Source organism: Streptomyces sp. NPDC004266 (genome assembly GCF_042874095.1).
In the GTDB taxonomy this organism is placed as follows: domain Bacteria; phylum Actinomycetota; class Actinomycetes; order Streptomycetales; family Streptomycetaceae; genus Streptomyces.
Window position 1 is genome coordinate 675929 of sequence record NZ_JBIAMM010000001.1, and the last position, 57671, is coordinate 733599.

50 protein-coding genes and 1 riboswitch (1 of these 51 cut by a window edge) are annotated in these 57671 nt (G+C 72.9%); of the genes, 30 read left to right on the top strand and 20 right to left on the bottom strand.

The window, feature by feature from the left end:
• The 5 genes from ACFYUZ_RS03025 to thiO all read right to left on the bottom strand — a co-directional run.
• On the bottom strand, positions 1-817 hold the 5' portion of the coding sequence (locus ACFYUZ_RS03025) for a deoxyribonuclease IV (RefSeq protein WP_389305748.1). Its footprint begins 44 nt before the window's first position; 817 of the gene's 861 nt are visible here — the first part of the coding sequence; the start codon lies at positions 815-817; the stop codon falls past the left edge of the window.
• Positions 818-823: 6 nt separating this feature from the next.
• On the bottom strand, positions 824-2716 hold the full coding sequence (pknB, locus tag ACFYUZ_RS03030; RefSeq protein ID WP_389305750.1) for a Stk1 family PASTA domain-containing Ser/Thr kinase: 1893 nt from the start codon (positions 2714-2716) through the stop codon (positions 824-826).
• A 192-nt stretch (positions 2717-2908) separates the two neighbouring features.
• Positions 2909-3703: a thiazole synthase gene (locus tag ACFYUZ_RS03035; protein WP_389305752.1), complete on the bottom strand. Its 795-nt coding sequence runs from the start codon at positions 3701-3703 to the stop codon at positions 2909-2911.
• Positions 3704-3708: 5 nt separating this feature from the next.
• Entirely contained in the window at positions 3709-3909 is a 201-nt protein-coding gene (gene thiS / locus ACFYUZ_RS03040) for a sulfur carrier protein ThiS (RefSeq protein WP_030693430.1), read from the bottom strand.
• Positions 3906-5075, bottom strand: a complete 1170-nt coding sequence (gene thiO / locus ACFYUZ_RS03045; RefSeq protein ID WP_389305754.1) for a glycine oxidase ThiO — start codon at positions 5073-5075, stop codon at positions 3906-3908. Before thiO ends, thiS begins: the two co-directional genes overlap by 4 nt.
• A riboswitch (TPP riboswitch) is annotated at positions 5073-5186 on the bottom strand. (Overlaps the previous gene by 3 nt.)
• 145 nt (positions 5187-5331) lie before the next feature.
• Here thiO and ACFYUZ_RS03050 point away from each other — a divergent pair.
• From ACFYUZ_RS03050 to ACFYUZ_RS03070, 5 genes are all read left to right on the top strand, one after another.
• A complete protein-coding gene (locus ACFYUZ_RS03050) occupies positions 5332-6504 on the top strand; it encodes an NAD(P)/FAD-dependent oxidoreductase (protein ID WP_389306259.1) in 1173 nt (390 codons plus the stop codon).
• Between the two features lie 43 nt (positions 6505-6547).
• On the top strand, positions 6548-6913 hold the full coding sequence (locus ACFYUZ_RS03055) for an Rv2175c family DNA-binding protein (RefSeq protein WP_389305756.1): 366 nt from the start codon (positions 6548-6550) through the stop codon (positions 6911-6913).
• Between the two features lie 114 nt (positions 6914-7027).
• On the top strand, positions 7028-7681 hold the full coding sequence (gene thiE, locus ACFYUZ_RS03060; protein ID WP_389305758.1) for a thiamine phosphate synthase: 654 nt from the start codon (positions 7028-7030) through the stop codon (positions 7679-7681).
• A 137-nt stretch (positions 7682-7818) separates the two neighbouring features.
• A complete protein-coding gene (metF, locus tag ACFYUZ_RS03065) occupies positions 7819-8736 on the top strand; it encodes a methylenetetrahydrofolate reductase [NAD(P)H] (RefSeq protein ID WP_389305759.1) in 918 nt (305 codons plus the stop codon).
• A gap of 54 nt (positions 8737-8790) precedes the next feature.
• The gene (locus tag ACFYUZ_RS03070) at positions 8791-9627 is read left to right on the top strand and encodes a hypothetical protein (RefSeq protein WP_389305761.1); all 837 of its coding nucleotides are present in this window, start codon (positions 8791-8793) and stop codon (positions 9625-9627) included.
• 39 nt (positions 9628-9666) lie between these two features.
• Here the strand turns inward: ACFYUZ_RS03070 and ACFYUZ_RS03075 are convergent, their stop codons facing one another.
• From ACFYUZ_RS03075 to ACFYUZ_RS03095, 5 genes are all read right to left on the bottom strand, one after another.
• Positions 9667-11076, bottom strand: a complete 1410-nt coding sequence (locus ACFYUZ_RS03075) for a phytoene desaturase family protein (protein ID WP_389305763.1) — start codon at positions 11074-11076, stop codon at positions 9667-9669.
• Between the two features lie 54 nt (positions 11077-11130).
• Positions 11131-11778, bottom strand: a complete 648-nt coding sequence (locus tag ACFYUZ_RS03080) for a DUF4126 domain-containing protein (protein ID WP_389305765.1) — start codon at positions 11776-11778, stop codon at positions 11131-11133.
• 249 nt (positions 11779-12027) lie between these two features.
• A complete protein-coding gene (locus tag ACFYUZ_RS03085; protein WP_389305767.1) occupies positions 12028-12636 on the bottom strand; it encodes a TetR/AcrR family transcriptional regulator in 609 nt (202 codons plus the stop codon).
• 19 nt (positions 12637-12655) lie between these two features.
• Positions 12656-14755 (bottom strand): YhgE/Pip family protein, encoded by a 2100-nt coding sequence (locus ACFYUZ_RS03090; RefSeq protein WP_389305769.1) that lies wholly within the window; start codon positions 14753-14755, stop codon positions 12656-12658.
• Positions 14727-15662, bottom strand: a complete 936-nt coding sequence (locus tag ACFYUZ_RS03095) for an ATP-binding cassette domain-containing protein (RefSeq protein ID WP_389305771.1) — start codon at positions 15660-15662, stop codon at positions 14727-14729. Before ACFYUZ_RS03095 ends, ACFYUZ_RS03090 begins: the two co-directional genes overlap by 29 nt.
• 162 nt (positions 15663-15824) lie before the next feature.
• On the opposite strand from ACFYUZ_RS03095, the gene ACFYUZ_RS03100 reads away from it, so the two are divergent.
• The 3 genes from ACFYUZ_RS03100 (at position 15825) to ACFYUZ_RS03110 (ending at position 17875) form a co-directional block, all read left to right on the top strand.
• Positions 15825-16343, top strand: a complete 519-nt coding sequence (locus tag ACFYUZ_RS03100; RefSeq protein ID WP_389305773.1) for an SAV_6107 family HEPN domain-containing protein — start codon at positions 15825-15827, stop codon at positions 16341-16343.
• 67 nt (positions 16344-16410) lie between these two features.
• A complete protein-coding gene (locus ACFYUZ_RS03105; RefSeq protein WP_389305775.1) occupies positions 16411-17199 on the top strand; it encodes a class I SAM-dependent methyltransferase in 789 nt (262 codons plus the stop codon).
• Positions 17200-17470: 271 nt separating this feature from the next.
• Positions 17471-17875, top strand: a complete 405-nt coding sequence (locus ACFYUZ_RS03110) for a DUF3040 domain-containing protein (protein ID WP_030693444.1) — start codon at positions 17471-17473, stop codon at positions 17873-17875.
• A 489-nt stretch (positions 17876-18364) separates the two neighbouring features.
• On the opposite strand, the gene ACFYUZ_RS03115 is transcribed toward ACFYUZ_RS03110, so the two are convergent.
• The 4 genes from ACFYUZ_RS03115 to ACFYUZ_RS03130 all read right to left on the bottom strand — a co-directional run bounded on the left by ACFYUZ_RS03115 (position 18365) and on the right by ACFYUZ_RS03130 (position 23768).
• Positions 18365-20746, bottom strand: coding sequence for a DUF3488 and DUF4129 domain-containing transglutaminase family protein (locus ACFYUZ_RS03115; RefSeq protein ID WP_389305777.1), 2382 nt, complete (start codon positions 20744-20746; stop codon positions 18365-18367).
• Positions 20743-22098 (bottom strand): DUF58 domain-containing protein, encoded by a 1356-nt coding sequence (locus ACFYUZ_RS03120; protein ID WP_389305779.1) that lies wholly within the window; start codon positions 22096-22098, stop codon positions 20743-20745. Before ACFYUZ_RS03120 ends, ACFYUZ_RS03115 begins: the two co-directional genes overlap by 4 nt.
• A complete protein-coding gene (locus ACFYUZ_RS03125) occupies positions 22098-23117 on the bottom strand; it encodes an AAA family ATPase (protein WP_389305781.1) in 1020 nt (339 codons plus the stop codon). Before ACFYUZ_RS03125 ends, ACFYUZ_RS03120 begins: the two co-directional genes overlap by 1 nt.
• A gap of 111 nt (positions 23118-23228) precedes the next feature.
• Positions 23229-23768, bottom strand: a complete 540-nt coding sequence (locus tag ACFYUZ_RS03130; protein WP_389305783.1) for a beta-class carbonic anhydrase — start codon at positions 23766-23768, stop codon at positions 23229-23231.
• Positions 23769-24095: 327 nt separating this feature from the next.
• Here ACFYUZ_RS03130 and rsmH point away from each other — a divergent pair, with 327 nt between their 5' ends.
• From rsmH to ACFYUZ_RS03210, 16 genes are all read left to right on the top strand, one after another.
• Positions 24096-25052, top strand: coding sequence for a 16S rRNA (cytosine(1402)-N(4))-methyltransferase RsmH (gene rsmH, locus ACFYUZ_RS03135; protein ID WP_116161469.1), 957 nt, complete (start codon positions 24096-24098; stop codon positions 25050-25052).
• On the top strand, positions 25049-25717 hold the full coding sequence (locus ACFYUZ_RS03140; protein ID WP_389305785.1) for a septum formation initiator family protein: 669 nt from the start codon (positions 25049-25051) through the stop codon (positions 25715-25717). The genes rsmH and ACFYUZ_RS03140 overlap by 4 nt, the downstream gene beginning before the upstream one ends.
• Positions 25718-25724: 7 nt before the next feature.
• Positions 25725-27719: a peptidoglycan D,D-transpeptidase FtsI family protein gene (locus ACFYUZ_RS03145; RefSeq protein ID WP_389305787.1), complete on the top strand. Its 1995-nt coding sequence runs from the start codon at positions 25725-25727 to the stop codon at positions 27717-27719.
• 16 nt (positions 27720-27735) lie between these two features.
• The gene (locus ACFYUZ_RS03150; protein WP_389305789.1) at positions 27736-29409 is read left to right on the top strand and encodes a UDP-N-acetylmuramoyl-L-alanyl-D-glutamate--2,6-diaminopimelate ligase; all 1674 of its coding nucleotides are present in this window, start codon (positions 27736-27738) and stop codon (positions 29407-29409) included.
• Between the two features lie 4 nt (positions 29410-29413).
• Complete coding sequence (murF, locus tag ACFYUZ_RS03155; protein ID WP_389305791.1) at positions 29414-30838, top strand: UDP-N-acetylmuramoyl-tripeptide--D-alanyl-D-alanine ligase; 1425 nt, start codon at positions 29414-29416, stop codon at positions 30836-30838.
• Positions 30835-31905, top strand: coding sequence for a phospho-N-acetylmuramoyl-pentapeptide-transferase (mraY, locus tag ACFYUZ_RS03160; protein ID WP_389305792.1), 1071 nt, complete (start codon positions 30835-30837; stop codon positions 31903-31905). Before murF ends, mraY begins: the two co-directional genes overlap by 4 nt.
• Positions 31887-33335 carry a UDP-N-acetylmuramoyl-L-alanine--D-glutamate ligase gene (murD, locus tag ACFYUZ_RS03165; protein WP_389305794.1) on the top strand — a complete coding sequence of 483 codons (1449 nt, stop codon included), beginning with the start codon at positions 31887-31889 and terminating at the stop codon, positions 33333-33335. The genes mraY and murD overlap by 19 nt, the downstream gene beginning before the upstream one ends.
• A 55-nt stretch (positions 33336-33390) precedes the next feature.
• The gene (gene ftsW, locus ACFYUZ_RS03170; protein ID WP_356905124.1) at positions 33391-34731 is read left to right on the top strand and encodes a putative lipid II flippase FtsW; all 1341 of its coding nucleotides are present in this window, start codon (positions 33391-33393) and stop codon (positions 34729-34731) included.
• A gap of 6 nt (positions 34732-34737) precedes the next feature.
• On the top strand, positions 34738-35823 hold the full coding sequence (murG, locus tag ACFYUZ_RS03175; protein ID WP_389305796.1) for an undecaprenyldiphospho-muramoylpentapeptide beta-N-acetylglucosaminyltransferase: 1086 nt from the start codon (positions 34738-34740) through the stop codon (positions 35821-35823).
• Positions 35824-35854: 31 nt separating this feature from the next.
• Positions 35855-36658, top strand: coding sequence for a cell division protein FtsQ/DivIB (locus tag ACFYUZ_RS03180; protein ID WP_389305798.1), 804 nt, complete (start codon positions 35855-35857; stop codon positions 36656-36658).
• A 278-nt stretch (positions 36659-36936) separates the two neighbouring features.
• Positions 36937-38151 (top strand): cell division protein FtsZ, encoded by a 1215-nt coding sequence (gene ftsZ / locus ACFYUZ_RS03185; RefSeq protein WP_389305800.1) that lies wholly within the window; start codon positions 36937-36939, stop codon positions 38149-38151.
• Positions 38148-38888 carry a peptidoglycan editing factor PgeF gene (pgeF, locus tag ACFYUZ_RS03190; RefSeq protein ID WP_389305801.1) on the top strand — a complete coding sequence of 247 codons (741 nt, stop codon included), beginning with the start codon at positions 38148-38150 and terminating at the stop codon, positions 38886-38888. The genes ftsZ and pgeF overlap by 4 nt, the downstream gene beginning before the upstream one ends.
• Positions 38885-39604, top strand: coding sequence for a YggS family pyridoxal phosphate-dependent enzyme (locus ACFYUZ_RS03195; RefSeq protein WP_389305803.1), 720 nt, complete (start codon positions 38885-38887; stop codon positions 39602-39604). Before pgeF ends, ACFYUZ_RS03195 begins: the two co-directional genes overlap by 4 nt.
• 122 nt (positions 39605-39726) lie before the next feature.
• Positions 39727-40347 (top strand): cell division protein SepF, encoded by a 621-nt coding sequence (locus ACFYUZ_RS03200; protein WP_030693462.1) that lies wholly within the window; start codon positions 39727-39729, stop codon positions 40345-40347.
• Positions 40348-40427: 80 nt separating this feature from the next.
• Complete coding sequence (locus tag ACFYUZ_RS03205; protein WP_017238790.1) at positions 40428-40718, top strand: YggT family protein; 291 nt, start codon at positions 40428-40430, stop codon at positions 40716-40718.
• 67 nt (positions 40719-40785) lie between these two features.
• Complete coding sequence (locus ACFYUZ_RS03210; RefSeq protein WP_123451400.1) at positions 40786-41895, top strand: DivIVA domain-containing protein; 1110 nt, start codon at positions 40786-40788, stop codon at positions 41893-41895.
• Positions 41896-42460: 565 nt separating this feature from the next.
• On the opposite strand, the gene ileS is transcribed toward ACFYUZ_RS03210, so the two are convergent.
• Positions 42461-45592: an isoleucine--tRNA ligase gene (ileS, locus tag ACFYUZ_RS03215; RefSeq protein ID WP_389305805.1), complete on the bottom strand. Its 3132-nt coding sequence runs from the start codon at positions 45590-45592 to the stop codon at positions 42461-42463.
• A gap of 541 nt (positions 45593-46133) precedes the next feature.
• Here ileS and ACFYUZ_RS03220 point away from each other — a divergent pair.
• The 6 genes from ACFYUZ_RS03220 to ACFYUZ_RS03245 all read left to right on the top strand — a co-directional run bounded on the left by ACFYUZ_RS03220 (position 46134) and on the right by ACFYUZ_RS03245 (position 51514).
• Entirely contained in the window at positions 46134-46943 is an 810-nt protein-coding gene (locus tag ACFYUZ_RS03220) for a TraR/DksA family transcriptional regulator (RefSeq protein ID WP_389305807.1), read from the top strand.
• 80 nt (positions 46944-47023) lie between these two features.
• The gene (gene lspA, locus ACFYUZ_RS03225) at positions 47024-47680 is read left to right on the top strand and encodes a signal peptidase II (RefSeq protein ID WP_389305809.1); all 657 of its coding nucleotides are present in this window, start codon (positions 47024-47026) and stop codon (positions 47678-47680) included.
• 17 nt (positions 47681-47697) lie between these two features.
• Positions 47698-48639: an RluA family pseudouridine synthase gene (locus ACFYUZ_RS03230; protein WP_225798680.1), complete on the top strand. Its 942-nt coding sequence runs from the start codon at positions 47698-47700 to the stop codon at positions 48637-48639.
• Complete coding sequence (locus tag ACFYUZ_RS03235) at positions 48636-49103, top strand: GNAT family N-acetyltransferase (RefSeq protein WP_389305811.1); 468 nt, start codon at positions 48636-48638, stop codon at positions 49101-49103. Before ACFYUZ_RS03230 ends, ACFYUZ_RS03235 begins: the two co-directional genes overlap by 4 nt.
• 164 nt (positions 49104-49267) lie before the next feature.
• Positions 49268-50854, top strand: coding sequence for a Na+/H+ antiporter (locus ACFYUZ_RS03240; protein WP_389305813.1), 1587 nt, complete (start codon positions 49268-49270; stop codon positions 50852-50854).
• A gap of 90 nt (positions 50855-50944) precedes the next feature.
• Positions 50945-51514, top strand: coding sequence for a dienelactone hydrolase family protein (locus ACFYUZ_RS03245; protein WP_389305815.1), 570 nt, complete (start codon positions 50945-50947; stop codon positions 51512-51514).
• Positions 51515-51583: 69 nt separating this feature from the next.
• Here ACFYUZ_RS03245 and ACFYUZ_RS03250 read toward each other — a convergent pair whose 3' ends face one another.
• From ACFYUZ_RS03250 to ACFYUZ_RS03270, 5 genes are all read right to left on the bottom strand, one after another.
• Entirely contained in the window at positions 51584-52531 is a 948-nt protein-coding gene (locus ACFYUZ_RS03250) for a zinc metalloprotease (protein ID WP_389305817.1), read from the bottom strand.
• Between the two features lie 338 nt (positions 52532-52869).
• A complete protein-coding gene (locus ACFYUZ_RS03255; protein ID WP_389305819.1) occupies positions 52870-54519 on the bottom strand; it encodes an alkaline phosphatase D family protein in 1650 nt (549 codons plus the stop codon).
• 177 nt (positions 54520-54696) lie between these two features.
• Entirely contained in the window at positions 54697-55512 is an 816-nt protein-coding gene (locus ACFYUZ_RS03260; protein WP_389305820.1) for a DsbA family protein, read from the bottom strand.
• A 53-nt stretch (positions 55513-55565) separates the two neighbouring features.
• A complete protein-coding gene (locus tag ACFYUZ_RS03265) occupies positions 55566-56252 on the bottom strand; it encodes a hypothetical protein (protein WP_389305822.1) in 687 nt (228 codons plus the stop codon).
• Positions 56253-56322: 70 nt separating this feature from the next.
• The gene (locus tag ACFYUZ_RS03270; RefSeq protein ID WP_389305824.1) at positions 56323-57651 is read right to left on the bottom strand and encodes a DUF2252 domain-containing protein; all 1329 of its coding nucleotides are present in this window, start codon (positions 57649-57651) and stop codon (positions 56323-56325) included.
• Positions 57652-57671: the final 20 nt, after the last annotated feature.

The following is a 57671-nucleotide window of genomic DNA, read 5'->3' on the forward strand; positions in this document are numbered from 1 at the left end:
CGACGTGCCCCTCCTTGCCGCCCGGGGTCTCGATGATCAACGGCACGTTCTCGGTGGCCGGGTGCCGCAGGAGTCTCCCGAAGGCCTCCTCGCCGATGTGACCCGCGCCGATGTTCGCGTGCCGGTCCTTGTGCGCGCCCACGACGTCCTTCGAGTCGTTGGCGTGGATCAGCTTCAGCCGCCCCTCGCCGACCGTGTCCACCAGCAGGTCCAGCGTCTGCGCCGCCCCGTGCGGGCCCGCCAGGTCGTGGCCGGCCGCGAAGATGTGACAGGTGTCGAGGCAGACGCCCAGCTTCGGGTGGTGGTCGAGCGCGTCGAAGTACGGGCCGAAGTCCCAGGTCCGCGAGCAGAGCGAGAAGCCCTGGCCCGCCGTCGACTCCAGGAGCAGGTACGGATCGTCCTCGTGCGTCAGCTCGTCGAGGAGCGGCAGCATCCGCTCCCGCACCTGGGCGAGAGCCACCTCGCGCGGCCGGCCGCCGGTCGCCGAGCCGGTGTGCACCACCACGCCCTTGGCGCCGATCTCCCGGCCCCGGCGCAGCGAGTGCCGCAGCGACTCCACCGACTTCTCCACGGTGGCCTCGGTGTGGGAGCCGAAGTTGATCAGGTACGGGGCGTGCACCCACGCCGAGATCGACTCGGCCTCGCACTCGGCCCGGAAGCGTTCGTCCTGGGCCGGGTTTCCGACCGGGGTCGCCCAGCCGCGCGGATTGGCGACGAAGACCTGCACGGTCTCGGCGCCGAGCTCACGGGCGTAGCCGAGGCCGGTCGTGGCGAGGCCACCGGCCACGGGGACGTGGCCGCCGACGGGGTTGCGCATGGGTTTCTAGAGTCCCTTGATCGTGATGGTGATGGTGGAGCCCTCGGGCGCGGTCTCGCCGCCCTTCACGGACTGGCTCGCGACCGTGTCGCCGAGATAGGGGAAGGACTTCTTGACCTCCACCTCGAAGCCCGCGTCCTCCAGGGTCGCACGCGCGTCCGCGGTCGACCGGTCCGTCACGTCCGGGACCTCGACCGGCTTCGGCCCCTTGGAGACGGTGAGGGTGATGACGTCGCCCTCGGCGGCCCGGCTGCCCCCGGCGAGGGACTGGGCCGCGACGGTGCCGGCGGCCTCGGGGGAGTTGATCCGCTCCGGGGCGACCCGGACGGTGAGCCCCTCCTCCTGGAGGGCGGCCGTGGCGTCGGCGACGGTCTCGCCGCTGACGTCGGGGACGTCGATCGGGGAGCCCTTGCTGACCACCAGGGCGACGGCCGAGTCGGGGCTGCGCTCGGTGCCCGGCTCGGGGTCGGAGCCCGTCACGGAGCCCTGTGCGACGGAGTCGCTGAACTCCTCGGTGATCACCCCGGGCGCCAGGCCCTCCTGCTTCAGGAGGCGCTTGGCCTCCGCGAGCGGCTTGCCCTTGAGGTTGGGCACCTTCACGGTCTCCGGGCCGCGGGAGAGCGTGAGGGTGACCGTGCCGTTGCCCCGGACGCGCTCGCCGGGGGCCGGATCGACGGCCATGACCGTGCCGCGCTCGTACACGTCGCTGAAGGCGCGCTTCGTGGTGCCGACGTCGAGACCGGCGTCGGTGAGGCGCTTCGTCGCGGCGGCCTCGGACTGGCCGAGGACGGCGGGGACCCGGGTGAACTGGCCGGAACCGATGTACCAGACGCCGGTGCCCAGGCCGAGGGCGAGCAGGACGGCGACGACGACGAGGAGGGGGCCGCGCGGGGGCAGGCGGCGGGCGGCGGGGGGTGCCTCCGGGGCGGGCAGCCGGTTGGTGCGCAGGACGTCGGCTTCCGCGGGTACGGGACGGGCGATCACGCTCGTCCGGTCCTCTGCGGTGTCCCGGGCCCCGGACCGCGCGAGCGGAGGCACCGCGTCCAGCTGCTCGTCGCCGAGCCCCGCACGGGCCTCCCGGAGCAGGCCGAGCAGGGCGACGGCGTCGTGCGGACGGAGCTCGGGATCGCGGGCCGTGGCCGCCGCGACCAGCTCGTCCAGCTCCGGGGCGAGCCCGGGGACGGTCGCCGAGGGGGCGGGCACGTCGGTGTTCAGGTGCTGGTAGAGCACCTGGGCCGGGGTGTCGCCGGAGTGCGGCTTGCCGCCGGTCAGCATCTCGTAGAGGACGACACCGCAGGCGTACACGTCGGCGCGGGTGTCGGCGGTGCCGTGCTCGATCTGCTCCGGCGCGAGGTACGAGACCGTGCCGAGGACCGCGCCGGTCGTGGCCGTCGCCGAGCCCACGGCCCGCACGAGACCGAAGTCGGCGACCTTCACCCGGCCGTCGTCCCCTATCAGGACGTTCTCCGGCTTCATGTCCCGGTGCACGAAACCCGCCCGGTGCGCTGCGCCCAGCGCGGCGAGCACCGGCTCCAGGATGTCGAGCGCGGCACGGGGCGAGAGGGCGCCGCGCTCGCGCAGGACGTCGCGGAGGGTGCAGCCGGCGACGTACTCCATCGCCAGGTAGACGTACGCGCCCTCGGCGCCCTGGTCGAAGACCCCGACGACGTTCGGGTGCGCGAGCCGGGCCACGGACTTCGCCTCGCGGATGAACCGCTCGACGAAGGCGGCGTCGGCGGCGAGGGCCGGGTGCATCACCTTGAGCGCGAGGACGCGGTCGAGGCGGGTGTCGACGGCCCGGTAGACGGTGGCCATCCCGCCGACGGCGATGCGCGCGTCGACGCGGTAGCGGCCGTCGAGCAGCCGCCCGACGAGGGGGTCCTGAAGGGTCGTGTCCACGGCGACGAGTCTACGAGCCGGGGGCGGGGGGCTCGTGCGGTCGGGGCGGGACTGCAGCGCACCTGTGACGCGCCCGACCGGGCGGCGCCCCGGCTCCCGCCCGCGGGGCGGTGCCCCCGACCACCCGCCGTGTGGGCAGTCGTCCCGCCCCAGCGGAACGCCTGCCCACAACGGGGTGCGGGGCCGGGTGGGTCAGAAGGCTGGGCGTTCCGGGTCCAGGTGGGCCCGGCCCGTGGCCGGGGAGGACGCGGAGGCGAAGTGGCGCCGGGGAATGCGCCCCGCCCGAAAGGCCAGCCGCCCCGCCGAGACCGCGTGCCGCATCGCCGAGGCCATCAGCACCGGCTCCTGCGCCCGCGTCACCGCCGACGCCAGCATCACCGCCGCGCACCCCAGTTCCATCGCGAGCGCCACGTCCGAGGCGGTCCCCGCGCCCGCGTCGAGGATCACCGGGACCTCGGCCCGTTCGACGATCAGCTGGAAGTTGTGCGGGTTGCGGATGCCGAGTCCGGAGCCGATGGGGGAGCCGAGCGGCATGATCGCCGCGCAGCCCGCGTCCTCCAGCTTCCGGGCCAGGACGGGATCGTCGTTGGTGTAGGGGAGGACGACGAAGCCGTCGTCGACGAGGGTCTCGGCCGCGGCCAGGAGCTCCTCGCCGTCCGGCAGGAGGGTGCGCTCGTCGGCGACGACCTCCAGCTTGATCCAGTTCGTGCCGAGCGCCTCCCGGGCCAGGCGGGCGGTGAGGACGGCCTCGCCCGCCGTGTAGCAGCCCGCCGTGTTCGGCAGGACCCGGATGCCGAGGCGTTCCAGGACGGAGAGGACCGAGCCCTGGACGGTCGGGTCCAGGCGCCGCATGGCGACCGTGGTGAGTTCCGTACCGCTGGCGGAGAGGGAGCGTTCCAGGACGTCGAGGCTGGGGGCGCCGCCGGTGCCCATGATGAGGCGGGAGGAGAAATCCGTACCGCCGAGGGTGAACACGTCGTCGGACATTCCGGTCAGCCTCCCTGCACCGCGGTGAGGACCTCCACCCGGTCGCCCTCGCCGAGCAGCGTCGTGGCCCACTCGCCGCGCGGCACGACCGTCTCGTTGAGCGCCGCCGCGACGCCCGAGGGGGCCGTGGTCAGGGTCGCCACGAGGGCGTCCAGGGAGAGGGGACCGGAGAGCTCACGCGACTCTCCGTTCACGGACACGTTCATGCGGGCTGCTCCTGTCGTGCGGGGGAGAAACGTCGGGGGGTGAAGGGGCGTGCCTCGTCGGGGAGGGCGCCGGTGGTCAGCGCCTCGGCCATGGCGTCGCCGGTGACGGGGGTGAGCAGCACCCCGTTGCGGTAGTGGCCGGTGGCCAGGTGCAGACCGGGCAGGTCGGTGGGGCCGAGCAGCGGCGCGTTGTCGGGGGAGCCGGGGCGCAGTCCGGCCCGCGTCTCGGTGAGCGGCAGCTCGGTGATGCCCGGGACGAGCTCGTGGGCGTCGCGCAGCAGCTCGTACACCCCGCCCGCCGTCACCGTGGTGTCCCAGCCGAGCTCCTCGCTGGTGGCGCCGACGACGAGCTCGCCGTTCTCGCGGGGCACCAGGTAGACGTGGCTGCCGCGGACGACGGCGCGGACGGTGCGGGAGAGGAAGGGGGCGTACGCGGGCGGCACCCGCAGCCGGAGGACCTGGCCCTTGACGGGGCGGACCGGCGGCAGCACCTCGTCGGGCACGCCCGCGAACCGCCCGCTGAGGCTGCCCGCGGCGAGGACGACCTGGTCGGCCGTCAGCTCCTCGCCGTCGGCGAGCACGGCGCCGCGCGCCCGGTCCCGCACGACCGTGAGCCGCTCCGCGAGGGTCCGGTGGAAGACGACCCCGGCCCGCTCGCAGGCGCGCAGGAGCGCGGCGGCCAGGCGGCGCGGGTCGACCTGGTGGTCGCCGTCGACCCGCAGTCCGCCCCGGACGCCGGGTGCCAGCATGGATTCGAGCCGGCGGCACTCACGGCCGCTGAGCCATTCGGAGACGAGCCCGCAGCGGGTCTGCAGGGCGTGCAGTTCGCGCATGTGGGCCCGGTCGTCGGCGTCGAGGGCGACGGCGAGGGTGCCGCAGGCGCGGTAGCCGACGTCGTGGCCGGCGGCCTCCTCCAGTTCGGCGACGAAGCCGGGGTAGCGCGCGGCGGAGGCGAGGTTGAGCCCGAGCAGGGTCTCCTCGCCGTAGTGGAGTTCGGTGACGGCGGCGAGCATGCCGGCCGCGACGCGCGCGGCCCCGCCGCCCGGGTCCGGGTCGACGACGGCGGTGCGCAGTCCGCGCTGCGCGGCCCGCCAGGCCGTGACCAGGCCGATGACGCCGCCTCCGACCACGAGGACGTCGGAGACACGGACACGAGAAGAACGCATGGGCGTCCAGCCCCTCCCTTCGCCGGCATGACCCGGATCAGGTTCGTACGGTCGGAGGCCGTCCCAGCCTCCCTCTCAGCCCGGTGCGTCCGGGCTCCCGCGAGTGCTTTACGCCCGCCAGACTAGCCCGCGCCGCCGGGCGGGCCACAGACCCCTCCCTCACCCCTCCTTTCCTGACGATCCGTCAGATGCGTAAGGTGGTCGGGTGAGCGAGCAGAAGCAGGCCCAGCAGCACGTCGTGATCGTCGGCGCCGGAATGGCGGGCGTCCAGACCGCCGTCGCCCTGCGCGAGCAGGGCTTCACCGGCCCCGTGACCCTCATCGGGGCCGAACCCCACCAGCCCTACGACCGGCCGCCGCTCTCCAAGGCGATCCTCCTCGGCAAGGCCGAGGACTCCGCCTTCGAGATCGACTTCGAGGACCTCGGCATCGAGCTCCGGCTCGGCCTGGACGTCACCGGACTGCGCGCCGCCGACCACGAGATCGACACCGAGGCCGGACCCGTCGCGTACGACACCCTGGTCGTCGCCACCGGCGCCCACCCCGTCACCCTGCCCGGCACCGACGGCGTCCCCGGCGTCCACCTGCTGCGCACCCTCGACGACGCCGTGCGCCTCGGGCCCGTCCTGGAGCGCCGCCACTCCGTCGTGGTCGTCGGCGCCGGCTGGATCGGCGCCGAGTTCGCCACCGCCGCGCGCGAGGCGGGCTGCGCCGTCACCGTCGTCGAGGCCGCCGACCGCCCCCTCGCGGGAGCGCTGCCCGCCGAGGTCGCCGCCCCCATGGCCGAGTGGTACGGGGCGAGCGGCGCCGAACTCCTCACCCACGCGCGCGTGGACACCGTCGAGGCCGGTGAGCCCGGCCGCGTCGTCCTCGCCGACGGCCGCGAACTGCCCGCCGACGCCGTCGTCGTCGGCATCGGCGCCCGCCCCGCCACCGGCTGGCTCACCGGCTCCGGCATCGCCCTCGACCCGAGCGGCGCCGTCACCGCGGACGACCGGCTGCGCACCTCCCTGCCCGATGTGTACGCCGTCGGCGACTGCGCCTCCTTCCCCTCCGCCCGCTACGGGGAGCGGCTCCTCGTCCACCACTGGGACAACGCGCTCCAGGGGCCCCGCGCGGTCGCCGCGGCGATCACCGGCACCGCCGACGCGCCGTACGACCCGGTGCCGTACTTCTGGTCCGAGCAGTTCGGCCGCTTCGTCCAGTACGCGGGACACCACGCGGACGCCGACGAGCTGCTGTGGCGCGGCGACCCGGCCGACGAGGCCTGGTCCGTGCTCTGGCTGCGGGCCGGCGTGCCGGTGGCCCTCCTCGCGGTCGGCCGCCCGCGCGACCTGGCCCAGGGCCGCAGGCTGATCGAGGCCGCCGTGCCCGTCGACCCCGAGCGCGCGGCGGACCCGTCCGTCCCCCTGAAGGCGGCAGCCCGGTAGGGCCCGACTACCGGCTGTCAGTCCGGGATGGCAGGCTTGTCCTGTGACCGAGATTGACGTAAAGATCGATGCTCTCGTCCCCGCCTGGCTCAACCTGCCCGAGATCGCGGAGATGCTCGATGTCGAGGTGACGCGCGTGCGGCAGCTGGTCAAGGAGGGCCAGCTCATCGCCGTGCGCCGCGGACCGAACAACGCGCTGTACGTGCCCGCCGCCTTCATCCAGGGCGACAAGGTCGTCAAGGGTCTGGTCGGGACCCTGACGCTGCTGCGGGACGACGGCTTCACCGACGAAGAGATGCTGGAGTGGCTCTTCACTCCGGACGAGAGCCTGCCGGGCACGCCCGCGCAGGCGCTCGGCGAGAACCGCGGCACGGAGGTGAAGCGCCGCGCCCAGGCGCTCGCCGTCTGACGCGTCCGCGCCGACGTACGCACGCACCGAAGACACCACCAGCGGGTGTCGCGGCGCCCGCCCCTCAGGGGCCGGGCGCCGCGGCATCGGCACGAGAACGGGGGGAACCCGCCCATGTCCACGCCTCGCGAGCGACTCGCCGACGCCCGGCTCTACCTGTGCACCGACGCCCGGAAGCGCCAGGGCGACCTGCCGGACTTCCTCGACGCCGTGCTCTCCTCCGGCGTGGACGTCGTGCAGCTCCGCGACAAGGGCATGGAGGCCGGTGAGGAGCTGGAGCACCTCGCCGTCTTCGCCGACGCCGCCCGCCGGCACGGCCGGCTCCTCGCGGTGAACGACCGGGCCGACGTCGCCCACGCCATCGGCTCCGACGTCCTCCACCTCGGCCAGGGCGACCTGCCCGTCCCCGCGGCCCGCGCGATCCTCGGCGACGAGGTGCTGATCGGCCGCTCCTGCCACGCCGAGAGCGAGGTGGCCGCGGCCGCCGCCGAGCCGGGCGTGGACTACTTCTGCACCGGCCCCTGCTGGCCCACCCCCACCAAGCCCGGACGGTACGCGCCGGGGCTCGGCCTCGTGCGGTACGCGGCGGAGCTGGCCCAGGACCGGCCCTGGTTCGCCATCGGCGGCATCGACGAGACCAACCTCGACGAGGTCCTGGACGCGGGCGCCCGCCGGATCGTCGTCGTCCGCGCCATCACCGAGGCCGCCGACCCGGCCGCCGCGACGGCCGCCCTCGCCAAGCGCGTCCGCGAGCGCGCCGAAGCCTGAGCCGCACGCCCGCGGGGGCCCGGCGCGCCCGGCCCCGTCCGGCGGCCGTCCGACCTCCGTCCGACAGCTGTCCGAAAAGGTGTCCACCACTCGGACGGGGTGTACGCGGTTCCCTGGACCGCGTCTAACCTGCCGGTATGGCCCTTGGTACCGCTTCCGTCCGATCGGACCGTGCACGCACGGTCCGCGAGATCCTCGCTGCCGGTGACACGTCGTACTCCTTCGAGTTCTACGCGCCCCGCACCGAGAAGGGCGAGCAGGTCCTCTGGAACGCCATGCGCCGGGTCGAGGCGGTCGGCCCCAGCTTCGTCTCCGTGACCTACGGCGCCGGCGGCTCCACCCGCGGCGGCACCGTCAAGGCCACCCAGAAGATCGCCTCCGACACCACGCTCACCCCCGTCGCCCACCTGACGGCCGTCGACCACTCCGTCGCCGAGCTGCGGAACATCCTCGGCCAGTACGCCGACGCGGGCATCCGCAACATGCTCGCCGTCCGGGGCGACCCGCCGGGCGATCCGCTGGGCGAGTGGATCGAGCACCCGGAGGGCGTGAAGTACGCCGCCGAGCTCGTCCGGCTGATCAAGGAGTCGGGAGACTTCTGCGTCGGCGTCGCCGCCTTCCCGGAGATGCACCCCCGGTCCACGGACTGGGACACGGACATCCGGCACTTCGTGGACAAGTGCCGTGCGGGCGCCGACTACGCGATCACCCAGATGTTCTTCGACCCGGAGAACTACCTGCGGCTGCGCGACAGCGTGGCGAAGGCGGGCTGCGAGACCCCGATCATCCCCGAGGTCATGCCCGTCGTGAACGTGAAGACGCTCGACCGGCTGCCCCAGCTGAGCAACGCCGTCTTCCCCGCGGACGTGAAAGAGCGCATCCTCGCCGTCAAGGACGATCCCGCCGCTGTACGCTCCATCGGTATCGAGTTCGCGACGGAGTTCTGCGCGCGTCTGCTCTCCGAGGGTGTCCCCGGACTGCACTTCATCACGCTCAACAGCTCCACCGCGACGCTCGAGATCTACGAGAATCTCGGACTGCACCAGCAGTCGTGACCGGTCGTACCCGCCCCGACCCGCGGCGGTGACCGTGGAGAGGGGCGGCGGGGCATGGGGTGGACGGTCCTCTACATCGCGTTCGGCGTGGTCGCACTGTGGCTGCTGGGGGAGGTGCTCCTCCAGTACAAGGCGCGGCTGCGCTGGCGCCTGCTCGCCTTCGGCGGCTTCCTCTGCGTGGTCCTGGGCGTCCTGCTGCCCTCGGTCCTCGTCATCGTCGCCGGAGCCGTGGCCTTCGCCGTCGGCCAGACCTATGTGACGCTCTCCTTCCGCCGCGGCTTCTCCACCGGCTGGGCGATCGGCGGCAACCCGGGCGCGAGCCGTCGCCGCAAGGCCGCCGCGCCGGCCGGGGCCGGACCCACCCTGGAGGTCACCGAGCTCTCGTACGACACGGTGGACGGCGGGTACGGCACGGAGGACGGGGCCGGTCACGACGGGCACCCGGAGACCGCCGCCGAGACGACCGCGGTCTACGAGCCCCAGCCGATGCCCGAGGACACCGGCCAGTACGGCGTCTACGACACCACCGGCCAGAGCGCCGGAGCCGGATACGGCACGGGGTACGACCCCTACGCCTCCGCGTACCAGCAGCCCGGGTACGAGCAGAACTCCTACGAGCAGCCCGGCTACGAGCAGCAGCCGGCCTACGACTACGGCGCCGCCGGGCAGCAGCAGTACGCCGCGTACTCCGACCCGTACATCGGCCCGGGCACCGACGGCCAGCAGTACGGCTCCTACTACGGCGACCCGTACGCCCCCTCGTACGCCTACGACACCCCGCCCGGCGGCGTCTGGGTCCCGCAGCAGCGCGACACCGAGCAGGCCCCGCAGCAGCCGCAGAGCCCGTACGGCTACGAGCAGCCGCACCCGGACGACCAGTACCGCTACTGACGACCAGTACCGCTACTGAGGACCCGGCCCCCGCGGCTCCTAACGGGAGCCGCGGAAGTCCGCCCCCTCCACGATGAGCCCGGCGACCAGCGCGCCGGACATGCCCGCGTGGGCGAGCCCGCCGCCCGGGTGCGACCAGCCGCCCGCGAAGTACAGGCCCGGCAGCGGGGAGCGGTTGGCGGCCGGGAGGAGCCGGCCGTCCGCCCCGGCCAGCGCGGGTCCCGGCACCTCGGCGGCGCCCGTGTCCCGCCGGACGTCCTCCGGGGTGCGGACGTGCCGCCACAGCAGCCGCTCCGCGAGCCCCGGCACCGCCCGCCCGGCCGCCTCGACCATCCGGTCGGCGAAGGCCTCCCCGTCCCGGCCGGGGGAGGTGCGCACGGTCGCCGTGACCGTCACCGACTCGTGGTCCCCGTCCGGGCGCAGCGCCGGGTCGTCCGGGCGCAGCACGGTCACCGTGGGCCGCCCGCCCTCCGCGTGCACGACGGTCCGGTGGACGGCGTCCGCCTCCCGGGGGCCGCGCAGGGCCAGACAGACCGTCATCCGGCCCGTGCCGTTCGCCTGGTGGCGAGGGACGTCCGGGCCGTGGTGGAGCGCGGCCACCGGGGCCCCGGACACCACGTGGTCGGCCTCGACGGTCTCGCCGCCGGCCGTCCGCACCCCGGCCGCCCGGCCGCCCTTCTCCACGACGGCCTCGACGGGCGCGTCGAACACGAACTCCACGCGCCGCTTCCGGCACCGCTCGTACACCGCGTCGGCGAGCGCCCGCAGGCCCCCGCCCACGTACCAGCTGCCGAAGGTCTGCTCCATGTACGGCAGGACGGCGGCCGAGGCCGGGGCGGTCGCCGGGTCGAAGCCGTACGACCACGCGTACGCGTCGAGGAGGGCCGCGAGCCGGGGGTCGCGCAGCTCCCGCGCCCCGACCTGGGCGAGCGTCGTCGTCGGGCGCCGCAGCAGACCCGCCTTCAGGGCCGGGTACGGCTCACGGGACAGCGGCGCCGGGTCCGCCGGCTGCGGCTCCTCCAGGAGCGGGCGGCGGGTCCGGTCCCAGGCCTCGCGGGCCCGCGTCAGGAAGTCGCCCCAGCGCTCGCCCGCGCCCGCGCCGAGCGCGGCGTCCAGGGCGGAGACCGTGCCGGCCCGGGAGGCGTTCGGCAGGTCGACGCGGGTGCCGTCGGCGAAGACGTGACGGGCCGCGGGATCGACCTGCGTCAGCGCGACGCACTCCTCCAGGGGCTCCTTGCCGGTCTTCACGAACAGGTCCCGGTAGACGGCGGGCAGGTGCAGCAGCCCGGGGCCGGTGTCGAAGGCGAAGCCGTCGCGCGCGAAGCGGCCGACCGCGCCGCCGTACGTCGACGTCTTCTCGTAGACCGTCACCGCGTGTCCGGCGACCGCCAGTCGGGCCGCCGCCGCCATGGCGCCGAGTCCCGCGCCGATCACCACAATCCGTGCCATGCGGACGAGACTATCCGGCGCCCCCGGCACCGCCGGAGGGCAGGCCGGGCCCGGTCAGAAGTGGTCCGAGCCGTCGTCCGGCGGGGCGTGGACCCGTGGTCGCGCCCCCGGCGCCGCGAGCCGTCCCTCCTCCCGGCGCCGCGACCAGCGCCGCCAGCCGCGGCGGATCTGCTTGGCCAGGAAGACCAGTATCGCCAGGCCCGACAGGAGCAGGACGGCCGCGACGACCGACGCCGCCACGGGATGGAAGAGGGCGAAGGTGACGATCGCCGCCACCCCGAGGTCCTCCGCCAGGCTCAGCACGATGTTCGAGAACGGTTCCGGCGAGGTGTTGACCGCCATCCTCGTCCCGGCCTTGACGAAGTGGCTGAGCAAGGCCGTCGAACCGCCGACCGCACCCGCCGCCAGCTCCGGCAGCGAACCGTTCTGCCCGGCGAGCAGGGCGCCGACCACGGCCCCCGCGACCGGCCGGACCACCGTGTGGACGGAGTCCCACATCGAGTCGACGTACGGAATCTTGTCCGCCACCGCCTCGCACAGGAACAGCACGGCCGCCGCGACGAGGACATCGGTGCGCTGCAAGGACGCGGGCACCTCGTCGGTCAGCCCGGTCGCGCCGAAGACGCCGAACAGCAGGACCACCGCGTACGCGTTGATCCCGCTCGCCCAGCCGCTGGTGAACACCAGGGGGAGTACGGACACGTCCGCGATCGTAACCAGGACTGAGTACCCGTACCTAGGGGTCGAGATGAGTAGGCGCGCGGATGGGGCCGGGCGCGCCCGGAGGAGAGAGTGGAGCCCACGGAAGGGGCGCGGCTCCGGTACCGCCGGCACGGGGCTGCGGAACGGGGCCGCGCACCTGCCGGCACGGGGGGCGAAAGGAAGGCCGGTGCGGTGAGGCTCGGGGGGATCGAGCCTCACCGCACCGGCCTTTTCGCGGCCCCGGCCGCGTCAGCGGCCGCCGACGCGGCCGTGCAGCAGGCGGGAGAGCGCCGCGTGCACGTCGTCGAGCGACCGCTCGCTCTGGAAGGCCTGCCAGTCGAGCGCCGCCACCAGCACCATCCCGACCAGCGCCGCCGCCGTCAGCTGGACGTCGATCTCCTCGCTCAGCTCACCGGCCGCGACCCCCTCGCGCAGCACCCCCTCGACCACCGCCACGGCCTCCTGACGCACCACCAGGAGCGTGGAGTTCCAGGCCCGGTTGGTGCGCCAGAGCTCGGCCACGTACAGCTGGGTGAAGGCCGGGTAGCGGTCGATGAAGACGAGGCCCGCGCGGATCATCGCGTCCAGCGCGTCGACCCGGCTGCCGCCGCGATCGGCGGTCTCCTCGGCCGCCGCGCGCAGGGAGGCGGTGAGCAGCGACACCCCGTGGCGCAGCAGCTCCTCGAAGAGCTCGGTCTTGCTCTTGAAGTTGTAGTAGACCGTGCCCTTGGCGACGCCGGCCCGCTCGGCGATCTCGTCCACCGTCGTCGCGGAGAAGCCCTGTTCCGCGATGAGGGTGACGGCCGCCTCGTAGAGCTTGGTGCGCGTGGCCTGGCGTCGGGTGCTGCTGCTGTCCATGGCGTCGATTCTCACAGGTTCAGAGCGACAGTTCGGGGTGGAGCCGGTCGAGCGTCCACACCTGCTTCTTGCGCGCCGAGACGGCGGTCAGGGCCAGGGCGCCCACGGTGAAGGCTGCCAGGACCGCGCAGGCCTGCCAGACCGGTCCGATCCCGCCGCCGGTGATCAGCCGGCGCAGCGCCTCGACCACGTAGCTCATCGGCAGGAACGGGTGGACGGCGTTGAAGAAGGCCGGGCTGGTCTGGACGGGATACGTGCCGCCCGCCGAGGTCAGCTGGAGCATCAGGAACGCGAGCACCAGGATCCGGCCCGCCGCGCCGAAGCGGGCGTTGAGCCACTGGATGATCGCGGCGAAGCAGCAGGTGACGAGGGCGAGGAAGCCGATCGTGCCGGCGGCCCGGGTCATCTGGAGGCCGAGGCCCCAGTGCAGGACCGACATCAGGGCCGCGACCTGGAGGACGCCGATGGCCGCGACCGGGAGCCAGCCCGCCAGCGCGATCCGCCAGGCGGAGCCGCCCGCGGCGAGGGCGCGCCGGTTCAGCGGCTGGATGATCATGTACGCGACCATCGCGCCGACCCAGAGGGAGAGCGGGATGAAGTACGGGGCGAAGCCCGTGCCGTAGTTCGGCGCCTTGTGCAGGGACTGCGAGGCCAGCTTCACCGGGTCGGCCATGACCTCCGTGCGCCGGTCGCGGTCCTGCTTGTCGTAGTCGGGGATCCGGTCGACCCCGTCCTTGAGTCCGGTGGCGAGGGTGCCCGAGCCGTCGGCCAGCTTGAACAGACCGCCGTCGAGGGCGCCCGCGCCCTTCTTGAGCTTGCCGACACCGGTGTCGAGGCTGACCGAGCCGGCCTTCGCCTCGGTGATGCCGGTGTGCAGCCGGTCCGCGCCCGCCGCGACCTTCTTGGCGCCGGCGTTGAGCTCGTTGATCTTCCTGATGGCGCCCTCGACGTCCTCGTCGAGGTGCGGGGCGCGGGCGGCCAGCTCGTCGGCCTGCTTCACGAGCTTGGCCAGGCGCGCGTCCAGCGTCTTCAGGTCGTCGGTCTGGCCCTTGGTGAGCTCGTGCACGTCGTCGGCGATCGTCGCCACGTCGGCGGCGGTGACCGTGGCCTCCTTGAGCTTCCCGCAGATCCTCGGGTCCAGCGGGGGAGCGGTGGGCGGGGCGTCCACGCAGATCTCGCGGTGGAGCCGGGCGAGACCGTCGTCGGCCTTGTGGGCGGCGGCGCGGACCTGGGGCGCGTGCTCCACCAGGTCGTCCAGGTTGTGGCGGACGGCCGTGGCGGAGTCGGAGACGAGCCGGGCGGTGTCGCGGATCGACTTGCCGTTGTTCGCCAGGTAGGGCCGGACCTTGTCCGCCGTGCCGTTCACCTTGTCGGCGAGGGTCTGGGTGCCGTTCGCGACCTTGCGGGAGCCGTTCTCCAGGTCCTTGGCGCCCTTGTCGAGCTTCTTCAGGCCGGCGGCCAGGTCGCCGCTGCCGTCCTTGGCGTCCGTGAGGCCGTCCGACAGGCTCTTGGAGCCCTTCTTCGCCTTGTCCACGCCCTGCTTGAGGTCGGCCGCGCCCTTGGCGGCCTTCGCGGTGGCGTCGTGGATGTCGGAGAAGGAGATGAAGATCTTGTCGAGGAAGGTGCGCGAGGACTTCGTGGAGGCCGCGGTGCGCACCTCGGAGAAGACCGTCCGGGAGATCTGGCCGACGATGTAGTTGTTGGCGTCGTTCGTCCGCACCCGGAGCGCGCCCGTCTCGGGGGAGTCGCCGGAGCTGGAGGCGATGCGGCTGCTGAAGTCGCCGGGCATGGTCAGGGACAGGTAGTACGTCCCGTCCTCCACGCCCGCGCGTGCCTCGGCGTCGCTCACCCGGTGCCATTCGAAGGTCTCGCTCTTCAGGAGCCCCTCGGTGATGTCGTCACCGGCGTGGATCTCCTTGCCGCCCGCGGTGGCGCCCCGGTCCTCGTTGACGAGGGCGACGGGGATCCTGTCGAGCCTGCTGTACGGGTCCCAGAACGAGTACAGGTACAGGGCGCCGTACAGCAGGGGCAGCAGCAGGATCGCGACGAGCGCGGCGCGCGGCAGCTTCCCCCTGCCGAAGCGCTTCAGCTCAAGCGCGGCCAGTTTCGGCGAGCGCATCGGCCGCCCCCTCCTCGGTCGTGGCGTCGGTGGTGTCGTCGGCCGCGGTCTCCCCGACGGCGGCCTGGTCGGCGTCGGGGACGCCGGTGGTGGCGTCCGCCGGGGCGCGGCCTTCGGCGCGCTCCTCGGCGCCGGGCTCCGCGGCGGCGGTCTCCGCGTCGGAGGCCGGGGCCCCGGGGGCGCCCGGGGCGGCCTCGCCGGTGAGCGTCGTGATGCGCAGGGCGTCCTCGGGGGCCTCGCTGCAGACGGCGAGGACCGTCGTCCCGGCGGCGGCCAGGGAGCGCAGCAGCGCCCACGCCTCGGCGCGGTCGGCGTCCGAGAGCTTCAGGTCCGTGTCGTCCACGGCGAGCAGCCGGGGACGGGCGATCAGGGCGAGGGCGATCGAGAGCCGCAGCGCCTCGAGGCGCTCCAGGTCCCGTACGGAGGTCCGCTCGCCCTTCGGCAGGGCGGCGAGGTCCAGCCCCGCGGCCGCCACGGCCTCCTCGATCCGGGCCCGGGCCGTCGCGGCCCGCTCGGCGGGGCGGCGCAGGAGCGCCCGTACGGAGCCGTCGTAGCGGCGCTGGAGCAGGGCCCGCTCGCGCAGGTGCTCGGCCACCGTGAAGGCGGGATCGAGCTCGCTGACGCCCGGGACCTGGCCGAGCGCGCTGATCCGGCGCACGGCGGCCATCCTGCGGGGCAGGGGGAGTCCGCCGACCTCGGCGTGCCCCTCCTTGGCCTTCATCCGGCCGGTGAGCGCGAGCAGCAGACAGGTGCGCCCGGAGCCCGAAGGGCCCTCGATGGCCACCAGCGCGCCGGGCTCGGCGCGGAAGGAGACCTGCCGGAAGGCCCAGCCCCGCGGCCCCTTCAGTCCGAAGCCGTCCGCGACGACGGCGGCGCCGTGCGGCTGCTCCTCGGTTTCCGTGCCCACGGACTCACCCCCCATTCCCCTTTTTGAACTGACCAGTCAGTTCAAAAGTTACCCCCGAGTTGGACTTCAGGCAAAACCCCAGGTCAGCGTGATTGTCAGTGGGGCGCGACACGATGAACACATACGGCCACAGCGCCGTCACGCGACGACAGGAGGCTCGACATGGCCGGCCCTTCCGCAGCAGCCGCGCCCCGCCGCCGACCCGCCCCGGGGGAGACGGGACCCGCATCCGACATCCACCCCGTCCCGCGCCGCTCCGCCGCCCCGCCCGCCGCCCTCGACCTCCTCGCCAAGTCCCACGCCGGACTCGTCGAGGCCGCCGCCCTCGACCGCCCCCACGAGCGGTACGCCACCGCCCACCTCGCCGCCCTGCGCGCCGCGGCCGCCGTGCTCGCCGCCCGGGCCGGGCCCGACACCCGTCCCCGCCACCGGCAGCGGATAAGGAGCACCTGGGAGCTCCTCCCCGACCTCGCCCCCGAGCTGACCGAATGGAGCGCCCTCTTCGCCGCCGGCGCCCAGCGCCGGGCCCGCGCCGAGGCCGGCATCAGCGGCGCGGCCACCCGGCGCGAGGCCGACGACCTGCTCAGGGACGCCGCGCACTTCCTGCGCCTGGTCGAGAGGCTGCTCGCCCTCCGGCCCGTCCCGCCCCGCAGGTCCGGGACCGACGAGTCCGGAGGATGATCCGAAAGGCAGGGGCGAGGCCATAGGGTGGGGAGCGTCCGTACCCGTCACCGAGGAGTCAACAGCCGTGCCGGACCCTTCCCCTGTCTTCGGTCGAGAGGCGTCGTCGCGTCCGTCGCGCGCCTCCCTGCGTACCGCCGTCGTCTGGGACGTCCTCAAAGACGCCCTGGACCGCCGGGTCGAGGCGACCGGGAAGGACAGCCTCGACGTCCTCGACACGGGCGGCGGCTCCGGCAACTTCGCGGTGCCGGTGGCCCGCCTCGGCCACCGGGTCACCGTCGTCGACCCCAGCCCCAACGCGCTCTTCGCACTGGAGCGCCGGGCCGCCGAGGCCGGCGTCGCCGACCTCGTCACCGGCGTCCAGGGCGACATCCGCGGCCTCTTCGACGTGGTCGGGCGCGAGGAGTACGACACCGTGCTCTGTCACGGCGTCCTGGAGTACGTCGACGACCCCGCCGAAGGCGTGCGGAACGCCGCCGCCGCGCTCCGCCCCTCCGGCAGCCTCAGCCTGCTCGCCGCCGGAGTCGGCGGCGCCGTCCTCGCCCGCGCCCTCGCCGGCCACTTCACCGAGGCCCGGCACGCGCTCGACGACCCGGCCGGCCGCTGGGGCGCCGGCGACCCGGTGCCCCGGCGCTTCACCGCCGACCAGCTCACCGAGCTCGCCCACGAGGCCGGACTCGAGATCGGCGCCGTGCACGGCGTCCGGGTCTTCGCCGACCTGGTCCCCGGTGCCCTCGTCGACACCGAGCCCGGCGCCGCCGAGGCCCTGCTCAGGCTGGAGGCGGCCGCCGCGGAGCTGCCCTCCTTCCACGCCATCGCCACCCAGCTGCACCTTCTCGGCGAGAAGAAGGCCTGAACGGAACGCCCACCCGTTCGGCGGTGCGGGCCGGGCGCTCCATGGAGTACGCCACAGCCCGCCCGATGAGGGGCTTCGCCCCGTATGATCGGGGGACACCATCCGGCATGACGGAGAAGGGCCTGGGGAATCAACGCCTCAGCAACCGATCCGCATGGCGGCCCGGATTGGCTATTCGGCATTGAGGGCGGGTTTCACGGGGGCGATTCCCTGCCTATCCTGAAAGGGCCGCAAACCGGTCGCCCCCGCGACCGACGACTAGGAGGACTCCGTGCCGCTCTCGGAGCACGAGCAGCGAATGCTCGAGCAGATGGAGCGAGCGCTGTACGCCGAAGATCCCAAGTTCGCGACAGCGCTCGAGGGAAGCGGACTGCGTACGTACACCCGGCGACGGGTCTACCAGGCAGTCGCCGGCTTCCTGGTGGGTATCGCGCTCCTCATGGCCGGAATGGTCGCACAGCAGATCTGGATCAGCGTGGTGGGATTCCTCGTCATGCTGGGCTGCGCGGTCCTGGCGGTCACCGGATGGCGCAAGGCGCCGAAGCCGGGTGAGCAGCGGGCCAGGGGCGGGATGGCGGCCGGTGGCCGTCAGACCCGGCAGCGACGCTCCATGATGAACCGGATCGAGGAGCGGTGGCAGCGCCGCCGCGACGAGCAGCAGGGTGGCGGCCACTGACGGCGTCCGAGCGGTAGCCCCGCCCCCGAACCGACCGAGCCCCGCAGGGCCGGCGCCCCTCAGCGCGCCTCCCCTGCGGGGCTCGTCCCGTCCCTGGACCTGCGCGCGGGCCCGCGGCGCGCTTGGCGGGGCGGTGCTCTTCCGCCCCCCTCCGTGTGGGCAATCGTCCCGCTGGGGCGGGACGGGTGGGCACACGGGACGGCGCCCTTCAGCGGCGCTCCCGCGTTCCGCGCCTGGACCCGCACCACGAGTGCGCCGTACCTGCCGGTGCGGGTCCAGGGACTGAAGCCTCTGGCGCCGGCAAGGGGCGCCGTTCCGTTGTGCCCACCCGTTCCGCCCCTTGCGGAACGCATGCCCACAACGGGGCGCGGAGGGGGTGGGCACCGCCCCGGTGGAGCGGCTGCCCACAACGGGGTGGCGCGGGGTGGGCACCGCCCCGGTGGAGCGGTGCCCGCGGCGGGCGCGGCCCCGCACCGCCGGGCGGGGCCGTCAGTTCGTTCCGTGGGCGCCCCGGCGGAGGAGGGTCGACGCCCGGGTTCTCACGGTCTCGGCGCGCGTCCTCGCCGCCGCCCAGCGGGACGAGGCCGTCCAGCGGAGGCGGACGGCCGAGCGGGGCGCCAGAAGGGCGCGGAGCCGCCCGCGCCGGTCGGCGCCCGCGTGGAACCCGGCCCGGACCCGCGCCGCCTCGGCGGCCAGGCCCGCGACGGGCTGCGGCCGGGGCGCGTACAGCACCTCCTCCACCGCCCGCGCCACCCGGTGCACCGCGTCCGCGGACTCGCCCCGCAGCTCACCGAGGCGGACGATCCGCGCCGCCGCCTTCCGGGGCGTCAGCGAGTCGTCGGGCTCGACCCCGTGGTCCCAGGCCGTGTCGTTGACCTCCTCCCAGACCGCGAGCGTGTCCGAGCCGAGCCGGCGGGCCCGGACCCGGGTCCGCCACAGCAGGGGGAGGAAGGGGAGGGCGAGGACGAGTACGGCCGCCAGGGACAGCAGCGTCACCGCCAGGGGGTCGGGACCGGAACCGTCGGAGGACGCCCCGGCCACCGCCTCGTCCGGACCGCAGTCGCCGAGCTTCCGCTCCTGCGGGGTGCAGCTCGCCGAGGCGCTGGGCGCGGCGGACGGCTGCGCCGAGGCGCTCTGCTGCGGCTGCGCGGGCCCGGTGGCCGTGCCCGAGGGCGTGTTCTCCCGGGTGTAGGAGGGGGTGGAGCCCCGCGAGGGGGTCGGCTCGAACCGGGTCCAGCCGGCGCCCTCGAAGTACAGCTCGGGCCAGGCGTGCGCGTCCCGGATGCCGACGGAGACCGAGCCGTCGGTCTGGGTGGTGCCGGGCATGAAGCCCACGGCCACGCGGGCCGGGATGCCGAGCGAGCGGGCCATCGCCGCCATGGAGAAGGAGAAGTGGACGCAGAAGCCCTCCTTGTCCCTCAGGAAGCGGGAGATCGCCTGCACACCGGTGCCGGACACGACGTCGACGTCGTAGCGGAAGCCGCCGTCCCGGGCGAACCAGTCCTGGAGCTTCACCGCCCGCTCGTAGTCGTTGCGCGCGCCCCTGGTGACCGAGAGGGCCGTCGTCCGCACGTCGGCGGGCAGCGTCGAGGGCACCTTGGTGTACTCGCGGCGCAGCTTCTCCGGGACGGGCCCGGCGCCGGCCAGCTGCTCGGCCGTCGGCCGCACGTCCAGGCTGGCGACCTGGTAGCGGGCGCCCTTGGTGGTCTGCTTGTCGTCGCCGACGAGCATCCGGCCGGCCGGCTCGTAGCGCCAGCGGCCGTCGATGTCGACCCGGCCGGCCGGGTACGGCATGGGCAGCCACTTCTGCTCGTACGCTTCGGAGGCGACGAAGTTGCTGGTCACCTCGGTGATCTTGACGCTCTGGGAGAGGCCGTCCGGCCAGGGCAGCTGCTCGGGCACGTCCTCGATCGGGCGGACCGAGGACTTCCACGAGGTGCCGTCGAACTGGTCGAGCGCGACGAGCCGCAGGTACATGCCGCTGGTGTCGCGGGCGTTGGTCCGGTAGCGGATGACCTCCCGGTCCTCCGGCTGGCGCAGATTGTTCTGGAGGGAGACCAGCGGGTTCACGGCGGAGATCGTGCCGCCCTTGCCGGCGCCCCCGTCCCCCTCGCCGTTCCCGCCGAAGAGGCCGCCGGAGAAGCCCGGCAGCGCGAGCGGCGCCACCAGCGCGACGCCCATGGCGACGGCGCCGATCCGGCGGCCGGTGCGGGCCGGGGCGAAGGCGGGGCCGCCGCCGGAGGCGACGGTCGAGCCGGGGCGTCCGGAGCGCTGGGCGCCGCCGAAGACCCGTCCCCACTGGGAGAGCCGGTCACGGCCCTCGGCGAGGAGCAGCAGCAGATAGCCGGAGGCCGCGAGGAGGAACCAGAGCCAGCCCGCGCCGCCGCCGGAGAGCCCGGCGGCCACCGAGTACAGGGCGAGCAGCGGCAGGCCGGCCGGGGCCGCCTTGCGGAAGGTGACCGCGAGGGCGTCCACCAGGAGCCCGATCGCGACGACGCCGCCGACCAGCATGAGCCGGATGCCCTCGGTGTCGGGCGCGGGGATCGCGTACCGGCCGACGTCCTCGGCGCCCGCCCGGAACAGCTCCACGGCGTGCGCGAGGGCCTCGGGGCCGGGGAAGAGCCAGAGGACGGCCTGCTCGCGGGCGAAGAACAGGGTCAGCGCGAGGAGCACGGTGACGGTCTGGGCGAGGAGGGTCAGCGGCCGGGCCAGCGGCACCCGCCGCGCCAGCGTGCCGACCCCGCTCACCAGGGCGAGGAGGAAGGCCGCCGTGAAGATCCAGGTCGCCGGCTTCACCAGGGGGAGCAGCGCCCCTGCCGCCATCAGGGTGGCGCCCCAGGAAGCGAGCGTCAGCCGTGTGCGGCCGCTCATGACCATCCTCCGTAGGTGTCGGCGGCGGCGGTCTCCGGACGGAGCCCGGCCGCCTGCTGCCAGAGGTCGGTGAGCGAGGCGCCGGGCGGTACGGCGAGCGCCGTCCAGCCCGCCTCCCGCAGCTGCCGCACCCGGTCCTCGACGGCTCCGGCGACCGCGCCGCCGGTGAGCCAGGTGCCGGAGTCCAGGACGAAGGCGACGGCCGCGCCGGTCCGCCCGCGCATCCGGGCGGTGAGGGCCGCCTGCTCCTCGTCGAGGTCGCCGAGGAAGGCGATGAGCAGTCCGTCGCCGCCGCCGCGCAGCACGTCGGAGGCGCGGGAGAGCCCGGCCCCCTCGGAGTGGTCGACGACCGCGAGGGTGTCCATCATCAGCCCGGCCGCCTCGGCCGAGTCCTGCGCCGAGCCGGCGAAGCCCTCGGCCCCCTCGCCGGGGATCGCGCTGCCGGTGTCGGTGAGCAGCCGGACCGCGTAGCCGCGCTCCAGCATGTGGACCAGCGCGGAGGCGGTGCCGGAGACCGCCCACTCGAAGGCGGAGTCGGGGCCCGCGCCCTGGAAGGCGATCCGGCGGGTGTCGAGGAGGACGGTGCAGCGGGCCCGCTGGGGCAGCTCCTCGCGGCGGACCATCAGCTCGCCGTAGCGGGCGGTGGAGCGCCAGTGGACCCGGCGCAGGTCGTCGCCGTGGCGGTAGGTGCGCGGGATGACGTCGTCGTCGCCGGCGAGCGCGAGGGAGCGCGACTGCCCGTCCCCGTACCCCGAGGCCTCGCCGAAGAGCTTCACCGGCGGCAGGGCCTCGGTCCGGGGCACGACGGTGAGGGTGTCGTACGCGCTGAAGGAGCGGGTCAGCTCGCACATCCCGAAGGGGTCGTTGAGCCGCAGCTGGAGGGGGCCCAGCGGGAAGCGGCCGCGCAGGTCGGAGCGGACCCGGTAGGACACCTCGCGCCGCCCGCCGGCCTCGACCCGGTCGAGGACGAAGCGGGGGCGGGGGCCCAGCATGTACGGCACGTGGTCCTGGAGCATCAGGAGGCCGGTGGGGAGCTTGGAGACGTTCTCCATCCGCAGCTGGACCCGCGCCTCGGTGCCGGTCTCCACCCGCTGGGGGGTGAGCCGGCGGGAGGCGGCGACCCGGTAGCGGGTCCGGTGCAGGACGAGGACGCAGATCAGCGGGAGGGCGGCGAGCAGCAGCCCGACGCGCAGCAGATCGGCCTGGCCGAGGACGTACGCGCAGACGGCGGCGGCCACCCCGGCGGCGAGGAAGGAGCGGCCGCGGGTGGTGAGACCGCCGAAGGCGGCCCGCAGCCCGCCCCGGTCGTCCTCGTCGCCCCGCTGTCCGTCCGACACGGTGGCGCCACTCATCACAGCCGCCGGGCGCCGGGCTGCTGCTGGCCGTAGAGCGGTCCGGAGGGCGGGGCCGCGGTCGGGACGGGGGTGCGCTGCAGGATGTCCTGGACGACCTGCTCGGCGGTGCGGCGGTTCAGCTGGGCCTGCGCCGTCGGCAGCAGCCGGTGGGCGAGGACGGGTGAGGCGAGGGCCTGGAGGTCGTCGGGCAGGACGTAGTCCCGGCCGCTGAGCGCCGCGGAGGCCTTGGCGGCCCGCAGGAGGTGGAGCGTGGCCCGGGGGGAGGCGCCGAGCCGCAGGTCGGGGTGGGTGCGGGTGGCGGCGACGATGTCGACCGCGTACCGGCGGACGGCGTCGGCGACGTGGACCCCGCGCACCGCGTCGATCAGCTTGAGGATGTCGTGGGCGTGGGCGACGGGCTGGAGGTCGTCCAGCGGGGAGACCGCGCCGTGCACGTCGAGCATCTGGAGTTCGGCCTCGGCGCTCGGGTAGCCGATGGAGACCCGGGCCATGAAGCGGTCGCGCTGGGCCTCGGGCAGCGGGTAGGTGCCCTCCATCTCGACCGGGTTCTGGGTGGCGACGACCATGAACGGGCTGGGCAGCTCGTACGTCTGGCCGTCGACCGTGACCTGGCGCTCCTCCATGGACTCCAGGAGCGCGGACTGGGTCTTCGGCGAGGCGCGGTTGATCTCGTCGCCGATCACGATCTGGGCGAAGATCGCGCCCGGCTTGAACTCGAAGTCCCGTCGCTGCTGGTCGAAGATCGACACGCCGGTGACGTCCGAGGGCAGCAGGTCGGGGGTGAACTGGATGCGGCGCACCGAGCAGTCGATGGACCGGGCCAGCGTCTTGGCCAGCATGGTCTTGCCGACGCCGGGGACATCCTCGATGAGGAGGTGCCCCTCGGCGAGCAGCACGGTCAGCGAAAGCCGTACGACCTCGGGCTTGCCCTCGATCACACTCTCCACCGATCTGCGGACTCTCTCCACAGTGGTGGTCAGATCAGCGAGGCTCGCTCGATCGTCATAGGTCGTCACCCCGGCCCTCCTCGGCCTTTCGGAACTGTCGTCCGGGCATTGTGGTCGGCGCGGCCGGACCGTGTCACTTGCCCGCGGACAAGTGGGAGGGAAATGCCGGGGTTTGACGGGTTACGCCGGGTCGATCTCACGCAGCAGACCGGTCGTGACGTCGAAGACGAAGCCGCGGACGTCGTCGGAGTGCAGCAGGAAGGGGGAGGTCCGCACCCGCTGCATCGACTGCCGGACGTCCTGGTCGACGTCACGGAAGGCCTCGACCGCCCAGGCCGGCCGCTGGCCCACCTCGTCCTCCAGCTCGTGCCGGAAGTCCTCGGTGAGCGACTCGAGGCCGCAGTTCGTGTGGTGCACCAGCATCACGCTGCGGGTGCCGAGGGCGCGCTGGCTGATGGTGAGCGACCGGATCACGTCGTCGGTGACCACGCCGCCCGCGTTGCGGATGGTGTGGCAGTCGCCGAGTTCGAGTCCGAGGGCCGCGTGCAGATCGAGGCGGGCGTCCATGCAGGCGACGACGGCGACGCGCAGGACGGGGCGCGCGTCCATTCCCGGGTCGGTGAAATGGGACGCGTAGCGGGCGTTGGCCTCGACGAGACGGTCGGTGACCGTGGGGCCGGTGAGTATGGCGTCGGCGGAGGGGTGCGCGGAGGTCGACATGGTTCCGACGTTAATGGTCACGGGCCTTCCGGGCCTGCTGTGAGGACGGACGAAGGGCCCCGATCGGCCTTGCTGTGAGCCATGCCACAGGCACGGGCGGCTCCGCCCCCGAACGGGTGAGCCGCCCGGAGGGTCCGGACCGGGCGCCGGTGCCGGGCGACGCGCCAGCCGGTTGATTGACCGGCGGGTCCCGTGGACTAAAGTGACGCGGAGTTCACGGAGACAACGAGCGATTTCCCGCGGTTTCTCCCCCCGTGTGCGCGGCGGTACCTCCGGCTCGGCCCCCGCCCGCGGTACGTGCCTCCGCGCCGGACCTGAGAGGGCGCATTGAGCAACGACCGACACGTCCCGGTGATGCTCCAGCGGTGCCTGGACATGTTGGCCCCCGCACTGCAGCGCCCCGGCGCGGTCGTCGTCGACTGCACCCTGGGACTCGGCGGCCACAGCGAGGCCCTGCTCGAGCGGTTCCCCGAGGCGCGGCTCGTCGCCCTCGACCGCGACAAGGAGGCCCTGCGGCTCTCCGGCGAGCGGCTCGCCCCGTACGGGGACCGGGCCACCCTCGTCCACGCCGTGTACGACGAGCTGCCCGAGGTCCTCGACCGGCTCGGCATCCCGAAGGTGGACGGCGTCCTCTTCGACCTGGGCGTCTCCTCCATGCAGCTGGACGAGGCCGACCGCGGCTTCGCCTACGCCCAGGACGCCCCGCTCGACATGCGCATGGACCAGACGACCGGCATCAGCGCGGCCGAGGTCCTCAACACCTACCCGGCGGGCGAGCTGGTCCGGATCCTGCGCGCGTACGGCGAGGAGAAGCAGGCCAAGCGGATCGTCTCCGCGATCGTGCGCGAGCGCGAGAAGGAGCCCTTCACCAACAGCGCCCGGCTCGTCGAGCTCATCCGCGACGCCCTGCCGCAGGCCGCCAAGCGCACCGGCGGCAATCCGGCCAAGCGCACCTTCCAGGCCCTGCGCATCGAGGTCAACCACGAGCTCGACAGCGTCGAGAAGGCCATCCCGGCGGCCGTGAAGGCCCTCGCCGTCGGCGGCCGGGTCGTCGTCCTCTCGTACCAGTCCCTGGAGGACCGGATCGTCAAGGGCGTCTTCGCCGCCGGCGCGGCGACCACCGCCCCGCCCGGGCTGCCGGTCGTCCCCGAGAAGTACCAGCCCCGGCTGAAGCTGCTCACCCGGGGCGCCGAGCTGCCCACGGAGGAGGAGGTCGCCGAGAACCGGCGCGCCGCCCCCGCCCGGCTCCGGGGCGTCGAGCGCATCCGGGAAGACGTCCTGTGAGCACGGCGAAGGGGCCCCTCAAAGGGCGGGCCGCGCGGCTCGGCCGGCTCATGCCGTCGGGGCCCAGCTCGGCCGCCCGCACCCCCTTCGTCCTGCTCGTCGTCGTCCTGCTCGGCGGCGGGCTGATCTCCCTGCTCCTGCTGAACTCGGCCCTCAACCAGGGCTCCTTCAAGCTGAACGAGCTCAAGGACAAGACCACCGAGCTCACCGACGAGGAGCAGGCGCTGCAGCGGGACGTCGACGACTACGCGGCCCCCGACGCCCTGGAGCGGCGGGCCCGCCGGCTCGGCATGGTCCCCGGCGGCAGCCCCGCCTTCCTCGGCCCGGACGGCAAGGTCCTGGGCGAACCCTCGGTGGCGGTCGCCCCCAAGCCGACCCCGAAGCCCAAGCCCACCCCGAAGCCGCCGGCCGGCACCAGCACTCCGGGGACCACGTCCGCCACGCGCACCAGCACCACCACGAGCACCAGTACCTCCGGCAGCCCCCCGAGCGCGGTCAGCGCCACCGAGAGCACCGGCACACCCGAGGCCACGAACACCGGCACGGGCACGACCAGCTCGACCCCCACCGGTTCGGGCCCCACCGGCACCGGCCAGGCATGGACGGTGCCGGTGCCCGAGCCCCCAGTGACCGTACCTTCGCCCCCAGAAACCACCGGCAGGTGACCGAGCAGTGCCTCCCAAGGAGCCCCCGGGCCGCCGCGTCCCCGGCCCCGCCCGGCCCGCACGCCCCCGGCCCGCCTCCGCCGGGGCCCGGACGTCCGGAGCCCGCCCGGCCCGCCCCGCCCCGCGTCCGGCCGCGAAGCGGCCTGCGGCCCGGCCCCCGGCCCGGCAGCCCCGCACCATCCGGCTGGGCAGCCCCCGGCCCCGGCTGCGGCTGATCTCGCTCGGCCTGACCCTCGTCATGCTGGTCTTCGTGGTGCGGCTGCTCCAGGTCCAGGCCGTCGACGCCGGCGCGTACGCCGCCAAGGCCGACAAGTACCGCTTCCAGGAGTACACGCTCTCCGCCGAGCGGGGCGAGATCACCGACCGCAACGGCATCGCGCTCGCCGCCAGCGTCGACGCGTACGACATCACCGCCGACCCCAAGCTCTTCACCCGCGAGGAGTCGAAGACCGCCGACGCCCCCGAGCAGGCCGCCGCGCTCCTCGCCCCGATCCTCGGCAAGCAGCCGGCCGAGCTCGCGAAGAAGCTCCGCACCCCCAAGTCCCGCTACACCCTGCTCGCCCGCAAGCAGACCCCCCAGGTCTGGAACCAGATCAAGGACCTCAAGCGGGTCTACGGGCAGAAGGCCCAGGCCGTCGGCGGGAACGGGATCAACCTCCTCGGCGGCATCCTCAGCGAGCCCAGCACCAAGCGCGTGTACCCGAACGGGGAGCTCGCCGCCGGGATACTGGGATACGTCAACGCCGAGGGCCGCGGCGCCGGCGGCCTGGAGTCCATGCTCGACTCCGAACTCGCCGGCCGGGACGGAAAGATCCGCTTCACCGCCTCCGGCGGCCGGCAGGTCCCCACCGCCGGCTCCCAGGGCACCCCCGCCGTCCCCGGCTCCGACATCGAGCTCACCATCGACCGGGACATCCAGTGGGCCGCCCAGCAGGCCATCAGCGACCAGGTCCGCAGGTCGAAGGCCGACCGCGGCTACGTCGTCGTCCAGGACACCCGCACCGGCGAGGTCCTCGCCATGGCCAACGCCCCCGGCTTCGACCCCAACGACCTCTCCGCCGCCAACGCCGCCGCCATGGGCAACGCCGCCCTCCAGGACGCCTACGAGCCCGGCTCCACCGCCAAGGTCATGTCGATGGCCGCCGTCCTGGAGGAGGGCAAGGCCGCCCCCGACACCCACGTCACCGTCCCCAACCGGCTCCACCGCGGCGACCGGCTCTTCAAGGACGACGTCGACCACAAGACCTGGTACCTGACCCTCAACGGCGTCCTGGCCAGGTCCAGCAACATCGGCACCATCCTCGCCACCGGCCGACTCGGCGCCACCCAGGCCGAGTCCAACCGGGTCCTCCACTCCTACCTGCGCAAGTTCGGCATCGGCAGCCCCACCGGCCTGCGCTACCCGGGGGAGACCCCCGGCATCCTCGCCAAGCCGCAGGACTGGTCCACCTCGCAGCAGTACACGATCCCCTTCGGCCAGGGCCTCTCCGTCAGCGCCATGCAGGCCGCCTCCGTCTACTCGACCATCGCCAACGGAGGCGTACGGATCGAGCCGACCCTCGTGCGCGGCACCAAGGGCCCCGACGGGCGCTTCGCCCCGGCCCCCGCGCCCAAGGAGTCCCGGGTGGTCAGCGAGAAGACGGCCAAGTCCCTCGCGCAGATGCTGGAGTCCGTCGTCGACGACGAGGACGGCACCGGCAACAAGGCCGCGATCCCCGGCTACCGCGTCGCGGGCAAGACCGGCACCGCCAACCGCGTGGACCCCGAACTCGGCCGCTACAAGGGGTACACCGCCTCCTTCGCCGGCTTCGCCCCCGCCGACCAGCCCCGCGTCACCGTCTACTGCGCCATCCAGAACCCCACCAAGGGCAACTACTTCGGCGGCCAGATCTGCGGACCCATCTACAAGAAGGTCATGGAGTTCGCCCTCAAGACCCTCCACGTCGCCCCGACGGGCAGCGCCCCCGCCCGACTGCCGGTCGATTTCGAACCCACCCCGTGACACTCCGGGAGCACCAGTGACAACGATCACCCCTCATTCCGGGAACCGGAAATCGAACTCCGGCGAGGCCCCGGGCTCTTTTGGCCCCGCACAGGGTGCGCCCGGTACGCTCACCGCCGTGCCACACGCTGATCAGTACCGAAACGCCCCACCCCGGCCGGAGCAGGCCCGCCCGACACCCCTGGGCGACCTGGCCGCGCAGCTCGGGGTCGACGCCCCGCAGGCCGCCGAGATCTCGGGCATCACGCACGACTCGCGGGCCGTGCGCCCCGGGGACCTGTACGCGGCCCTGCCCGGCGCCCGCACGCACGGCGCGGACTTCGTCGCCCAGGCCGCCGGGCTCGGCGCCGCCGCGATCCTCACCGACCCGGCGGGCGCCGAGCGCGCCGCCGCGACCGGCCTCCCGGTCCTCGTCGTGGAGGACCCGCGCGGCCGGATGGGCGAACTCGCGGCCGCGATCTACGGGCGCCCCGGCGAGGACCTCCTCCAGATCGGCATCACCGGCACCTCCGGCAAGACCACCACCGCCTACCTGGTGGAAGGCGGCCTGCGCGGTTCCGGGCGGAGGACCGGGCTCGTCGGCACGGTCGAGATGAGGATCGGCGACGAGCGCATCAAGTCCGAGCGCACCACCCCCGAGGCCACCGACCTCCAGGCGCTCTTCGCCGTCATGCGCGAGCGGGGCGTCGAGGCCGTCGCCATGGAGGTCTCCAGCCACGCCCTCGTGCTCGGTCGGGTCGACGGCTGCGTCTTCGACGTCGCCGTCTTCAACAACCTCAGCCCGGAGCACATGGAGTTCCACTCCGACATGGAGGACTACTTCCAGGCCAAGGCCGGGCTCTTCACGCCCGCGCGCAGCCGCCTGGGCGTGGTCAACCTCGACGACGCCTACGGCCGCAGGCTCGTCTCGGAGGCCACCGTCCCGGTCGTCACCTTCTCCGCCGAGGGCCGCGCCGAGGCCGACTGGCGCGCCGAGGACCTCGTCCTCGGCTCCCACGACTCGACCTTCACCGCCGTCGGCCCCGAGGGCGAGCGGATCTCCGCCACCGCCCCGCTGCCCGGCCCGTTCAACGTCGCCAACACCCTCGCCGCGATCGCCACCCTCGCCGCCGCCGGCCTGGACCCGAAGGCCGCGGCCGAGGGGGTCGCCGCCGTCCCCGGGGTCCCGGGCCGCCTGGAGCGGGTCGACGCCGGCCAGCCGTACCTCGCGGTCGTCGACTACGCGCACAAGACGGACGCCGTCGAATCGGTCCTGCGCTCCCTGCGCGAGGTCACCGAGGGCCGGCTGCACGTGGTCATCGGCTGCGGCGGCGACCGGGACACCACCAAGCGCGGCCCGATGGGCGCCGCCGCCGCCAGGCTCGCCGACACCGCGGTCCTGACCTCCGACAACCCCCGCTCCGAGGACCCCCTGGTGATCCTCAGCGCCATGCTCGCCGGCGCCTCCGAGGTGCCGTCGGAGGAGCGCGGCGACGTCCTCGTCGAACCCGACAGGGCCGCCGCGATCGCCGCCGCCGTCGCCCGGGCGCGGCCCGGCGACACCGTCCTGGTCGCCGGCAAGGGCCACGAGCAGGGCCAGGAGACCGCAGGAGTCGTCCGCCCCTTCGACGACCGTCAGGTCCTGCGCGAGGCGATTCTCAGCCAGCAGAGCCAGCAGGACGCACACCGTCACGAGAACAGTCAGGGATGAAGCAGTGATCGCCCTCTCCCTCGCCGAGATCGCCGAAATCGTCGGCGGGCAGGCGCACGACATACCGGATCCGGCCACCCGGATCACCGGGCCCGTCGTCATCGACTCCCGCGAGGTGCGGGCCGGCAGCCTCTTCGCGGCCTTCGCCGGTGAGCACGTCGACGGCCACGACTACGCCGAGCGCGCCGTCGCGGCGGGAGCGGCGGCCGTGCTCGCCGCCCGCCCCGTCGGCGTCCCCGCCATCGTCGTCGACGACGTCCAGGCCGCGCTGGGAGCCCTCGCCCGCGCGGTCGTGGAACGGCTCGGCACCGATGTCGTCGCCCTCACCGGCTCGGCCGGCAAGACCTCCACGAAGGACCTGATCGCCCAGGTCCTCGACCGGCACGCGCCCACCGTGTGGACGCCCGGCTCGCTCAACAACGAGATCGGCCTGCCGCTCACGGCGCTCCGCGCGAGCGACGAGACCCGGCACCTGGTCCTGGAGATGGGCGCCCGCGGCATCGGCCACATCCGCTACCTCACGGAGCTCACCCCGCCCCGCATCGGCCTCGTCCTCAACGTGGGCACCGCCCACATCGGCGAGTTCGGCGGCCGGGAGCAGATCGCCCAGGCGAAGGGCGAGCTCGTCGAGTCCCTGCCGTCCGCCGAGGAGGGCGGGATCGCGGTCCTCAACGCCGACGACCCGTTCGTCCGCGCCATGGCGAGCCGCACCAAGGCCCGCGTGACCCTGTTCGGCGAAGCGGACGAAGCGGCCGTACGGGCCGAGAACGTCCACCTCACAGAGAACGGACAGCCTTCTTTCAGGCTTCACACACCCACCGGGTGCAGCGACGTGACCTTGCGCCTGTACGGTGAGCACCACGTGTCGAACGCGCTCGCAGCGGCCGCCGTCGCGCACGAGCTGGGCATGCCTGTCGAAGAGATCGCCACCGCGCTCTCCGAGGCCGGCACCCTGTCGCGCTGGCGCATGGAGGTCACCGAGCGTCCGGACGGCGTGACGATCGTCAACGACGCCTACAACGCGAACCCCGAGTCCATGCGAGCCGCCCTGCGCGCGCTCGCGGCCATGGGCAGGGCCGCACAGGCCCGAGGGGCTCGTACGTGGGCGGTGCTCGGCAAGATGGCCGAGCTCGGTGACGCATCGCTCGTCGAGCACGACGCGGTCGGACGGCTCGCCGTCCGGCTCAACGTCAGCAAGCTCGTCGCGGTCGGGGGCAGGGAAGCGTCCTGGCTGCAACTGGGCGCATATAACGAGGGTTCGTGGGGTGAGGAGTCGGTGCACGTGTCCGACGCGCAGGCGGCTGTCGACCTGTTGCGCAGTGAGCTGCGCCCGGGGGACGTCGTCCTTGTGAAGGCTTCCAGGTCGGTCGGTCTCGAACAGGTCGCGCTGGCGCTCCTCGACACCGAGGGCGAGGTCACCGGCCGATGAGGCAGATCCTCTTCGCGGGGGCCATCGGGCTCTTCCTGACCCTGATCGGCACGCCGCTGCTGATCAAGCTCCTTGCCCGCAAGGGGTACGGGCAGTTCATCCGTGACGACGGCCCGCGCGGTCACGCCGGGAAGAAGGGCACGCCCACCATGGGCGGCATCTCCTTCATCCTGGCCACGCTCATCGCGTACGCGCTGGCCAAGGTCATCACCGGTGAGGACCCGACGTACTCGGGCGTCCTGGTGCTGTTCCTCATGGCCGGCATGGGCCTGGTGGGCTTCCTCGACGACTACATCAAGATCGTCAAGCAGCGGTCCCTCGGTCTGCGGGCCAAGGCGAAGATGGCCGGTCAGCTGATCGTCGGCATCGCCTTCGCCGTGCTCTCGCTGCAGTTCGCCGACCTGCGCGGGCTCACCCCCGCCTCCACGAAGCTCTCCTTCATCGCGGACTTCGGCTGGGCCATCGGCCCGGTGCTCTTCGTGGTCTGGGCGCTCTTCATGATCCTGGCCATGTCCAACGGCGTGAACCTGACGGACGGCCTGGACGGTCTGGCCACCGGCGCCTCGGTGATGGTCTTCGGCGCGTACACCTTCATCGGGCTCTGGCAGTTCCAGGAGTCCTGTGCCAACGCGGTGACGCTGACCAACCCCAACGCCTGTTTCGAGGTCCGCGACCCGCTCGACCTCGCGGTCGTCGCCTCCGCGCTGATGGGAGCCTGTTTCGGCTTCCTCTGGTGGAACACCTCGCCCGCCAAGATCTTCATGGGCGACACCGGCTCGCTCGCCCTCGGCGGCGCCCTCGCCGGTCTCGCCATCTGCTCCCGTACGGAGCTCCTGCTGGCCCTGCTCGGCGGCCTGTTCGTCCTGATCACGATGTCCGTGGTCATCCAGGTCGGTTCGTTCAAGCTGACCGGCAAGCGCGTCTTCCGGATGGCACCCCTCCAGCACCACTTCGAACTCAAGGGGTGGTCCGAGGTCCTGGTCGTCGTCCGGTTCTGGATCATCCAGGGCATGTGCGTGATCGTGGGCCTGGGCCTCTTCTACGCGGGATGGGCATCGGAAAAGTGACAGAACAGCTCGACTGGAACGGCAAGAAGGTCACCGTCGCGGGACTCGGCGTCTCCGGCATCCCGGCCGCCCGCGTCCTGCACGCCCGCGGCGCGCTCGTGACCGTCGTCAACGACGGCGACGACGAGCGCTCCCGGGCCCAGGCCGCGGAGCTGGAGGCGGAGGGCATCACCGTCCGCCTCGGCGACGGGGCCACCCTGCCGACCGGCACCGAGCTGATCGTCACCACCCCCGGCTGGCAGCCCGACAAGCCCCTGTTCGCGGCCGCCGCCGAGGCGGGCGTGGAGGTCTGGGGCGACGTCGAGCTCGCCTGGCGCCTGCGCGGCCCCGGAGCGGCGCCCTGGCTCGCGGTCACCGGCACCAACGGCAAGACCACGACCGTGCGGATGCTCGCCTCCATCCTGGAGGCGGCCGGCCTGCGCACCGCGGCCGTCGGCAACATCGGCGTCTCGCTCCTCGACGCCGTCCTCGGCGAGCAGGAGTACAGCGATCTCGATGTACTCGCCGTCGAGCTCTCCAGCTACCAGCTCCACTGGGCGCCCTCCGTCCGCGCCCACTCGGCCGCCGTGCTCAACCTGGCGCCCGACCACCTCGACTGGCACGGCTCCATGGAGGCGTACGCCGCCGACAAGGGCCGGATCTACGAGGGCAACCAGGTCGCCTGCGTCTACAACGTCGCCGACAAGGTCACCGAGGACCTGGTGCGCGAGGCCGACGTGGAGGAGGGCTGCCGGGCCATCGGCTTCACCCTCGGCACCCCCGGCCCCTCCCAGCTCGGTGTCGTCGAGGGCATCCTCGTCGACCGCGCCTTCGTCGAGAACCGGCAGAAGAACGCCCAGGAGCTCGCCGAGGTCTCCGACGTCCAGCCGCCGGCCCCGCACAACATCGCCAACGCCCTCGCCGCGGCCGCCCTCGCGCGCGCCTTCGGCGTCGAGGCGAAGGCCGTGCGGGACGGCCTGAGGGCCTTCCGGCCCGACCCGCACCGCATCGAACTGGTCGAGGAGATCGAGGGAGTCACGTACGTCGACGACTCCAAGGCCACCAACACCCACGCCGCCGAAGCCTCGTTGGCCGCCTACGACCCGATCGTCTGGATCGCCGGCGGCCTCGCCAAGGGCGCGACCTTCGACGAGATCGTCCAGCGGTCGGCGAAGCGCTTGCGCGGGGCCGTCCTGATCGGCGCCGACCGCGCCCTGATCCGCGAAGCCCTGGCGCGACACGCCCCGGAGGTCCCGGTGGTGGACCTCGACCGGACCGACACTGGGGCGATGTCCGAGGCGGTCCGCGAGGCGGCCCGGCTCGCCCGCCCGGGAGACACGGTCCTGCTCGCCCCGGCCTGTGCCTCCATGGACATGTTCACCAACTACAACAAGCGGGGCGAGGCCTTCGCGGACGCCGTCCGCGCCCTCGCCGCCACCGGGGACGCCTGACCCGACCAGCGGGAGGGTCCGGCCGGACCGGGCACGACTGGAGGGGACAGCGACCATGCCGAGCAAGATCGCCGGGACACGCCGGCCCTCCGCCGCACGCGGCGGAGGGCGGGCTCCCGCGACCCCGCGGCGGGCGCGCGGCGGCGGCGTGCGGGGGGCCTACGAGCGGCTCCGCAAGGCCTGGGACAGGCCCCTGACGGCGTACTACGTGATCATCGGCGCGGGGCTGCTCATCACCACGCTCGGCCTCGTGATGGTCTACTCCGCCTCGATGATCACGGCGCTCCGCTACGACCTGGTGCCCTCCTACTTCTTCCGGAAGCAGTTCTTCGCCGCGCTCCTCGGCACGGGCCTGCTCCTGGTCGCCTCGCGGATGCCGGTCAAGCTGCACCGGGCGCTCGCCTACCCGATCCTGGTGGGCGCGGTCTTCCTGATGGTCCTCGTGCAGATCCCCGGGATAGGGCACGCGGTCAACGGCAACCAGAACTGGATCTCGCTCGGCGGGCCCTTCCAGCTCCAGCCCAGCGAGTTCGGCAAGCTGGGGCTGATCCTGTGGGGTGCCGACCTGCTCGCGCGCAAGCAGGACATGCGGCTCCTGACCCAGTGGAAGCACATGCTGGTGCCGCTGGTCCCCGGGGCCTTCATGCTGCTCGGACTGATCATGCTCGGCGGCGACATGGGCACCTCGATCATCCTCGCGGCCATCCTCTTCGGCCTGTTGTGGACGGCCGGAGCGCCCACCCGGCTCTTCGTCGGCGTGCTCACGGTGGCCGGTGCGATCGGCGTGCTGCTGATCAAGACGAGTTCGAACCGGATGAAGCGCTTCGACTGCATCGGCGCGACCGACCCCGGTGGCGAGGGAGCCCCCTGTCTGCAGGCCGCGCACGGAATCTATGCTCTGGCCTCGGGTGGATGGTTCGGTTCCGGACTCGGTGCGAGTGTCGAGAAATGGGGCCAACTCCCCGAAGCGCACACCGACTTCATCTTCGCGGTCACCGGTGAGGAACTGGGTCTCGCGGGGACGCTGTCGGTACTCGCCCTGTTCGCGGCTCTAGGCTATGCGGGTATCCGCGTGGCCGGAGGCACGGAGGACCCCTTCGTGAGGTTCGCCGCGGGAGGTGTGACCACCTGGATCACGGCTCAGGCCGTGATCAACATCGGTGCGGTGCTCGGCCTGCTGCCGATCGCCGGTGTCCCGCTCCCGCTGTTCTCCTACGGAGGGTCGGCCCTGCTGCCGACCATGTTCGCCGTCGGGCTCCTCATCGCCTTCGCGCGACAGGAACCCGCCGCGAAAGCGGCCCTGGCCATGCGCCGCCCCGGCTGGGGCAAGCGGGCCGGGAAGAGATGGAAGTCGATGCGACGGCGCGTCAAGAAGCGCCCGTCCGGAGAGCGGTGAATTTCGGTGCATGTCGTACTCGCCGGCGGGGGGACCGCCGGCCACATCGAGCCCGCGCTGGCCCTCGCGGACGCCCTGCGCAGGCAGGACCCCAGCGTGGGGATCACGGCGCTCGGCACGGAGAAGGGCCTGGAGACCCGGCTCGTGCCCGAGCGGGGCTACGAGTTGGCGCTCATCCCCGCCGTACCGCTGCCCCGCAAGCCCACCCCCGAGCTGATCACCGTCCCCGGGCGGTTGCGCGGCACGATCAAGGCGGCCGAGCAGGTCCTGGAGCGCACCAAGGCGGACTGCGTGGTCGGCTTCGGCGGCTACGTGGCCCTGCCCGGCTATCTCGCGGCCAAGCGCCTCGGGGTGCCCATCGTGGTCCACGAGGCCAACGCCCGGCCCGGCCTGGCCAACAAGATCGGTTCGCGGTACGCGGCCGGGGTCGCCGTCGCCACCCCGGACAGCAAGCTCCGCAACGCCCGTTACATCGGCATCCCGCTGCGGCACACCATCGCGACCCTCGACCGGGCGCGGGTGCGGCCCGAGGCGCGCGCCGCCTTCGGCCTCGACCCGAACCTGCCGACGCTCCTCGTCTCCGGCGGCTCCCAGGGCGCACGGCGGCTCAACGAGGTCATCCAGCAGATCGCGCCGGTGCTCCAGCGCTCCGGCATCCAGATCCTGCACGCGGTGGGCCCGAAGAACGAGATGCCGCGTGTCGACAACATGCCCGGTATGCCGCCGTACGTGCCGGTACCGTACGTGGACCGGATGGATCTCGCGTACGCCGCGGCCGACATGATGCTCTGCCGCGCGGGCGCGATGACCGTCGCCGAGCTCTCCGCCGTCGGGCTGCCCGCCGCGTACGTCCCGCTGCCCATCGGCAACGGCGAACAGCGGCTCAACGCCCAGCCGGTGGTCAAGGCGGGCGGCGGGCTCCTCGTCGACGACGCGGAGCTGTCGCCGCAGTGGGTGCAGGGGAACGTCCTGCCCGTACTGGCCGATCCGCACCGGTTGTACGAGATGTCCCGCGCCGCCGCCGAGTTCGGCCGCCGGGACGCCGACGACCTGCTCGTCGGCATGGTGTACGAGGCGATCGCCGCCCGCTAGCGGGCGGGGGACTGAGGGCAGGAGGCGCCGGGTGGCAGCCGGACCGACGACCGCGGAGAAGAGCGGTACCAGCAAGTCGAAGGGGTCGTCGGGGCGCCCGTCCGGCGCCAGTGACCGGAATCGACGATTCCGGTTCCCCGCGCCCCGGCTGCTCCTCGTGGCGCTCGGCCTCGTCGTCCTCGTGGTCGGCGGGGTCTGGGCGCTCTACGGATCGACCTGGTTCCGTGTGGAAGATGTGAAGACTTCCGGCACCCGGGTCCTGACGCGGGCCGAGGTCGAAGCGGTCGCCGCCGTCCCGATGGGCGCTCCGCTCGTCACCGTCGACACCGACGCGATCGAGGCCCGGCTCCGGCAGCGGCTGCCGCGGATCGAGTCGATCGACGTCGTGCGGTCATGGCCGCACGGAATCGGGCTGAAAGTGACGGAACGGCAACCCGCCCTGCTTGTCGAAAAGGGCGGAAAGTTCATCGAAGTGGACCCCACGGGCGTGCGGTTCGCCACCGTCGACACGGCCCCGCGCGGCGTCCCCCGGCTCGTCCTCGACAGCGCCGGCTCGCCGAGCCTCCGCCGCTTCGGGGCGGACCGGCTGCTCCGGGAGGCGGTCCGCGTCCGTGGCGAACTCCCGCCGGAAGTCGCCCGGGACACTCGTGTCGTACGCGTCACCTCGTACGACTCCGTCACTCTGGAGCTCACCGGGGGCCGAACGGTCTTCTGGGGCAGCGGTGAGCACGGCCCGGTCAAGGCCCGGGTCCTGACCGCCCTCATGAAGGCGAGCCCCAAAGCGGGGCACTTCGACGTAAGTGCCCCCACGGCGCCCGCCTCGTCCGGAAGTTGACGGTCATCTCCGCTGGCCAGCACCCTGGTTGGCCAGCGCTACGGGTGATCACATAGGGTGAAAAGAAAAACGGGAGGTTCGGCGTGTTCGTTGAACGTGCGCCACTTGTCGACTTAGTGTCCTGTTCGGAAGAGTCCAGCGAACAGAGACACTGGTAACCCTAAACTTCAACGTTAGGGTTCGGGTCGGCGTTTCGGACCGTCCCAATCGGCATCCGTCGGAGCGGCGCGACCAACCGCGCAGCGACGACACGTAACTCGAGGCGAGAGGCCTTCGACGTGGCAGCACCGCAGAACTACCTCGCAGTCATCAAGGTCATCGGTGTCGGCGGCGGTGGTGTCAATGCCATCAACCGAATGATCGAGGTCGGTCTCAAGGGCGTCGAGTTCATCGCGATCAACACCGACGCGCAAGCGCTGTTGATGAGCGACGCCGACGTCAAGCTCGACGTCGGCCGTGAACTCACCCGCGGCCTCGGGGCCGGGGCCAACCCGGCCGTCGGTCGCAAGGCGGCAGAGGACCACCGTGAGGAGATCGAGGAGGTCCTCAAGGGGGCCGACATGGTCTTCGTCACCGCCGGCGAAGGCGGCGGCACCGGCACCGGCGGCGCGCCCGTCGTCGCCAACATCGCGCGCTCGCTCGGCGCCCTCACGATCGGTGTGGTCACCCGGCCGTTCACCTTCGAGGGCCGTCGGCGCGCCAACCAGGCGGAGGACGGCATCGCCGAGCTCCGCGAAGAGGTCGACACCCTCATCGTCATCCCCAACGACCGGCTGCTCTCGATCTCGGACCGCCAGGTCTCCGTGCTCGACGCCTTCAAGTCGGCCGACCAGGTCCTCCTGAGCGGTGTCCAGGGCATCACCGACCTCATCACCACCCCGGGTCTGATCAACCTCGACTTCGCCGACGTGAAGTCGGTCATGTCCGAGGCCGGTTCGGCGCTCATGGGCATCGGCTCCGCCCGCGGCGACGACCGCGCGGTGGCGGCGGCCGAGATGGCGATCTCCTCGCCGCTCCTGGAGGCCTCCATCGACGGCGCCCGCGGCGTGCTGCTCTCCATCTCCGGCGGCAGCGACCTCGGCCTCTTCGAGATCAACGAGGCCGCGCAGCTGGTCAGCGAGGCGGCCCACCCCGAGGCCAACATCATCTTCGGCGCCGTCATCGACGACGCCCTCGGCGACGAGGTCCGGGTCACCGTCATCGCGGCCGGCTTCGACGGCGGCCAGCCGCCGGCCCGCCGCGACAACATCATCGGCTCGGTCTCGGCCAAGCGCGAGGAGCCGGCCCCGGCGCCCCGCGTCACCGAGACCTCCCGCCCGCTGGGCGGCCTCGGCACCGTCGCCCCGCGCGAGGAGCCGGCTCCGGCCCCGGTCGAGCCGGCCCCGGTCGTCACCGAGACCCCGCTGGCACCGGTCCCGCCGGTCGTCCCCCCGGCCCGTCCGTACGGGGACAGCCAGGCCGAGGAGCTGGACGTCCCGGACTTCCTGAAGTGATAGGACATCGCTTCGACGCGAACGGCGCCCACTTCGCCTTCACCGACCGGTGGGGCGGGGTGAGCGCCGTTCCGTACGAGGAGCTCAACCTCGGCGGAGCGGTGGGGGACGAGCCGGCGGCCGTACGCGCCAACCGGGCCGCCGCCGCCGGAGCCCTCGGGCTCGACCCGGCGCGGGTGGTCTGGATGAACCAGGTGCACGGCGCGGACGTCGTCGAGGTCGACGGACCCTGGGGGGACGCGGACGTCCCGTCCGTCGACGCGATCGTCACCGCCCGGCGCGGACTCGCCCTCGCCGTCCTCACCGCGGACTGCGTCCCGGTCCTCCTCGCCGATCCGGTCGCCGGAGTCGCGGCCGCCGCCCACGCCGGTCGGCCGGGGATGGTCGCCGGAGTCGTCCCCGCCGCCGTCGCGGCGATGACGAAGCTCGGCGCCGACCCCGCCCGGATCGTCGCCCGCACCGGACCCGCCGTCTGCGGCCGGTGCTACGAGGTGCCGGAGGCGATGCGCGCCGAGGTCGCGGCGGTCGAACCCGCCGCGCACGCCGAGACCTCCTGGGGAACCCCCGCCGTCGACGTCGCCGCCGGGGTGCGCGCGCAGTTGGCGCGGCTCGGGGTCCGGGACGTCGAGGACGCCGGGGTCTGCACCCTCGAATCGCGCGACCACTACTCGTACCGCCGCGATCGCACCACGGGGCGACTCGCGGGATATGTCTGGTTGAACCGAGAAGAGACATGACGGATCGCAAGTCGGAACTCGCCGCGAACCTCGCCGCAGTGGAGGAGCGCATCGCCGCCGCGTGCGCCGCCGCCGGACGCGCGCGGGAGGAGGTGACGCTGATCGTGGTCACCAAGACCTACCCCGCGAGCGACGTCAGACTCCTGCACGAACTCGGGGTGCGGCACGTCGCCGAGAACCGGGACCAGGACGCCGCCCCCAAGGCCGCCGCCTGTGCCGACCTTGATCTGACCTGGCACTTCGTGGGCCAGTTGCAGACCAACAAGGTCAGATCCGTGGTGGGTTATGCCGATGTGGTGCAGTCCGTCGACCGTCTGAAGCTCGTTTCCTCCCTCTCCGCGGCCGCGGAGAAGGCGGGCCGCGAGCTCGGCTGTCTCCTCCAGGTCGCGCTCGACGCCGGGTCCGGCGAGCGGGGCGAGCGCGGCGGCGTCGCCCCGGACGGGGTCGAGGAGTTGGCCGCGGCCGTCGACGCCGCGCCCGGGCTGCGGCTCGACGGACTGATGACCGTCGCGCCGCTGGCCGGGGAGTACGCCGGCCGGCAACGCGCGGCCTTCGACCGGCTGATGGATTTGTCGACTGTCCTGCGCGCGACCCGTCCGGCTGCGAACATGGTGTCAGCAGGGATGAGCGCGGACCTCGAGGAGGCCGTCGCTGCCGGGGCGACACACGTACGCGTCGGTACGGCGGTACTCGGTGTCCGCCCGAAGCTCGGGTAACGTCGCGAAGCAAGTCGGACCACAGCAGAAAATATGGTCATTCCGCAGAACGGCGGGGTGGCCCGTGGATCGCCGGCACTTGGTGACAAGGCCGATCCACCACAGAGCGGAGGACTCAGAGAATGGCCGGCGCGATGCGCAAGATGGCGGTCTACCTCGGCCTCGTGGAGGACGATGGGTACGACGGCCGGGGCTTCGACCCCGACGACGACTTCGAACCCGAGCTGGAGCCGGAGCCCGAGCGCGACCGGCGCCACACCCCTCCGCGTCAGGTGGAGCGCGAGGAGCCGGTGCGAGTGGTGCAGCCTCCGGCCCCCCGGGAGCCGATCGCCCATTCTGTCCCGGTGCTCGCCGAAAGCGGACGTCCGGCCCGAATTGCCCCCGTGGCATCCATCACACCCGAACGCCCGAGCCTGGAGAAGAACGCACCGGTGATCATGCCCAAGGTCGTGTCCGAGCGGGAGCCGTACCGCATCACCACGCTGCATCCGCGGACCTACAACGAGGCCCGTACCATCGGGGAACACTTCCGTGAGGGCACCCCGGTGATCATGAACCTCACGGAGATGGACGACACGGACGCGAAGCGACTTGTCGACTTTGCCGCCGGACTGGTCTTCGGGCTCCATGGCAGCATTGAGCGCGTGACGCAGAAGGTGTTCCTGTTGTCGCCTGCTAACGTCGATGTCACGGCGGAGGACAAGGCCCGGATCGCAGAGGGCGGATTCTTCAACCAGAGCTGAGAACACGAGAACCGGACGGACCGGTCGCGAAGCGGCCGGACAAGCGAGAGCACGAAAGCCAGGGGAGAGGGAAACGCGGGATGGGCGTCGCACTACAGGTGGTCTACATCGTGCTGATGTGCTTCCTCGTCCTCCTGATCGTCCGGCTTGTCATGGACTACGTCTTCCAGTTCGCCCGTTCATGGCAACCCGGTAAGGCGATGGTGGTCGTCCTTGAGGCCACCTACACTGTCACCGATCCACCGCTCAAGCTTCTGCGGCGACTCATCCCGCCGCTGCGTCTCGGGGGCGTGGCACTCGACCTGTCCTTCTTCGTTCTGATGATCATCGTTTACATCCTGATCTCCATCGTGAGCAGCTTCGCGAGGTGATGGTGGAGGAACAAGTGGACGATACGGTCTTGCCGACTGCCGACGACTACGTAGAGGTGAAGAAGAGATGCCGCTGACCCCCGAGGACGTGCGGAACAAGCAGTTCACGACCGTCCGCCTTCGAGAAGGCTATGACGAGGACGAGGTCGATGCCTTCCTCGACGAGGTCGAGGCCGAGCTGACCCGCCTGCTCCGCGAGAACGAGGACCTGCGCGCCAAGCTGGCCGCCGCGACGCGTGCCGCCGCGCAGAACCAGCAGCAGGGCATGCGCAAGGCCCCGGAGCCGCAGGATCGTCCCGGCGGTCCCGGCGCCCCCGTGCCCGCCGCCATATCCGGACCGCCGCAGCAGCAGCAGCCGCAGATGGGCCCGCCGCAGCTGCCGTCCGGTGCCCCCGCGCTGCCCGCCGGCCCGATGCAGGGCGGCCCCATGCAGGGCGGCCCGATGGGCCCCGGCCCGATGCAGGGCGGCCCCATGCAGGGCGGCCCGATGGGCCCCGGCCCGATGCAGGGCGGCCCCATGGGTCACCCGCAGCAGCAGCAGATGCAGCCGCCGCAGATGCAGCAGCCGCAGCAGGGCCCCGGTGGCGACAGCGCCGCGCGTGTCCTCTCGCTCGCCCAGCAGACCGCCGACCAGGCGATCGCCGAGGCGCGCTCCGAGGCCAACAAGATCGTCGGCGAGGCGCGTTCGCGCGCCGAGGGCCTGGAGCGGGACGCCCGCGCCAAGGCGGACGCTCTTGAGCGGGACGCGCAGGAGAAGCACCGCGTCGCGATGGGCTCCCTGGAGTCCGCCCGCGCCACGCTGGAGCGCAAGGTCGAGGACCTGCGCGGCTTCGAGCGCGAGTACCGCACGCGTCTGAAGTCCTACCTGGAGTCGCAGCTGCGTCAGCTGGAGACCCAGGCGGACGACTCGCTGGCTCCGCCGCGCACCCCGGCCACGGCCTCGCTGCCGCCGGCCCCGTCCATGGCCTCCGCGGGCGCGAGCGCGCCGTCCTACGGCGGCAACGGCGCGATGGGCGGTGCGCCGTCCATGGGTGGCGCGCCCTCCTACGGCGGCCAGCAGCAGATGTCCCCCGCGATGACCCAGCCGATGGCTCCGGTCCGGCCGCAGGCCCCGCAGCCGATGCAGCAGGCGCCGGCGCCGATGCGTGGCTTCCTCATCGACGAGGACGACAACTGAGGCGGCGGGTGTCCGCGCACTGAGCGCGTAGCCGTCGGCAGTCTCGAAGGGCCGGCTCCCCTGTGGGAGCCGGCCCTTCGGCATGCCCGCCCGACACCCGCGGGCCGCCGCCTCCGCCCCGTGTGGGCCGCGCCCGCCGGGGCGGTGCCCCTCCCGTACCCGCCGTGTGGGCAGTCGTCCCGCTGGGGCGAGGGGGGGCCCCCCTGCTCGAGCGAAGCCGAGAGCTTGGGGGAGGGGGGCACACGGGACGGCGCCCTTCAGCGGCGCCTCCGCGTTCCGCGCCTGGACCCGCACCACTTTGTGCGGCGCGCATCCAGTGCGGGTCAGGGCGCGGGAGCCTGGGCCCGGCAAGGGGCGCCGTTCCGTTGTGCCCACCCGTTCCGCCCCAGCGGAACGATTGCCCACAACGGGGGGCGCGGGGGTGGGCACCGCCCCGGCGGGCGCAGCCCGCAACGGGGGCACGGTGGGGCACCGCCCCGGCGGAACGACTGCTCACAACGGGGGCGCGGGGGTGGGTAAGGCGAAGGGCCCGCCCCCGGGGGGGAGGCGGGCCCTTCGGGTGGGGTTATGCCTTGCGGAGGCGGAAGGCGAGGGTCAGGGACTCGTCCTCGAACGGCTCGCCGTACGAGCCGTCGGCCTCGCCCTGCGCGTAGTCCGTCGCCAGGACCTCGTCCGCGATCAGGGACGCGTGGGCCGTCAGCGCGTCCACCGTCTCCGGGGACGTGGACGTCCACCGCAGCGCGATGCGGTCCGCGACGTCCAGGCCGCTGTTCTTGCGGGCCTCCTGGATCAGACGGATCGCGTCACGGGCCAGGCCCGCGCGCCGGAGCTCCGGGGTGATCTCCAGGTCCAGCGCCACCGTCGCGCCCGCGTCGGAGGCGACCGACCAGCCCTCGCGGGGGGTCTCCGTGATGATGATCTCCTCCGGGGTGACGGTGATGTCCTCGCCGTTCACCGAGAGCGTCGCCTCGCCGGACCGCAGCGCCAGCGACAGCGCCGCCGCGTCGGCCGCGGCCACCGCCTTGGCCACGTCCTGGACGCCCTTGCCGAAGCGCTTGCCGAGGGCCCGGAAGTTCGCCTTCGCCGTCGTGTCGACGAGCGAGCCGCCGACCTCCGACAGGGAGGCGAGCGAGGAGACGTTCAGCTCCTCCGTGATCTGGGCCTGGAGCTCGGGCGACAGGGCCGTGAAGCCGGCCGCCGCGACCAGCGCGCGGGACAGCGGCTGGCGGGTCTTCACGCCGGACTCCGCGCGCGTGGCCCGGCCCAGCTCGACCAGGCGGCGGACCAGGAGCATCTGCTCGGAGAGGGTGCCGTCGATCAGGGCGGCGTCGGCCTCGGGCCAGGTGGAGAGGTGGACCGACTCGGGGGCGTCGGGGGTCACCGGCACGACCAGGTCCTGCCAGACCCGCTCCGTGATGAAGGGGGTCAGCGGGGCCATCAGGCGGGTGACCGTCTCGATGACGTCGTGGAGCGTGCGCAGCGCGGCCTTGTCGCCCTGCCAGAAGCGGCGGCGGGAGCGGCGCACGTACCAGTTGGAGAGGTCGTCGACGAAGGCCGAGATCAGCTTGCCGGTGCGCTGGGTGTCGTACGTCTCCATCGCCTCGGTGGTCTCGGCGACCAGCGTGTTCAGCTCGGAGAGCAGCCAGCGGTCGAGGACCGTGCGGTCGGCCGGCGCCGGGTCGGCGGAGCTGGGCGCCCAGCCGGACGTGCGGGCGTACAGCGCCTGGAAGGCGACCGTGTTCCAGTAGGTGAGGAGGGTCTTGCGCACCACTTCCTGGATCGTGCCGTGGCCCACCCGGCGCGCCGCCCACGGCGAGCCGCCGGCCGCCATGAACCAGCGGACCGCGTCGGCGCCGTGCTGGTCCATGAGCGGGATCGGCTGGAGGATGTTGCCCAGGTGCTTGGACATCTTCCGGCCGTCCTCGGCGAGGATGTGGCCCAGGCAGACCACGTTCTCGTAGGACGACTTGTCGAAGACGAGCGTGCCGACGGCCATCAGCGTGTAGAACCAGCCACGGGTCTGGTCGATGGCCTCGGAGATGAACTGGGCGGGGTAGCGGGACTCGAAGAGCTCCTTGTTCTTGTACGGGTAGCCGTACTGCGCGAACGGCATCGAGCCCGAGTCGTACCAGGCGTCGATGACCTCCGGCACGCGGGTGGCGGTCTTCGAGCAGCTGGGGCACGGGAAGGTGACCGCGTCGATGTACGGGCGGTGCGGGTCGAGCTCCGACTGGTCGGTGCCCGTCAGCTCGGTGAGCTCCGCGCGCGAGCCCACGCAGGTCAGGTGGTCGTCCTCGCAGCGCCAGATCGGCAGCGGGGTGCCCCAGTAGCGGTTGCGGGAGAGCGCCCAGTCGATGTTGTTGTTCAGCCAGTCGCCGAAGCGGCCGTGCTTGACCGACTCCGGGAACCAGTTCGTCTTCTCGTTCTCCTCGAGGAGACGGTCCTTCACGGCGGTCGTACGGATGTACCAGGACGGCTGCGCGTAGTAGAGCAGGGCCGTGTGGCAGCGCCAGCAGTGCGGGTAGCTGTGCTCGTACGCGATGTGCCTGAAGAGCAGGCCGCGCGCGTCCAGGTCGGCGGTGAGCGCCTCGTCGGCCTTCTTGAAGAAGACGCCGCCGACCAGCGGCACGTCCTCCTCGAAGGTGCCGTCGGGGCGGACCGGGTTCACGACCGGCAGGCCGTAGGCCTTGCAGACCTTGAGGTCGTCCTCGCCGAAGGCGGGGGACTGGTGGACCAGACCCGTGCCGTCCTCGGTCGTGACGTACTCGGCGTTGACGACGTAGTGCGCCGGCTCGGGGAACTCGACGAGCTCGAAGGGGCGCTGGTACGTCCAGCGCTCCATCTCCGCGCCCGTGAAGGACTCGCCCGTGGTGACCCAGCCCTCGCCGAGGGCCTTCTCGACCAGCGGCTGGGCGACGACGACGCGCTCGTCGCCGTCCGTGGCGACCACGTACGTCACCTCGGGGTGCGCGGCGACCGCCGTGTTGGACACCAGGGTCCAGGGGGTCGTCGTCCAGACCAGGAGCGCCGCCTTGCCCGCGAGGGGGCCGGACGTGAGCGGGAAGCGCACGTACACGGAGGGGTCGACGACCGTCTCGTAGCCCTGGGCCAGCTCGTGGTCGGAGAGGCCGGTGCCGCAGCGGGGGCACCAGGGGGCGACGCGGTGGTCCTGGACGAGCAGGTCCTTGTCGAAGATCTGCTTGAGGGACCACCAGACCGACTCGATGTACGAGGGGTCCATGGTCCGGTAGGCGTCGTCGAGGTCGACCCAGTAGCCCATGCGGGTCGTGAGCTCGGCGAAGGCGTCGGTGTGCCGGGTCACGGACTCGCGGCACTTGGCGTTGAACTCGGCGATGCCGTACGCCTCGATGTCCTTCTTGCCGGAGAAGCCGAGCTCCTTCTCGACGGCGAGCTCGACCGGCAGGCCGTGGCAGTCCCAGCCGGCCTTGCGGGCCACGTGGTAGCCGCGCATGGTCCGGAAGCGGGGGAACACGTCCTTGAAGACGCGGGCCTCGATGTGGTGGGCGCCGGGCATGCCGTTGGCGGTGGGCGGGCCTTCGTAGAACACCCACTCGGGGCGTCCCTCGGACTGCTCCAGGGTCTTCGCGAAGACCTTGCTCTCGCGCCAGAAATCGAGCACGTCGTGCTCCAGCGCGGGCAGGTCGACCTGGGCGGGCACCTGGCGGTACTGCGACATCGATCTTCCTCCGGCGGACGGTTCTCTTCCGTCGGAGGGACGAGAGCACTGCTCCCGCGGTACCACCCTCCTTGGCCCCGGACGTGATCGTCCTGAGCCCCCTCATTGGGGTCGCGACGCCGGGTCTAGTCACCGCCCTGTCGTGCGGCTTTCTTCCGACGGCTCCGGGGTGATGCTTCACATCGGGCTCGCCCCCGGGCTCTCACCGTCCCCGGGTCGCTCATGGCTGCTTGCGACGCTACTCGTCCCCATCCAAGCCTTTCGCTGTGGCCAGTGTACGGGGCCCGGGGGCGGGCGGCAGACCGGTTTTCCCGTGACCCGAATGGCCATACGGGGGGTGCCGGACTTGCGTTGCGGCCATGTGGGGGAGGGGCGGGACGGATAACCGGGCGGGGAGCTGGGCACAACGGAGGCAGGCCCGCCCCGCGGGGAGCGGGGGCGGGTGGGAACGGCGGCGTGCCCCGTTGCCGCGGGCCTTGGGCCGATTTATCGTCCCAGCACGATTCGCGAGCAAGATCACAAAATGTGAAGGGGCCGCGACATGGTGGCGAAGAAGACCGCCGCGAAGAAGACCTCGGCCGCCGGTTCCACCGGTGCGACCGAGGTCGCCAAGGACGTGGCCGGCAAGAAGTCGACGGTCGCCGGGAAGTCGGTCGCGGTCGCCGAGAGGACGCCCGCCGGGAAGAAGGTCGCGAAGAGGAAGCCGGCCGGGAAGGCCGCGGCCCGGGAGGCGGACGCCGAGGACGCCGCCCCCGTCGGGCCCGGTGCCGCGGTCTCCGCCCCCGACGCCTCCGCCCCGAAGACGCCCGCCAAGAAGGCGGTGGCGAAGAAGGCGGCCGCCAGGAAGGCGCCCGCCGCCAAGAAGCAGACAGGAGCCAGGACGGTGGCAGCGAAGAAGACCGCGGGTGGCGTCACGACCGTCGGGGACGAGGCGGCGGTGCCCCCGGCGCGGGCCGGCGAGCTCGCGGTGCGGCCCGGCGAGGACCCCTGGACGCCGGAGGAGGTCGCCGAGGCCCGCAGCGGCCTCCAGGCGGAGGTGCTGAGGCTGCGCAGCGAGCTCGTCCACTCCCAGGAGGAGCTGACCGGCCTGATGCGGGACTCGGGCGACGGTGCCGGGGACGACCAGGCCGATACGGGCACCAAGAACATCACCCGCGAGCACGAGCTGGCCCTCGCCGCGAACGCCCGGGAGATGCTGGAGCAGACCGAGCACGCCCTGGAGCGGCTCGACGCGGGCACGTACGGCCTGTGCGAGGTGTGCGGGAAGCCGATCGGCAAGGCGCGGATGCAGGCCTTCCCGCGGGCCACGCTCTGCGTCGAGGACAAACAGCGACAGGAGCGGCGCGGCTGACGATCTCGGCTGCCGGTCTCGTACGCCTGTGCCGTACCCTCGGTGCACGGTCAGGCATCGAGGTCGAGGGACTCACTCACGTGGCAGAGGCGGAGCGCATCATCGGTACGCCGGATTCAGCAGGGGCCGACGAGACGGCCGCCTCCGACGAGTCCGCGGCCCGCGAGGAGACCGCGGCCCCGGACGGCGCGTCGGACCACGACGGCGCGTCGGCCCCCGACGGCGCGGCCGCTCCCCAGGAGCGGCCCAGAGGCAGGCGCAGGATCGTCGCCCTCTTCGTCGTGGCCGTGCTCGCCTACCTGCTCGACCTCGGCAGCAAGATGCTGGTGGTCGCCAAGCTGGAGGGCCACGAGCCGATCGACCTGGTCGGCGACCTGCTGCGGCTCGACGCCATCCGCAACCCGGGCGCCGCCTTCGGCATGGGCGAGGCCTTCACGATCATCTTCACCTGCATCGCGGCCGCCGTGATCGTCGTGATCATCCGGCTGGCGCGGAAGCTCTACAGCCTGCCCTGGGCGATCGCGCTCGGCCTGCTGCTCGGCGGCGCGCTCGGCAACCTCACGGACCGCATCTTCCGCGCGCCGGGCGTCTTCGAGGGCGCGGTCGTGGACTTCATCGCCCCCGCGCACTTCGCCGTCTTCAACCTCGCCGACTCGGCGATCGTCTGCGGCGGCATCCTGATCGTCATCCTGTCGTTCCGGGGCCTGGACCCCGACGGCACCGTCCACAAGGACTGACAAGGCATACTCGACGGGTGAGCACGAGTCCCGAGATCCGCACGCTGCCCGTTCCCGATGGCCTGGAGGGCGAGCGCGTCGACGCCGCCATCGCCCGTATGTTCGGGTTTTCCCGTACGAAGGCGGCCGAGCTGGCCGCCGCAGGGAAGGTCCAGGTCGACGGCTCCGTCGTCGGCAAGTCCGAGCGGGTCAGCGGCGGCGCGTGGCTCGAGGTCGAGATGCCGGGCGCGCCCGCGCCCGTGCAGGTCGTCGCCGAGCCCGTCGAGGGCATGGAGATCGTCCACGACGACGACGACATCGTCGTGATCATGAAGCCGATCGGCGTCGCCGCGCACCCCAGCCCCGGCTGGACCGGCACCACGGTCATCGGCGGCCTCGCCGCCGCCGGGTACCGCATCTCCACCTCCGGCGCCGCCGAGCGCCAGGGCATCGTGCACCGCCTCGACGTCGGCACCTCCGGTCTGATGGTGGTCGCCAAGTCGGAGTACGCGTACACCTCGCTCAAGCGCCAGTTCAAGGAGCGCACGGTCGACAAGCGCTACCACGCGCTGGTCCAGGGCCACCCGGACCCGATGAGCGGCACCATCGACGCGCCCATCGGCCGGCACCCGAACCACGACTACAAGTGGGCGGTCACCGCCGACGGCAAGCCCTCCGTCACGCACTACGACCTCATCGAGGCGTACCGCTCGGCCTCGCTGCTCGACATCAAGCTGGAGACGGGCCGCACCCACCAGATCCGGGTGCACATGTCCGCCCACCGCCACCCCTGCGTCGGCGACCTCACCTACGGCGCCGACCCGACGCTCGCCAAGCGCCTCGGCCTGACCCGGCAGTGGCTGCACGCCGTCCGCCTCGGCTTCGAGCACCCGGGCGACGGCTCCTGGGTCGAGTTCGCCAGCACCTACCCCGAGGACCTGCAGAAGGCCCTCGACCGGATCGCGTCGGAGAGCCGGTGAGCGCCGCCCATGCCGTCCGCGAGGCCGTGGGGCACGAGGACCGCGAAGCCTGCTTCGCGGTGCGCCGCGAGGTCTTCGTCGAGGAGCAGGGCGTCCCGCGCGAGCTGGAGTACGACACGTACGACGAGACGGCCGTGCACGTGCTCGCGGTCCGCGCGGACGGCGTCCCGCTGGGCACCGGACGGCTCCTGCACGGGGCGGACGCGACCGGCAGGACCGGCGCCGACGCCTCCGTCGGCTCCCTCGGGCGGCTCGCGGTGACCAAGGCCGCCCGCGGCCTCGGGGTCGGCGCGGCGCTCGTGCGGGCCGTCGAGGACGTGGCCCGGGAGCGCGGTCTGAGCGCCGTCGACCTCCACGCGCAGACCCACGCGCTGGGCTTCTACGAGCGGCTCGGCTACGTGGCGTACGGGCCCGAGTTCCCGGACGCGGGGATGCCGCACCGGGCCATGCGGAAGGCCCTGTAGGCGCGGGTCCGCCGACCGCGGGCCGGGGCGTCGTACGCGATTCCCGGTGCGGCCCGGGCGAGCGCCGTGTGCGGTTCGGGCGAGTGCCGTGTGCGGCCCGGGCGATCGCCGTCTGCGGCTCGGGCAATCGGCGCCAAAACGGACGTACGTGACAGGGTGGGGCCGTGGATCAATTGGCCCTGCTCTTCCTGCTGCTCCTCGGCGCCCTGCTCACCGTGCCCCTCGGCGAGCGACTCGGGCTGCCCGCGCCGGTCCTGATGACCCTCGTCGGGATCGTGCTGGCCTTCCTGCCCTTCGTGCCGAACGTCGAGATCCCGCCGGAGTTCATCCTCCCGCTGGTGCTGCCGCCCCTGCTGTACGCCTCCGTGCAGCGGACCTCCTGGCGGCAGTTCGCGGCCAACAGGCGGCCCATCTTCCTGCTCGCGGTGGCCCTGGTCTTCGTCACCACCGCCGCCGTCGGCGCGGTCGCGCACTCGCTCGTCCCCGGCCTCCCGCTGGCCGCCGCCCTCGCGCTCGGCGCCCTCGTCGCCCCGCCGGACCCGGTCGCCGCGACCGCCGTGGCCGGCTCGCTGGGGCTGCCCCGCCGGCTGGTGTCGATCCTGGAGGGCGAGGGGCTCTTCAACGACGTCACCGCGATCGTCCTCTACCACGTGGCGATCGCCGCCGTCGTCAGCGGCTCCTTCTCCTGGCCCCACGCCCTCGGCCAGTTCGCGCTCTCCGCCGTGGTCGCCGTGGCCGTCGGTCTGGCGCTCGGCTGGCTCGCCAACAAGCTCATCGGACTCCTCGGCGACGCCACCCTGCAGACCGGCCTCACCCTCCTCGTCCCCTTCGTGAGCTACGTCGTCGCCGAGGAGCTGCACGGCTCCGGAGTCCTCGCCGTCCTGCTCACCGCGCTCTTCCTGGCCGAGCACGCGGCCGACGCCGACGACGTCATGGGACGGCTCGCCGGACAGACCTTCTGGCAGATCGTCGACACCCTCGTCACCGGCATCGCCTTCGGCCTCATCGGCCTGGAACTCATCCACGTGTTCGGAGTCGCGAAGGGACACGGCGGGGAGATGCTCGGCTGGGGCGCCGCCGTCGTCGGCGTGGTCGTCGGCGTCCGGCTGCTGTGGCTGCTCCCCGCCACCTGGCTGGCGAAGCGGCTGCACACGCTCCGGGACGTCGACGAGGAGATCCCGATGAGCTGGCGGGAGACCGTCGTCATGTGGTGGGCGGGGATGCGCGGGGTGGCCTCGGTCGCGCTGGCGCTCGCCATCCCGCTCCGCACCGACGACGGCGCGCCCTTCCCCGGCCGCGACGAGATCGTCTTCATCGCCTTCTGCGTGATCATCGCCACTCTCGTCTTCCAGGGCCTCACGCTGCCCTGGCTGGTCAGGCGGCTCGGGGTGCGGGCCGACGCGGACGCCGAGCGCGCCCTGGAGCGCGAGCTCGCGATCCGGGCCGCGAAGGCCGCCAGGCGCAGGCTCAAGGAGATCGAGGAGGTCGAGGAGCTGCCCGAGGAGGTCCAGGAGCGGCTGATGCGCGGGGCGTACGACATCGGGGCGCGGATCAGCCCCGACATGGTGGACGACGAGCGGCGGGCCGCCTTCGTGGAGCGGACGAAGCGGTTCAAGGCGGTGCAGCGGATCCAGCGGGAGCTGATGTCGGCCGCCCGGCACGAGATCCTCGCGGCACGCAGCGAACCCGGCGCCGATCCCGAGGTGGTGGACCGGGTGCTGCGTCACCTGGACGTGCGCAGCATGCGCTGAGGGCCGGGGCGGGGTCCGCCGGGCAGGGCCTGGGCCGGGTCCGCCGGGCAGGGCCGGGGCCTGTCGGCGCCGGGTGGCAGGATGGGACGCATGGACATCATGCTCTTCCACTCGGCCTATGGCCTGACCCCTTCCGTCGAGGCGGCCGCCGAGCGGCTCCGGGCCGCCGGCCACCGGGTCTGGACGCCGGACCTCTACGACGGCCGGACGGTCGGCACCGTCGAGGAGGGCGTGAAGCTCCGGGACGAGATCGGCAAGGACGAGCTGCTGAAGCGCGCGGTCCTGGCCGCCGCCCCCTACTCGGAGCGGGGCCTGGTCTACATGGGCCTCTCCCTCGGCGCCTCGATCGCGCAGACCCTGGCGCTCGGGGACGAGAAGGCGCGCGGGCTGCTGCTGTTCCACGGCACCTCGGACCTCGCGGAGTCCGCCTCGGTGGACGAGCTGCCGGTCCAGCTGCACGTGGCCGAGCCCGACCCCTTCGAGACGGACGACTGGCTGTCCTCCTGGTACCTCCAGATGCGCAGGGCGGGGGCGGAGGTGGAGGTCCACCGCTACCGGGGGGCGGGGCACATCTACACGGACCCGGAGCTGCCCGACTGGGACGAGGAGGCGGCGGAGCGGACCTGGGCGGTGGCGCTCGCCTTCCTCGACGAGCTGTAGGACGGCGGGAAAAGGGGTGTGGCCCCGGGGAGTTCCCCGGGGCCACACTCATGCTCTGCGGACGGACCGTCAGGCGCGGTACGCGACCCACGAGTCGTTCATGCGGGTCACCTGGCCCGAGGTGAACTGGTACATGCAGGAGTCGTACGTGTAGTCCATGAAGTTGTGGATCGGGTCCACACCGGCCTTCGAGGTGCAGGAGTCACGGCCGGTCGGGCACTCGTACGCGGGGCTCTTCTCGGCCGGGGTGTCGGCGACGTAGTCGCCGTTGCCCGTGCAGCCGCCCTGGAAGGTGTGGTATAGGCCCATCCAGTGGCCGACCTCGTGGGTGGCGGTGTCGCCCTCGTTGTAGTTGGCCGCGGAGCCGCCGGGGAGAGAGGTGTCGAGGATGACGACGCCGTCCATCTTCGGCTGGGACGTGTAGGAGCTGGGGAAGGTCGCCCAGCCGAGCAGTCCGCCGCCGAGGTTGGCGGTGTAGATGTTCAGGGCGTTGGCGCCGCCCTTGCGCAGGGTGTTCTTCATGTCCTTCTCGGCCTGGGAGCCGGAGGACAGGTTGTACCAGGTGGCGTTGTCCGTGTAGTCGGTCGCGGCCAGCGAGAACTGGAAGCCCGTGTTCACGTTGCCGGTGCCCTGGCCCGCGTAGGCGGCGTTGAGGACGGCCATCTGGTTGCTGACGGCGGTGGCGGAGAGCTTGCCCGTCGTGCCGCTGTGGATCACGTGGAAGTAGACGGGGATGGTCGCGCCGGCGGCGGCGGTGGCGGCGCTGAGGCGGCCGGCGTTCCGGGCGGAGGCGACCTTCTTCTTCAGGTCGTCGTCCATGGCCTTGGCCTGGGCGGCGGTGACGTCGTTGGGCTCGGCCTTGGTGGCGTCGCCCTTCGCCTTGCGGGCGCCGGAGAGGGCGGTGGTGCCGTCCGCGCACTTCTCGGCCGAAGCCAGCGTGGTGGTCGACGGGGTGGCCGCCGGGGCGGACAGCGGGGCCAGGGCCAGGGTTCCGGCCATGACGGCGGTGCCGATCATACGACGCGACATACGGGGTGATATGCGGACGAGAGCACGCACGGTGACTCCTTGCGGGGGGTTGTGGAGAGGGACTTCCTCGCCACCGCCCGGAGATTACGCGTCCATGTCATATGTCGTTGAGCATGGATCAGGCCCAATCATTCATGGGGCAATTCGGGTCATCGGGAAGAAAAACTTGCGTCGCTTCCAGGGTTTGAGACGTGGGCGTAACGAAGGAAACGGCAGAGGCGGGTGGTGTGTCCGGATTCGATCTCCGGAACCCACCACCCGCCGTAGTGATGTGATCTCCCGTTAACACAAGAGATCATGGCTGAAAATCGCCGTTCAGGCGGCGGTCACAGCACCGGCTGGTACACCCGCTCGACACGCTGCGTTCCGCTCAGCGTGCGGTACGAGCGCGCCCAGGCCGCCGTCGCGGCCGGGTCCCTCTTGTCGGAGACCGTGTAGTAGTCCATCTGCGAGCGCGCGGCGGTCACGTCGAGCACGCCGTACCCGTGGTGGTCCATGTCCACCCACTTCACATGGCGGTTGGCGGCCTTCACGGCCCCCGCGGCCACCACCGAGAGGGTGCCCGGGGCCACGTGCAGCAGGTCGTCCAGGTTGTCCGAGGTCACCGAGGTGACCACGAACTCGGTCGCCGCCGACTCCGAGAGCGGGTACGTCGCGGCCTTCACCGGCACGTCGTTGGCCCAGGCCATGTGGATGTCACCGGTCAGGAAGACCGTGTTCCGGATCGCCCGCGCGGTCAGGTGCGCGAGCAGCTCCTTGCGGTCGTCGGTGTAGCCGTCCCACTGGTCGACGTTGACCGCGAGCCCCTCCTTCGGCAGGCCGAGAAGCCCCGCGAGCGGCTCCAGGAGGTACGCGGGCAGCGAGCCGAAGGCGACCGGCGAGATCATCACCGAGGTGCCGACCAGCTGCCAGGCCGCGTCCGAGCCGGCGAGGCCGGCCTTGAGCCAGTCCAGCTGCGCGCGGCCGGTGATGCTCCGCTCCGGGTCGTCGACCGTGCCGCTGCCCGTCTTCGCCGACGCGGAGCGGAACGACCGCAGGTCGAGCAGATGCAGATCGGCCAGCCTGCCGAAGCGCAGGCGGCGGAAGACCGTGCCCTCCGTGGAGGCGCGGACCGGCATCCACTCGAAGTAGGCCTGCTTCGCGGCGGCCACCCGGGCCGCCCACTCGCCCTCGGCGCCCGGGGTGTGGTTCTCGGCCCCGCCCGACCAGGCGTCGTTGGCGAACTCGTGGTCGTCCCAGATCGCGATCACCGGGTGCGCCGCGTGCAGCGCCTGGAGGTCGGCGTCCGTCTTGTACTTCCCGTGCCGGGTGCGGTAGTCGGCGAGCGAGACGATCTCGTGGCGCGGCTCGTGCTGCCGGACGACGTACTTCGCCTCGGGGTAGGCGCCGGTGGCGTACTCGTACAGGTAGTCGCCGAGGTGGAGGACCGCGTCCAGGTCGGCGCGGGCCGCGAGATGGCGGTACGCGGAGAAGTGGCCGGACTCCCAGTTGGCGCAGGAGACCACGCCGAAGCGGACCCCGGGCGCGTCGGCGTCGGCGGCGGGCGCGGTGCGGGTGCGGGCGGCCGGGGAGACGACGGTGCCCACGGTGAAGCGGAACCAGTAGGCGGTGGCCGGGCGCAGGCCCCGGACGTCGGCCTTCACCGTGTGGTCCGAGGCGGCGCTCGCCGTGGTGGTGCCGGAGGCGACGACCCGGGCGAAGGCGCGGTCCTCGGCGAGCTCCCAGCCGACCTGGACGTCGGGGCCGAGGCCGGATCCGGGCACGGCCTCGGGGACGGGGGTGACGCGCGTCCAGAGCAGGACGCCGTCGGGCAGCGGGTCGCCGGAGGCGACGCCGTGGAGGAAGGCGGGCGCCCCGGTGTCCGCGAGCGCCGGGGAGGCCGCGCCGAGCAGGACGGGCGTGGCGACGGCGGTGACGGCGGCGGCCTTGACGACGGCGCGCCGCGTGGGGGCGGGTGATATGAAACGACTGGTCACGGGCAGTCAGATTACTGACGGGTACGCCCGAGGGGCAGGCGAATTCCGGAAGTTCGCCCACTGGTCGCCCGGAGGACGCCGGAGTCCCGTGCCGCCCGGCTCCCGGGCCTGCCGGGTCCCGCGCGGACGCCTCGGCCCCGGACCCTGAGGTCCGGGGCCATGGCGGGGCGTGCGGCGTCAGGCCTTGAGGGCCGCGCCGATCGCCGTGTCGAACTCGGCCACCGTCATCGGCGGGTTGTCCGTGCCCTGGACCGTGACGGGCTTGCCGTCCATCTTCAGCGTCGGGGTGCCCTGCACCCCGCTGGCGTCGAAGGCCTTCGACATCTTCATCGCCCACGCGTCGAAGGTGCCGTCCTCGACGTTCTTCCTGAACTCGGCGTTGCCCTTGAGCGCCGGGACCGAGTCCGCCACCTCCAGGAGGTAGGAGTCCTTGGCGAACTTGTCGTCCTTCTCCTCCGGGTGGAACTTCGTCGAGTACAGGGCGGACTTGTACTTCAGGAAGGCCTCGGGGCTGACGTCCAGCGCGGCGCCCAGCGCCGAGAGGGCGTTCTTCGAGCCCTCGCCCGGGATGCCGTTGTCGATGAAGGTGGCGCCGACGTACCGGATCTTGTACTTGCCGGCCGCGACGTCCTTCTCGACCGTGGAGCCCACGGACTGCTCGAAGGTCGCGCAGACCGGGCAGCGCGAGTCCTCGTACAGCTCCAGGGTCTTCTTCGCGGAGGCCTTGCCGATGACGACGGTCGTGCCGTTCGGGCCCGTGGTGTTCTTCGGGGCCGTCACGGTCTTCGCGTCGGCCGCCGACTCCCAGTGGGAGGGCTGGTTCGACCGGACCACCGCGTAGCCGATGCCGCCGGCGGCGGCCAGGACGGCCACGGCCGAGACGCCGACGACGAGCTGCCGGCGCGCGCGGTCCTTCTTCGCCTGGCGCTCGCGCTCCTCGCGCAGTCGCTCGCGGGCGGCGGCCTTGTTGGCGTGGCTGTTGCGTGCACTCATGATCGTGATCTCCGTGAGAGGTGGGGAAAGGCAGGGGGCGCGTCGGGGCCCGCTCAGACGAGAGCGAGCACCCGACGCGGCGGCCCCCGCCGCCCCACGGAGTGCACGAGGAGCCGGGCGCGGGAGGACCGGGGCCGCTCGACGGGCCGCACGGCCCGCCGCGGCGCCGGACCGGAGGCCCGGAAGAAGGCCGCCACGAGCAGCAGCGGCCGGAACGCGAAGGCCTCCACCGCGCGGAGCAGCCGGGCGAGCGCCCGCTCGCCGCCGCGCAGCCAGCAGGCAGCCGAGAGCCCCACGCCCACGTGCGCCAGGAGGAGCAGCCAGGGCAGCGCCGGGTCGGGGGAGTCGACCAGGGCGGCCGCGCCCCCGCTCTCCGGGGCCACCACGCCGGGCAGCGGCGTGCCGACGGCGCCGCCGCAGAACACCTCCACGCCCACCGAGCGCAGCGAACCGGCCACCGGGCCGCCGGCGGGGCCGTAACAGACCGCCTGACCGCTGGTGAAGAGGGTGTCGGCGGCCAGCTCCAGCGGCACGAGGAGCCCGGCGATCGGGCCGAGGCCGCGCTCGCGGCCGGCCAGGGCGTACGCCACGGCGAAGACGCCGACCGCGACCGGGAGGACGGTCGCGAGCGGCAGCGGCACGCGGGAGAGCAGCACGTGGGACGCCACGGACAGCGTCACGACCAGTGCCGTGAAGAACGCCGCCCGCAGCGCCCTCAGCTGCGTCCCTGCCATGTCCATCGTCGTGGAGTGTCCCATGTGGGCCCGTAAGGGGTCCTTAAACAGAACCTGTGGGCGATCGCACCGGCCCCTACAGCCCCGGGATCCGGCCGTTGCGGAAGAGGTCCACGAAGATCTGGTGGTCCGCCCGCGCCCGCGCTCCGTAGGTGTGCGCGAAGTCGACCAGGAGCTCGGCGAAGCCCTCCTCGTCGGCGGCGATCGCCGCGTCGATGGCCCGCTCCGTCGAGAAGGGGACCAGGGAGTGGCCGCTGGAGTCGTCCGCCGCCGCGTGCATCGTGGCCGTCGCCCGGCCCAGGTCGGCGACGGTGGCCGCGATGTCCTGCGGGTCGTCGATGTCCGACCAGTCCAGGTCCACCGCGTACGGCGACACCTCGGCGACCAGCTGACCGGCCCCGTCCAGCTCCGTCCAGCCCAGCCACGGGTCGGCGTGCGCCTGGAGCGCCCGCTGCGAGATCACCGTGCGGTGCCCCTCGTGGTGGAAGTACCCGCGCACCGCCTCGTCCGTGACGTGCCGCGAGACCGCGGGGGTCTGCGCCTGCTTCAGGTAGATCACGACGTCGTTCTCCAGGGCGTCGCTGTTGCCCTCCAGGAGGATGTTGTACGAGGGGAGGCCGGCCGAGCCGATGCCGATCCCGCGCCGCCCGACGACGTCCTTCACCCGGTACGAGTCGGGGCGGGCGAGGGAGGACTCCGGCAGGGTCTCCAGGTAGCCGTCGAAGGCGGCGAGGACCTTGTACCGGCTCGCCGCGTCCAGCTCGATCGCGCCGCCGCCCGCCGCGAAGCGCCGCTCGAAGTCGCGGATCTCGGTCATGGAGTCGAGCAGCCCGAAGCGGGTCAGCGCCCTGGCCTGGCGCAGGGCGCCGAGCAGTGCCCCGTCGGCGGTCTCCAGGGTGAAGGAGGGGACCTCGTCGCCCTTGGCGCCGGTCGCGAGGGCGTGGATCCGCTCGCGGTAGGCCGCGGCGTAGATCCGGACCAGGTGGGTGATCTGCTCGTCGCTGAGCGCCTTGGCGTAGCCGATCAGGGCGAGCGAGGCCGCGAGCCGCTTCAGGTCCCAGGTGAAGGGGCCGACGTACGCCTCGTCGAAGTCGTTGACGTTGAAGACGAGGCGGCCGTTGGCGTCCATGTAGGTGCCGAAGTTCTCGGCGTGGAGATCGCCGTGGATCCAGACCCGGCCGGTCTGCTCGTCCAGGTACGGGCCGCCGCCGTGGGCCTCCCGCTCCAGGTCCGCGTAGAACAGGCACGCGGTGCCGCGGTAGAAGGCGAAGGCGGAACCGGCCATCTTCCGGAACTTGACGCGGAAGGCCGCGGGATCGGCGGCGAGGAGCTCGCCGAAGGCGGTGTCGAAGACGGCGAGGATGTGCTCACCGCGCTCGGCTGCGGTGGGCTGCGGGACCGACATCGAGGGTGCCTCCTGGTGCA

Excerpts from the sequence above, each read along its gene's own strand:
- ACFYUZ_RS03035 (WP_389305752.1), bottom strand. The coding sequence starts at position 3,703 with ATGTCCGACGACGTGTTCACCCTCGGCGGTACGGATTTCTCCTCCCGC.
- thiS (WP_030693430.1), bottom strand. The coding sequence starts at position 3,909 with ATGAACGTGTCCGTGAACGGAGAGTCGCGTGAGCTCTCCGGTCCCCTC.
- thiO (WP_389305754.1), bottom strand. The coding sequence starts at position 5,075 with ATGCGTTCTTCTCGTGTCCGTGTCTCCGACGTCCTCGTGGTCGGAGGC.
- ACFYUZ_RS03050 (WP_389306259.1), top strand. The coding sequence starts at position 5,332 with ATGGCGGGCGTCCAGACCGCCGTCGCCCTGCGCGAGCAGGGCTTCACC.
- thiE (WP_389305758.1), top strand. The coding sequence starts at position 7,028 with ATGTCCACGCCTCGCGAGCGACTCGCCGACGCCCGGCTCTACCTGTGC.
- metF (WP_389305759.1), top strand. The coding sequence starts at position 7,819 with ATGGCCCTTGGTACCGCTTCCGTCCGATCGGACCGTGCACGCACGGTC.
- ACFYUZ_RS03070 (WP_389305761.1), top strand. The coding sequence starts at position 8,791 with ATGGGGTGGACGGTCCTCTACATCGCGTTCGGCGTGGTCGCACTGTGG.
- ACFYUZ_RS03075 (WP_389305763.1), bottom strand. The coding sequence starts at position 11,076 with ATGGCACGGATTGTGGTGATCGGCGCGGGACTCGGCGCCATGGCGGCG.
- ACFYUZ_RS03085 (WP_389305767.1), bottom strand. The coding sequence starts at position 12,636 with ATGGACAGCAGCAGCACCCGACGCCAGGCCACGCGCACCAAGCTCTAC.
- ACFYUZ_RS03090 (WP_389305769.1), bottom strand. The coding sequence starts at position 14,755 with ATGCGCTCGCCGAAACTGGCCGCGCTTGAGCTGAAGCGCTTCGGCAGG.
- ACFYUZ_RS03100 (WP_389305773.1), top strand. The coding sequence starts at position 15,825 with ATGGCCGGCCCTTCCGCAGCAGCCGCGCCCCGCCGCCGACCCGCCCCG.
- ACFYUZ_RS03115 (WP_389305777.1), bottom strand. The coding sequence starts at position 20,746 with ATGAGCGGCCGCACACGGCTGACGCTCGCTTCCTGGGGCGCCACCCTG.
- ACFYUZ_RS03120 (WP_389305779.1), bottom strand. The coding sequence starts at position 22,098 with ATGAGTGGCGCCACCGTGTCGGACGGACAGCGGGGCGACGAGGACGAC.
- ACFYUZ_RS03130 (WP_389305783.1), bottom strand. The coding sequence starts at position 23,768 with ATGTCGACCTCCGCGCACCCCTCCGCCGACGCCATACTCACCGGCCCC.
- mraY (WP_389305792.1), top strand. The coding sequence starts at position 30,835 with ATGAGGCAGATCCTCTTCGCGGGGGCCATCGGGCTCTTCCTGACCCTG.
- murD (WP_389305794.1), top strand. The coding sequence starts at position 31,887 with ATGGGCATCGGAAAAGTGACAGAACAGCTCGACTGGAACGGCAAGAAG.
- ftsW (WP_356905124.1), top strand. The coding sequence starts at position 33,391 with ATGCCGAGCAAGATCGCCGGGACACGCCGGCCCTCCGCCGCACGCGGC.
- ACFYUZ_RS03195 (WP_389305803.1), top strand. The coding sequence starts at position 38,885 with ATGACGGATCGCAAGTCGGAACTCGCCGCGAACCTCGCCGCAGTGGAG.
- ACFYUZ_RS03200 (WP_030693462.1), top strand. The coding sequence starts at position 39,727 with ATGGCCGGCGCGATGCGCAAGATGGCGGTCTACCTCGGCCTCGTGGAG.
- ACFYUZ_RS03205 (WP_017238790.1), top strand. The coding sequence starts at position 40,428 with ATGGGCGTCGCACTACAGGTGGTCTACATCGTGCTGATGTGCTTCCTC.
- ACFYUZ_RS03210 (WP_123451400.1), top strand. The coding sequence starts at position 40,786 with ATGCCGCTGACCCCCGAGGACGTGCGGAACAAGCAGTTCACGACCGTC.
- ileS (WP_389305805.1), bottom strand. The coding sequence starts at position 45,592 with ATGTCGCAGTACCGCCAGGTGCCCGCCCAGGTCGACCTGCCCGCGCTG.
- ACFYUZ_RS03220 (WP_389305807.1), top strand. The coding sequence starts at position 46,134 with ATGGTGGCGAAGAAGACCGCCGCGAAGAAGACCTCGGCCGCCGGTTCC.
- ACFYUZ_RS03245 (WP_389305815.1), top strand. The coding sequence starts at position 50,945 with ATGGACATCATGCTCTTCCACTCGGCCTATGGCCTGACCCCTTCCGTC.
- ACFYUZ_RS03250 (WP_389305817.1), bottom strand. The coding sequence starts at position 52,531 with ATGATCGGCACCGCCGTCATGGCCGGAACCCTGGCCCTGGCCCCGCTG.
- ACFYUZ_RS03260 (WP_389305820.1), bottom strand. The coding sequence starts at position 55,512 with ATGAGTGCACGCAACAGCCACGCCAACAAGGCCGCCGCCCGCGAGCGA.
- ACFYUZ_RS03265 (WP_389305822.1), bottom strand. The coding sequence starts at position 56,252 with ATGGACATGGCAGGGACGCAGCTGAGGGCGCTGCGGGCGGCGTTCTTC.
- ACFYUZ_RS03270 (WP_389305824.1), bottom strand. The coding sequence starts at position 57,651 with ATGTCGGTCCCGCAGCCCACCGCAGCCGAGCGCGGTGAGCACATCCTC.